Annotated in this window: 53 protein-coding genes; 35 read left to right on the forward strand and 18 right to left on the reverse strand. The window is 40.7% G+C overall.

All coding sequences use genetic code 11. From position 1 onward, the window contains the following. Positions 1-60 precede the first annotated feature (60 nt). Positions 61-429 carry a hypothetical protein gene (locus tag CWC28_RS17355; protein ID WP_138625491.1) on the forward strand — a complete coding sequence of 123 codons (369 nt, stop codon included), beginning with the start codon at positions 61-63 and terminating at the stop codon, positions 427-429. Between the two features lie 484 nt (positions 430-913). On the opposite strand, the gene CWC28_RS17360 is transcribed toward CWC28_RS17355, so the two are convergent. Further along, positions 914-1957 (reverse strand): IS110 family RNA-guided transposase, encoded by a 1044-nt coding sequence (locus CWC28_RS17360; RefSeq protein WP_138625492.1) that lies wholly within the window; start codon positions 1955-1957, stop codon positions 914-916. Positions 1958-2116: 159 nt separating this feature from the next. Between CWC28_RS17360 and CWC28_RS17365 the strand changes: the two genes are divergently transcribed. After that, a complete protein-coding gene (locus CWC28_RS17365) occupies positions 2117-2647 on the forward strand; it encodes a hypothetical protein (RefSeq protein WP_138615738.1) in 531 nt (176 codons plus the stop codon). 837 nt (positions 2648-3484) lie between these two features. On the opposite strand, the gene CWC28_RS17370 is transcribed toward CWC28_RS17365, so the two are convergent. The 4 genes from CWC28_RS17370 to CWC28_RS17385 form a co-directional block, all read right to left on the reverse strand. Beyond that, entirely contained in the window at positions 3485-4237 is a 753-nt protein-coding gene (locus CWC28_RS17370; RefSeq protein WP_138625493.1) for a hypothetical protein, read from the reverse strand. 625 nt (positions 4238-4862) lie between these two features. Continuing rightward, positions 4863-5825, reverse strand: a complete 963-nt coding sequence (locus CWC28_RS17375) for an AAA family ATPase (RefSeq protein ID WP_138625494.1) — start codon at positions 5823-5825, stop codon at positions 4863-4865. Beyond that, entirely contained in the window at positions 5819-7891 is a 2073-nt protein-coding gene (locus tag CWC28_RS17380; RefSeq protein ID WP_138625495.1) for a TnsB C-terminal domain-containing protein, read from the reverse strand. The genes CWC28_RS17375 and CWC28_RS17380 overlap by 7 nt, the downstream gene beginning before the upstream one ends. Next, positions 7879-8502 carry a TnsA endonuclease N-terminal domain-containing protein gene (locus CWC28_RS17385; protein ID WP_138625496.1) on the reverse strand — a complete coding sequence of 208 codons (624 nt, stop codon included), beginning with the start codon at positions 8500-8502 and terminating at the stop codon, positions 7879-7881. The genes CWC28_RS17380 and CWC28_RS17385 overlap by 13 nt, the downstream gene beginning before the upstream one ends. A 117-nt stretch (positions 8503-8619) precedes the next feature. On the opposite strand from CWC28_RS17385, the gene CWC28_RS17390 reads away from it, so the two are divergent. From CWC28_RS17390 to CWC28_RS17405, 4 genes are all read left to right on the forward strand, one after another. Continuing rightward, positions 8620-8826, forward strand: coding sequence for a hypothetical protein (locus tag CWC28_RS17390; RefSeq protein ID WP_138625497.1), 207 nt, complete (start codon positions 8620-8622; stop codon positions 8824-8826). Between the two features lie 946 nt (positions 8827-9772). Further along, positions 9773-10009 carry a hypothetical protein gene (locus CWC28_RS17395; RefSeq protein ID WP_138625498.1) on the forward strand — a complete coding sequence of 79 codons (237 nt, stop codon included), beginning with the start codon at positions 9773-9775 and terminating at the stop codon, positions 10007-10009. Between the two features lie 496 nt (positions 10010-10505). Next, positions 10506-11300: a DUF6615 family protein gene (locus tag CWC28_RS22280; protein WP_212746799.1), complete on the forward strand. Its 795-nt coding sequence runs from the start codon at positions 10506-10508 to the stop codon at positions 11298-11300. Between the two features lie 189 nt (positions 11301-11489). After that, positions 11490-12113 carry a sce7726 family protein gene (locus CWC28_RS17405; RefSeq protein ID WP_138625499.1) on the forward strand — a complete coding sequence of 208 codons (624 nt, stop codon included), beginning with the start codon at positions 11490-11492 and terminating at the stop codon, positions 12111-12113. Here the strand turns inward: CWC28_RS17405 and CWC28_RS17410 are convergent. From CWC28_RS17410 to CWC28_RS17420, 3 genes are read right to left on the reverse strand one after another with little or no spacing between them, the layout of a single operon-like run. Beyond that, positions 12093-13166, reverse strand: coding sequence for a beta family protein (locus CWC28_RS17410; protein ID WP_138625500.1), 1074 nt, complete (start codon positions 13164-13166; stop codon positions 12093-12095). The genes CWC28_RS17405 and CWC28_RS17410 overlap by 21 nt on opposite strands. Then, positions 13163-13705 (reverse strand): ImmA/IrrE family metallo-endopeptidase, encoded by a 543-nt coding sequence (locus CWC28_RS17415; RefSeq protein ID WP_138625501.1) that lies wholly within the window; start codon positions 13703-13705, stop codon positions 13163-13165. The genes CWC28_RS17410 and CWC28_RS17415 overlap by 4 nt, the downstream gene beginning before the upstream one ends. Further along, positions 13706-14368 (reverse strand): phosphohydrolase, encoded by a 663-nt coding sequence (locus tag CWC28_RS17420; RefSeq protein WP_138625502.1) that lies wholly within the window; start codon positions 14366-14368, stop codon positions 13706-13708. 627 nt (positions 14369-14995) lie between these two features. On the opposite strand from CWC28_RS17420, the gene CWC28_RS17425 reads away from it, so the two are divergent. From CWC28_RS17425 to CWC28_RS17445, 4 genes are all read left to right on the forward strand, one after another. After that, a complete protein-coding gene (locus CWC28_RS17425) occupies positions 14996-15568 on the forward strand; it encodes a hypothetical protein (RefSeq protein ID WP_138625503.1) in 573 nt (190 codons plus the stop codon). After that, entirely contained in the window at positions 15558-15956 is a 399-nt protein-coding gene (locus tag CWC28_RS17430; RefSeq protein WP_138625504.1) for a hypothetical protein, read from the forward strand. Before CWC28_RS17425 ends, CWC28_RS17430 begins: the two co-directional genes overlap by 11 nt. Before the next feature lie 91 nt (positions 15957-16047). Next, on the forward strand, positions 16048-16584 hold the full coding sequence (locus tag CWC28_RS17435) for a DUF1643 domain-containing protein (RefSeq protein ID WP_171038320.1): 537 nt from the start codon (positions 16048-16050) through the stop codon (positions 16582-16584). A 1113-nt stretch (positions 16585-17697) separates the two neighbouring features. Then, positions 17698-18600: an alpha/beta fold hydrolase gene (locus CWC28_RS17445; protein WP_062565546.1), complete on the forward strand. Its 903-nt coding sequence runs from the start codon at positions 17698-17700 to the stop codon at positions 18598-18600. Here the strand turns inward: CWC28_RS17445 and CWC28_RS17450 are convergent. From CWC28_RS17450 to CWC28_RS17460, 3 genes are all read right to left on the reverse strand, one after another. After that, positions 18533-20017 (reverse strand): tetratricopeptide repeat-containing sulfotransferase family protein, encoded by a 1485-nt coding sequence (locus CWC28_RS17450; protein ID WP_138625506.1) that lies wholly within the window; start codon positions 20015-20017, stop codon positions 18533-18535. The two genes, CWC28_RS17445 and CWC28_RS17450, sit on opposite strands and share 68 nt — an antisense overlap. Positions 20018-20162: 145 nt before the next feature. Then, positions 20163-22748, reverse strand: a complete 2586-nt coding sequence (locus CWC28_RS17455; RefSeq protein WP_063703537.1) for a TonB-dependent receptor plug domain-containing protein — start codon at positions 22746-22748, stop codon at positions 20163-20165. A gap of 297 nt (positions 22749-23045) precedes the next feature. Further along, complete coding sequence (locus CWC28_RS17460; protein ID WP_138625507.1) at positions 23046-23198, reverse strand: oxidoreductase-like domain-containing protein; 153 nt, start codon at positions 23196-23198, stop codon at positions 23046-23048. A gap of 106 nt (positions 23199-23304) precedes the next feature. Here CWC28_RS17460 and CWC28_RS17465 point away from each other — a divergent pair, with 106 nt between their 5' ends. Both CWC28_RS17465 and CWC28_RS17470 read left to right on the forward strand, forming a co-directional pair. Then, on the forward strand, positions 23305-23715 hold the full coding sequence (locus CWC28_RS17465; RefSeq protein ID WP_105173788.1) for a hypothetical protein: 411 nt from the start codon (positions 23305-23307) through the stop codon (positions 23713-23715). A gap of 88 nt (positions 23716-23803) precedes the next feature. Beyond that, entirely contained in the window at positions 23804-25165 is a 1362-nt protein-coding gene (locus tag CWC28_RS17470) for a leucyl aminopeptidase family protein (RefSeq protein WP_138625508.1), read from the forward strand. Between the two features lies 1 nt (position 25166). Here CWC28_RS17470 and gloA2 read toward each other — a convergent pair whose 3' ends face one another. Next, positions 25167-25553, reverse strand: coding sequence for an SMU1112c/YaeR family gloxylase I-like metalloprotein (gene gloA2 / locus CWC28_RS17475; protein WP_063703538.1), 387 nt, complete (start codon positions 25551-25553; stop codon positions 25167-25169). 70 nt (positions 25554-25623) lie between these two features. Continuing rightward, complete coding sequence (locus tag CWC28_RS17480) at positions 25624-26697, reverse strand: ketoacyl-ACP synthase III (RefSeq protein ID WP_063703540.1); 1074 nt, start codon at positions 26695-26697, stop codon at positions 25624-25626. A gap of 151 nt (positions 26698-26848) precedes the next feature. Between CWC28_RS17480 and CWC28_RS17485 the strand changes: the two genes are divergently transcribed. From CWC28_RS17485 to CWC28_RS17550, 14 genes are all read left to right on the forward strand, one after another. Further along, entirely contained in the window at positions 26849-28159 is a 1311-nt protein-coding gene (locus CWC28_RS17485) for a metal-dependent hydrolase family protein (protein WP_138625509.1), read from the forward strand. Between the two features lie 8 nt (positions 28160-28167). Next, positions 28168-28572, forward strand: coding sequence for a nuclear transport factor 2 family protein (locus CWC28_RS17490; RefSeq protein ID WP_063703547.1), 405 nt, complete (start codon positions 28168-28170; stop codon positions 28570-28572). Between the two features lie 17 nt (positions 28573-28589). Further along, positions 28590-29801 (forward strand): ATP-binding protein, encoded by a 1212-nt coding sequence (locus CWC28_RS17495; protein WP_105173420.1) that lies wholly within the window; start codon positions 28590-28592, stop codon positions 29799-29801. Further along, complete coding sequence (locus tag CWC28_RS17500; protein WP_138625510.1) at positions 29798-30331, forward strand: response regulator transcription factor; 534 nt, start codon at positions 29798-29800, stop codon at positions 30329-30331. Before CWC28_RS17495 ends, CWC28_RS17500 begins: the two co-directional genes overlap by 4 nt. A 152-nt stretch (positions 30332-30483) precedes the next feature. Continuing rightward, positions 30484-30888 carry a DUF1761 domain-containing protein gene (locus CWC28_RS17505; protein WP_063703553.1) on the forward strand — a complete coding sequence of 135 codons (405 nt, stop codon included), beginning with the start codon at positions 30484-30486 and terminating at the stop codon, positions 30886-30888. 39 nt (positions 30889-30927) lie between these two features. Further along, positions 30928-31179, forward strand: a complete 252-nt coding sequence (locus tag CWC28_RS17510; protein WP_105173418.1) for a hypothetical protein — start codon at positions 30928-30930, stop codon at positions 31177-31179. 111 nt (positions 31180-31290) lie between these two features. Beyond that, entirely contained in the window at positions 31291-31758 is a 468-nt protein-coding gene (locus CWC28_RS17515; RefSeq protein WP_138625511.1) for a hypothetical protein, read from the forward strand. A gap of 158 nt (positions 31759-31916) precedes the next feature. Continuing rightward, positions 31917-32186: a CBU_0592 family membrane protein gene (locus tag CWC28_RS17520; protein ID WP_138625512.1), complete on the forward strand. Its 270-nt coding sequence runs from the start codon at positions 31917-31919 to the stop codon at positions 32184-32186. A gap of 183 nt (positions 32187-32369) precedes the next feature. Next, entirely contained in the window at positions 32370-34352 is a 1983-nt protein-coding gene (locus CWC28_RS17525; RefSeq protein ID WP_249324980.1) for a TonB-dependent receptor plug domain-containing protein, read from the forward strand. 23 nt (positions 34353-34375) lie between these two features. Then, on the forward strand, positions 34376-36115 hold the full coding sequence (locus tag CWC28_RS17530; RefSeq protein WP_105173417.1) for a sensor histidine kinase: 1740 nt from the start codon (positions 34376-34378) through the stop codon (positions 36113-36115). Then, entirely contained in the window at positions 36112-37482 is a 1371-nt protein-coding gene (locus CWC28_RS17535; RefSeq protein ID WP_138625513.1) for a sigma-54-dependent transcriptional regulator, read from the forward strand. The genes CWC28_RS17530 and CWC28_RS17535 overlap by 4 nt, the downstream gene beginning before the upstream one ends. A gap of 261 nt (positions 37483-37743) precedes the next feature. Further along, a complete protein-coding gene (locus CWC28_RS17540) occupies positions 37744-38655 on the forward strand; it encodes a porin (RefSeq protein WP_249324981.1) in 912 nt (303 codons plus the stop codon). Between the two features lie 57 nt (positions 38656-38712). After that, positions 38713-40143: an SLC13 family permease gene (locus CWC28_RS17545; protein WP_249324982.1), complete on the forward strand. Its 1431-nt coding sequence runs from the start codon at positions 38713-38715 to the stop codon at positions 40141-40143. 134 nt (positions 40144-40277) lie between these two features. Further along, entirely contained in the window at positions 40278-41690 is a 1413-nt protein-coding gene (locus CWC28_RS17550; protein WP_105173413.1) for a coniferyl aldehyde dehydrogenase, read from the forward strand. A 19-nt stretch (positions 41691-41709) separates the two neighbouring features. On the opposite strand, the gene CWC28_RS17555 is transcribed toward CWC28_RS17550, so the two are convergent. Beyond that, on the reverse strand, positions 41710-42432 hold the full coding sequence (locus tag CWC28_RS17555) for a tetratricopeptide repeat protein (protein ID WP_105173412.1): 723 nt from the start codon (positions 42430-42432) through the stop codon (positions 41710-41712). A 546-nt stretch (positions 42433-42978) separates the two neighbouring features. Here CWC28_RS17555 and CWC28_RS17560 point away from each other — a divergent pair. Beyond that, the gene (locus CWC28_RS17560; RefSeq protein WP_138625516.1) at positions 42979-43827 is read left to right on the forward strand and encodes a DUF6279 family lipoprotein; all 849 of its coding nucleotides are present in this window, start codon (positions 42979-42981) and stop codon (positions 43825-43827) included. A 224-nt stretch (positions 43828-44051) separates the two neighbouring features. After that, entirely contained in the window at positions 44052-45083 is a 1032-nt protein-coding gene (locus CWC28_RS17565) for a GGDEF domain-containing protein (protein WP_105180260.1), read from the forward strand. 18 nt (positions 45084-45101) lie between these two features. On the opposite strand, the gene CWC28_RS17570 is transcribed toward CWC28_RS17565, so the two are convergent. Then, positions 45102-46046, reverse strand: coding sequence for a LysR family transcriptional regulator (locus CWC28_RS17570; RefSeq protein ID WP_105173410.1), 945 nt, complete (start codon positions 46044-46046; stop codon positions 45102-45104). A gap of 118 nt (positions 46047-46164) precedes the next feature. Between CWC28_RS17570 and CWC28_RS17575 the strand changes: the two genes are divergently transcribed. The 7 genes from CWC28_RS17575 to ppiC all read left to right on the forward strand — a co-directional run bounded on the left by CWC28_RS17575 (position 46165) and on the right by ppiC (position 54353). Then, entirely contained in the window at positions 46165-47331 is a 1167-nt protein-coding gene (locus CWC28_RS17575; protein ID WP_063703581.1) for an efflux RND transporter periplasmic adaptor subunit, read from the forward strand. A gap of 6 nt (positions 47332-47337) precedes the next feature. Further along, the gene (locus CWC28_RS17580) at positions 47338-50484 is read left to right on the forward strand and encodes an efflux RND transporter permease subunit (protein ID WP_138625517.1); all 3147 of its coding nucleotides are present in this window, start codon (positions 47338-47340) and stop codon (positions 50482-50484) included. Beyond that, positions 50477-51883, forward strand: coding sequence for a TolC family protein (locus CWC28_RS17585; protein ID WP_105180263.1), 1407 nt, complete (start codon positions 50477-50479; stop codon positions 51881-51883). Before CWC28_RS17580 ends, CWC28_RS17585 begins: the two co-directional genes overlap by 8 nt. Before the next feature lie 13 nt (positions 51884-51896). Further along, positions 51897-52919 carry a zinc-binding dehydrogenase gene (locus tag CWC28_RS17590; protein WP_105180264.1) on the forward strand — a complete coding sequence of 341 codons (1023 nt, stop codon included), beginning with the start codon at positions 51897-51899 and terminating at the stop codon, positions 52917-52919. 26 nt (positions 52920-52945) lie between these two features. Beyond that, positions 52946-53320, forward strand: a complete 375-nt coding sequence (locus tag CWC28_RS17595) for a thiol-disulfide oxidoreductase DCC family protein (protein WP_234003519.1) — start codon at positions 52946-52948, stop codon at positions 53318-53320. Positions 53321-53456: 136 nt separating this feature from the next. After that, positions 53457-54011, forward strand: a complete 555-nt coding sequence (locus CWC28_RS17600) for a lysoplasmalogenase (RefSeq protein ID WP_158679656.1) — start codon at positions 53457-53459, stop codon at positions 54009-54011. A gap of 63 nt (positions 54012-54074) precedes the next feature. Further along, positions 54075-54353, forward strand: coding sequence for a peptidylprolyl isomerase PpiC (gene ppiC, locus CWC28_RS17605; protein ID WP_054552145.1), 279 nt, complete (start codon positions 54075-54077; stop codon positions 54351-54353). Between the two features lie 156 nt (positions 54354-54509). Here ppiC and CWC28_RS17610 read toward each other — a convergent pair whose 3' ends face one another. From CWC28_RS17610 to CWC28_RS17620, 3 genes are all read right to left on the reverse strand, one after another. Next, entirely contained in the window at positions 54510-55067 is a 558-nt protein-coding gene (locus CWC28_RS17610; protein WP_105180267.1) for a GNAT family N-acetyltransferase, read from the reverse strand. Positions 55068-55184: 117 nt separating this feature from the next. Beyond that, on the reverse strand, positions 55185-55766 hold the full coding sequence (locus CWC28_RS17615; protein WP_105173405.1) for a hypothetical protein: 582 nt from the start codon (positions 55764-55766) through the stop codon (positions 55185-55187). Positions 55767-56773: 1007 nt separating this feature from the next. After that, positions 56774-57388 (reverse strand): type II secretion system protein GspG, encoded by a 615-nt coding sequence (locus CWC28_RS17620; protein ID WP_158679657.1) that lies wholly within the window; start codon positions 57386-57388, stop codon positions 56774-56776. Positions 57389-57576: the final 188 nt, after the last annotated feature.

The raw sequence follows: 57576 nt of genomic DNA on the forward strand, positions 1-57576 counted from the left end.
GTCTCTGGCTTTTAGCTAACCCACGAAAATGCGGAGGCTAGCACCTCATGGGGAGTCATTATGTCTATATGCCTTTGGAGAATGATGTTTAATTCAACGGATGATTACCTGTCAAAACTTGCTGAAAAAAATGTTCTCGCTGACGAAAAAGGTGCTGTTCTAGCTGCACTAGAAGAAGACGGAAAGTGGGAACAGTGTATAGAGTGGCGCATTTCAACTTACACTGAAACAACGATTTCATACGAAATGTTCAATGACGAAAAACGTTTTCGTGTCCATGTTAAATGCGATCATGAGTTTAGTTGTTTAAGCCCTACTGTTGAACGAGCATTAGAAATGGCAGGCTTGTACCAACAACTAATATTTAAGTTGTTTCATCAAGTTGGTTGGGCTTCTTGGGAAAGTATTGATGTTTTAAGGTCAGAGTAATCGGCATATAACACATATGAACCTTCTCGGGTCAAGTAAGCATAACGATTCTTTTTAGCTGCTTTAAGCAGCTAATTTGTCTTTGTAATCTTTTAAATCTGTTTATCTTCGGTATGTCTGTTAGCCGTTAAAAATCGTTTACGGCAAACACATATTGAGGGTCTCTTATTGCGATCTTATCGCTGCCTAAATCAGTTAATACATCAATTGCTTAGGGCCACTAGACATTTATCGGTTAACCTTAAACTGGCGCTATTCAAGGATATGGCTCATGTGTCCAGTTAGTTAAAGGCTCAGTTAAGGTGCAAACGATTTAATTCATTACAAAATTAATGCGCACCAATGAGGTGTCTAATCAAGGCCAAATAGCTTATTACATCGACAACACTTACCTGCGAACACAGCTTTTGCTGACTAAAACACAAATAATGCGTGGTTGTTCATGCTTATCTAGTTAGGAGAGCAGCTCACCTCATTGTGCGACTTAGCTTTTTAAAAACCTTTCATCATCGAATACCGTCTTATTCTTCAACATAAAATACACACAACGCCTAAGCTTGTGGGCAAGGACAGATAACGCTTTGGCTTTGCTCATACGCTTTTGCAGTTTGTTTAAGTAACGACGAGCTTTGTCATTGCCGCGTAAATAGAGTATAGCGGCTTCGCTAAAGGCCCATTTTAAATGACCATTACCAATCTTATTACCACTAGTACCATAGGTTTTACCAGCGGACTCGGCTTTACATTTCACGAGTCGGCAGTAAGAAGCGAACTTTTGTACAGATTCAAAGCGGTTAATGTCTCCAATCTCATACAAAATAGTCATCGCTAAAATAAGACCAATACCTGGGATGGTGCGAAGCTGAGTATAATAATTTGGCTGATGCTGCTTTGCTTTGCCCTCTAAGTAATATTCAAGCTTTTTAAGCTCTTCTGCGTAACTATCGAGAATGGCGAGGTCGAAGTTGATATTGCGTTGAACGGCTTGGTCTTCAAAACGCGTTTGGAATTCTTGACGAACACATTTGTTCTTCATATGTAGCTCAAGTGCTGGATAGTTGTATTGGCTATTAGTGTTAACTATATGTGCTTTTAATTGTGCCCCATGTTGAACGAGCTTAGTTCTTCGACGGAGTAAATCACGAGTAGAACGCATATGTGCGGGGTAATTGTAAGCAAGTGGAAAGTTACCACCTCGTAATAGGCTAGCAATTTTATATGAGTCAATTTTATCGTTTTTGGCTTTGCCTCCGTGAATCGCTTTCATGTAGAGGGCATGACCAAGCACAAAATCAATACCCTGTTCAGCACATAAGTCACTGACCCAATACCAGCAATGCATGCACTCAACACCAATAACGATATCTTCGAGGTAAGGGGAAATGAGTTTAAGTAATGCGGTTTTATCGGCTTTTATTTTCTGGTGAACAACTTTGCTGCCGCGATCATCAAGGATACAAACGTATAAAATGCGTGCATGTAGATCAATTCCACAATAATATTTATGATAATTAGTATAAAATTTCACTGAGCTTTCTCCTTTTGGTTTGGTCGCCTTGAAGTTTAGCTGTTCGCTAAACTTCGGGGAGAAGGTTCAATAAGTATCAAGCGCATGTTGTCGGACTGGTTTTCCGCTGCGCTCCAAACCAGCCGCAAATGCGGGCGTAATGTTTCTATGGAGGGGGAAGTGTCTACTAGGTTAATTATATTCTTATTCTTATTTTATCCAGCCGCTTTATACGCAAAAATTGGACCTGTAACTTGGGAAAGTTTAGTTGATGGTTCTGAAATAGTTGCTTTAGTAAAAATTAAGAATATTGAAGTGGTCGATGATGGTCATGGGACGACAAAGGTATTGATAGTTGATTTATTAAAAGGTTCTCAAAGTTCTAATGAAATTAATGTAAGTTGGCATTTAAGCACTGTTAGTAGTGCCTTATATGATATTCATGGTTACCACCTTTTATTTTTAAAAAAGACTGAAGATGGCAAATATAAGCAATCAGTAATAGGTAGATCGTTTTGGAAACTTTATGGTCGAAACAGAGAAAATTTGACTATCAGTCTAGAAACAGAGGATCCTCGCTTATCTACGATTATAGAATTACCGAGTGAATTTTATAAAATTGAGTCAGTACCAGTTAGGAATTGTACAATAGGCTATATAGATTCACGTATAGTTAGTTACAAGAAATTAAAAGAGTACTTTAATCAATAAACATAACAAGCCAAGTCAACAGGACAATTTTAAGCTGGCTTCCGTAGCTGCGCTCCTAATTTTAGCCAGCTTAAAAGTTGCTTCTGCTTGAGGCGTTATATACCTATGGAAGCATCGAAGAAATCATCATTTATAGCAGGCGGAATTATTGTAATTAGCGGAATGCTAATAGAATCACTGTCACTACCATTTTCTTGGGTGTTAAGCGCTCTCGTACTTTTTTCAACAATGTTTTACTTTTCATTGGAGAGGAAATTCATCGAGAATATAAACGAGGTGCCCATATAAGTAATGGCTTCTATAAAGGTCCTAAAGATGCCGAAGGTAGGCGTATATATGGTCGTTGTTTTTTGCGTATGTTAATTTGTTTTTTCGGTGCAGTTGTAACTAGCATTTTAATTGCATTAGTAAACGGTATATAACAAGGCCATTATGGCAATTGGACGCAAAACGCTTGGCTTGTGCTCCTTCGTCGCTAATTTTAGCCAAGCATTTATTCGCCCATTAGTAAGGCGTTACTGATTAAATACTCTAACGTGTTTTTGTCCAAAACTAAGTCTGCTCGCACAGTTGCTTTTCTTGCTAAATTAATAGGCCGTAGCATTGATCAGGGGCAACTTAACAAGCGTTTGTTGCTAGCACTTGCGGTGCTGGTAACTTCGTTCCGCTTCGCTTTATTACGGCCCCAATTGTTGGCGATATAAGCTTTTATGACCGAATTAGTTTTAGCCTCAACCTTCAGGTCATCTGTTAATACTGAATCGACATCAATAATCTAGACACTTCTCAATCGTTCTTGATGTCGAGTTAATAAACTCAAAAAATTCAGCGGTGTAACTAATCATGTGGCAGTTGGAGAAGCATTTGCTTAGTTAGTTGCGCTTTTTGTAGCTTCACAATTTCATTATACGAACAAAACTTTAGAGAAAAATCATGGTCCCATGGGAGCTTTTTAATTATTCCATTCTCACGAAGTGACAATAGTTTTTTTTCAGTTAAACCGGTTAGTTTACTGGCTTCTGATAGGGTTAATTTTTGGAGCGTGGACTGGGACTTTAGCGCTTTTATAAGGTCTAATAGACAATCAGGGTCCACCCTAAGAGACGTTAGGATGTCATAAGAGGGTAGATAACTCGATGCTAAGCGTTGTGTTAGTATTGCTTCCAATATTTTACCCACAGTTATATTTGACGCATGTAGGAGCGGCATAAGCTCTTTAAGCGTTGGCATCTGTTGGAGAGTGGTGTTAAATGACAGTGCGTTAAATACAGGGCTTATGTCAACTACCACGCCCTTATTGAGGTTTGCGGCTGAGGTAGTAATGATTAGTTCGAATTGCTGAAGCTGTTTAAGCTCAAACAATTCAACTCCGAATAACTGCATAGCGACATCAGCATGAGTCAATAATGGCGGAACTGAACAATTTGAGCCAGCGGCATTGTTATACTCACATTGCGCGAGTTGCTTGAATACTTCAATTGCAGGCCAATTTTTAGACTTAAGATGACGTTGCAATAAGGCTATGGGGATAGTGCGAAAGGTAATTGGCAATTGGTGAGAAAAGTTACTCATCGACACCGCTAACCACATTTTTGTGCGCCTTTCCTGAGTCAATAATACGAACCCGTCCTCGATGATTGACCGGATGTGATAGCACTTAGCAAACGTGTGCGTTTTGATGGACAGTTTATGTGGATTGCGAGCAAAGATACCTGCGAATAGACAGTCACTTAAGTCTTGTGGTGGCAGTGAATCGGGTAATACTGATTGGCATGCTTGCAGGGGGCGCTGGCACGACGCATTCGTGCATCGCGCATTAAGTAAATCTACATCCCAGTGAAGCGGGTGGGTGCAATGACTGCAGGTATCGATTAGCACATCATTGTGTTTGTCGCATCGGTAAATGAAAAGGGATTGGTGGCTTACTGGAATTACATTATCTTGCGCAATGCATGTAAGGCAAATGCGCGGCAATATGCTGTGTGGTTTTTTAAATAACACACAGCGAACACTTGCTTGACCCATTGATGCTGTGTCTGGGAGAAGCGCGTCGAGTTCGAATACGCCCGACTTTAGTCCTTTGGCGAGTCTCAGTATTACTGGAACGCTTAACATGTCTCGGATGGTGGTGAAACCATTGCGTTTGGCGAGGCGTAAGCAATAGCCGATGATGCTCTCTTGGGGTTTGCAACAAGGTGTGACGGCAAACTGCATACTAATCCTCAGCTTCAAGTTGTTTAAAGTAGTCTTGTTTCACGCATAGCATGGCCTCATCGACCTCGTCTGCGTCCATTTGTTCGGTATCGAAAGGGTTAATTGCGCGTTTAGAGGTGAGCAAAAAGCGTTCGCTGAGATAAGCTAACAACTGAGGTGTGTCCTCAATGTAGTTGGGACGCTCTTCATCAAGAAACAAATCTTCAAGGGTTGAAAATGCGCGCTCTGTGTAAGCTAAGTAAATCCGGTCAAACAGTTCTTTGTCGTCTGGTGCCACCAATTCTCTGAAGCCAATTTTTTGAACGAAGTAGTTCGTGACACGTATCCACTGGGGGGAGCGAGGCTCAATGCGTTCGAGTTTGACTGGTCGCAGCATGCGACGAGATAGTTGCTCATTATCGTCGACAGTATTTTCGCAAGCGCCAAATGCAAGCAAATGCATTGCACGCGTGCTGCCAACAAATACAAAGCTAGTCTGCAAATCTTCCGCATCTATTAATGCACACAGAAATTTCAACATCTCTAACGCGCGTTGTCCGTCGGTTTTAGGAAGCACTTGTTGAATTTCATCAATGATGAATAACTCAATACACTTTTCTCGAACGAGTGTTTTGAATTGATGCAGCAACACACCCGCACGCGGTTTGCCTTTGGGCGGCGTTTGGCCAAGAGCAAGAATGAGTATGCACAGCAGGTCGTCGGGGGTTTTCTTTGACTCATCGAGTCGACAATAAAAGACTGGCGCTTTAAGCACCTCCGCGGTTTTGATTGTTGGAAACAGTGATAGATACTGTTTTACAGTGAATGTCTTTCCTTCACCGCTGCCGCCATATAGCAGCAACGCTCGCTTACCTGAAGCGCGCTGATGTAGCTTATGCACAGCGTGAAGAAACTCCCACGCCTTGCGCAAACTATCGTGAGGAATAAGTGAGGTCGGCATATCTTGTGTTGTTTTTACTACCATTGCGAATTATCTCGTCTCTTTCTGTTTTTCTTGGTTTTTTTGCTTTGAGTCCAATCGCTTGGTGGCCCTTCATTTGCTTGCTGAGACTCACGCTGAGTAAGTGCAGTGTGGGCATCTGGGAGTGATGCACATTGACTTTCACTTAAATGTGACTGCTCAACACGCGCTTCGGCGCTGAGTGACCGCGTATTGTTTTCTTCAAAACTGGCTGCTTTTGTGCCTGAACGCTTGGACTTGTTGCTGTACTTCGGTTTGCGCAGTTTATCTACATCTCCAACCAACTTGCCACGCGGTGGCTCAGCATAATCGCTGTAAATCCCAAATGACTTTGGTTTTAATCCAGCGAGCTCTTCGTATGATATACGTTCGGCATCGAGTTCTAAGTCGCGGTTGTAAGCCAGTACTTCTTTGTGTGAATTTTCACCAGGTATAAGCGCGGTAACAGACACGGTTCTTGCGTCAAATGGGTTGTAGTGCACTGCAACCTTCGGAGCTTTGCCGCTACTTTTGTCTTTATATAAACTTATTTGCTGGAACAGCGACTTCAAATCTGGGCTGGCGAAATCGTGACCATGTAATCTTACTGAGCCGCGTTTATCGAGCCTGTTTGAGCCTTGCTTTACAAATACGTTGAAAGCCGGTGCCATGGCTTCATAATCAGGCAATGCTTGAAGAGACACATGGTGATGCGCGTGCATTGAGTCGTTCCACATCTCAGTTGGCGAGCGATTAGTTTGACCATGAGTCTTATTGCTGTACTCGACCAGGTACCGGTGTAACTGGTCTTTAAACTGACTGACAGTGAGTCGTGCTTCTTTTTGAAGATTAACACCCACATCGGCGGCGGTGCGTTTTGCATAGTAACCAGGGATGCCAACAAGTGCTTTCCCATCGCTGTCAAAAATTGTCCATCCCTTGAAAAACTGTTTACGCATCACGCTGAAGAAAGACTCGATAAAAGGTTTGGCTTGCGGTTTCAATGCGGGTGTGTAGATGAGCGAGCTTTTGAGTCGTTTTACAATTTCTCGGACAATATTATTGTTAAAGCCAGGGCCGTTATCCACCACGTAATTCACTGCATTACCTTGGCCTATCAACTGACTGTCTTTTAACAGCATATTTTGAAAGAGATTTACCACATTTTCTTTGTTTTCAGCTTCGCCAATCTCAACGACAACAGAGACTGGCAGTCGTGAATAACAGTCAATAGCGACCAGTAAACTCACTTTTTCAGTGGCTTTCCCAGTATCATCATCGATGAGGCATAGATTCAATGTGATGCGGTCCATTTCAACACGTTGCAACGCATAATTTTGTCGATATTTTCGTGTGAGAGTCAGTAAAAGCTGATTTCGTTGTGCTTCATTTGCCGACTCGTACTCATGGTCAAATGCTTTGAGTTCATCGATTCTTCGACGAAATGTCCGCTCGCTTGCAATGTGCGTTGGTCGTCGTTCAAGCGGCATGCGTTCGATATGTTCGCAATAGGCTGTATAGTGCCCGCGCTTTTGCTCTGATTTAGACCCATTGAATGTGTTTGATAAAAAGCTCAAAAGAACAGATTCTGAATAACTGTCGAGGCGCACTTTACAATCGCGCGCTTTCGAGGCCAGTGCATCATCCTCTTTGAGTGATTGGACCCATGTTTTGTACCAGCGCGAGATGGTTGAGCGTGCTGGGTGGCCCTTGCCACCGAGCTGTGGATTGGCACTTTGAGTATCTGGATGGCGTTTTTCAACTTCCTTTATCAAGATATTATAGGTCGATAGCGTCGTGTGATTCAGTCCACGCTCGGTTACGAGCTGATGCAGTGTGTGAATGTATTTAACACGTAAGTCACGTACACGAATTTGAGGCTCTGTCAGCGTTGGTCTGGGCGTGAAATCAAGCGCCGGCTGCAACTCACAGCATTGCAGTTTATTTTTGAACTCCTCCACCGATAGAGGTAGAGCCGTGGAGGGGTTATCATCTTCTTGGAGAATGACTTTATAGGAGTCTTCATATAGTAAAGAGACCGAGCGTCCGTCGTCAAAGTTCAGTTTACCTCCAATCCCTATGCCGAACATGAGTCACCTCCGCGAGCTTTTTGATTAGCTGTTAAGATAGTTTCGCTCGACAAGCAGTTGCGTAGGTCTGTGTCATACCAGGCGTCAATAATCAGCCTGTAAGCGAGCGATAGGGGCGCGTCGTCTCTCTCTGCTAGCCAAGAAACGAGCTCACCGAGCGTTAGACTGTGCGGCAAATCACACAGCAGCAAATCATCCGGTATAACATCCGCAGCAATAAAGAGCATTTGCTCATAAGCCCGTGTGCAACCAAGGTTTATGTAACGCTCTGTGACCAATTCAATTGGGCGGCCTGTGGTTTTAACAGAGTAAGCAGAGAACTTTTTAAGCTTCTGTGCATACTCACCGTCGACGCGAGAAGACTGGTGTACTTCAATGTATTTGCCTCGGCCACTGTGATACACAACCAAAAAGTCGGGCGTGTACGATTGCCCATCGCATGACATGGTTTCAGGCTGGCTCGCATAGCTTTTAACGTTCGGGTCTAATTCCAAACCTCGTGCAAAGGCTGCTTCTAAAGCGCTCTCTAGCTTAACGGCACATTGATTCTTGGGAGAGTACATACGAATTATGTGACGCCCGCGATGTTTGTTTGCTTTATAATGAGTCATAACCCCCCCCTAAAAGCGCATCAATCCATTTCATTCTTGCTGTCTCTTTTTTCAAAATAGAACAGCGGGAACATAACAGGCATTGTATTTTTACAACATTAAGCGTTTGAAAATTTAATGGAAATTTTGGCTGTCGGAGGCTCTTTTTGTGTCTGGCAGCCGGGTAAATTGACGCAAAATCAGCGCGAAGAGGAAGAAATGATGAGCGATATTGCTCATAAAATTGGGGCGATTGCATGGTCTGACCACCTTTCGATTACAGACGAAACAATCTGGATCTTACCTTACTCCTGTAGCTTCCAAATGTCACGAATAATTGGTTAAAAAATAGCAGGTCATTGATTTTGAATGCTAACTGTTGGGTTTTTTGAGTTTGTAACTAACGTTTTACAGGAATGCTATGGCCATAAATACGTTGATTTGGGGGGCGCCTACACCAAAAATGCGTTTTACAGCAATTATAAGTGCGTTTTTGTGTGCCAAAAGGAGGGGATGGCCAAATACGTTTCATATTTCTTCATCAAAGAACAGTGATGCCTCTTATTCAGACCTCGACGAGAAGAACCAGCGCAAAGCAGAATTATCGTGGTACATCAATTATGAGAGAAAATTATTCGGGGTCCTTTGAAAATCAGCTCTCGGTGGTTATGGCAAGTTCGCGAAAGAATTCTATTGTGCCTCCAAATTATCGCAGTACATTTTAAAAACGCATCAAAAAATGCGTTATCGGCAAGAAACCTTGGAGATATTTTTAGATTGTTTTTCATACATATCTTGAAAGCCATCAATACTGCCCAAATACTATACAATGAGGAATAACCTCTTTAAATAAAAGGATCAAATCATGGGTTTGAAACCAGGACCAAAACCAATAGCCAAATCAACGGGCAAGCCAGATCAACGTCGACGAGACAATAAAAAAACGCCAGGAAACACTTCAGGCCTAAAGCCAAGTAAGTCCTCGAACAAGTAAAGCTGCCTCAATGTCGAGTCAGAGTAAGCGGTACTGACTCTTGTTGCTAAAACCCATAAAACACTTTTGCCCTAACACGAGCTAAGCTTAATTGCTCAGGCTAGCAGCCTCTGTACAGATAAGCCTATATTTGCTTATTAAGACTAATTTAGGTGTAATGAATACATAATAAGCGCTGAGTAATTTAGAAAAAGCATACATAATACTAGCTAAGTTGATCAAATTCCAAAAAGCGGCTTTGACACACAAATTGCGTGTTGCATAAATACTAAAATGTTATACGTACATGGAGAAAATATGAGTTCGAAAATTGAATTATGGGATAACAATAATAATTATATTTATGGTGAGCTTAAGGGTACTAAGTTTGAGTTATGGGATCACAAAAACAACTACATATACGGTGATTTGAAATCTAATAATAAAGTCGAATTATGGGATCACAATAATAATTATATCTATGGTGAACTCAAAGGCACCAAGTTTGAGTTATGGGATCACGAAAATAATTATATATACGGTGATCTCAAGTAAAGCACTAAAATATGTGAGCTAGATAGTTATAACAATCGCATTAGGGGTGGATGCAAAAAGCTTGGCTTCGCTCATTCTTCGCTTAGTATAGCCAAACTTTATTGCGGCAATTATGTGTTTATGAGAAATTAGTGACCAACTAACAATTTGCGAGAACATTACAATCAGTTGGTCAAATCTGTTCTGTTAATTATTTTGAATTGTTTTTTCTTAGACTAATTATACTGATGGTACATGTGTGTCTCGTACAGGTCATGCCCAAAGTATTATTTCTGCTGGCTTCACTTAAAAAGCATTGGAAACAGTCATCAGCTCTCAATTACCAAGAGTTTCAACTGAATGAAACCAGAGAAAAAGCCCTAAAACTGTTGGCACAATTAAAAAACATGCTAAGGCCAAGCACAAGGGATAGCGCAAGCTGTCATAAAATTTCGAACAAATTTTCCGTCAGCTAGCACTAACCATGTTGGCGGCGTTAAGTTCACAAGGAGGTTCAGTGCTAGATCATCACCTTAATATTGTTTGTGACGATGTTTGGAATCGTCTAGACAACTCTACACAGTTTGGTATAAATCAAGGCGAAGAAACATTAACAGACAATTTGTTGATATATTTAGCCTCTCAAAAATTATCAAACATTAAAATTATCCAAACACCTAAAAATAAAGAAAAAGTTAAAGGAACAGATTGGGAGTGGTGGATAGGCAACAGAAAGCAAGGATATTTACGCTATGCTGTTCAAGCAAAAAAGCTGGATTTGAAATCAGGCAGGTATGCGTCGTTAAATCATGTGATAGGAAAAGGTAGTAATGCCAAACCGCAACATGAAATATTAGAAGCTTATGCTAAAGCAAATAAAGCGATTCCAATATACGCGTTTTATAATCACTTGAAACATTCTGAGTACCCGAAGAGCTGGAACTGTCCATTACCTCTTGATATTCCTAAATTTGGATGTACTGTCACGCCTTTAAAAAACGTTAAAACTGCACTTTCGAAACGAGGTTTTCGTACTTTTGAAAAAATTCACGCGTTTCCTGAGACTGTTCCTCTAAGGTGTTTAGCAGTTTGTCCCAATATTGCATTTTCAAATAATACCCGTAATAAAATGGGGGAAGTGCCGAAGGTGTATGAAAACCCTTGGGGTTGGGTAAGCGAAATGGGTCACTTAACAAGTTATGAAGAAATGCCTTCTCAGTTTTATAATCATGAGTTAGGCCTGTACCCTAAACGCATTTTACTAATCGAAACCAGTGAATGTGAACTTAACAAGCCAATCAAGCAGGAGTAATGAGTTACGCCTTCAAATCACAAAATGATTTACAGTCAACTTTGATATAGAAAAAGTAATAAGAGTCAAAAGACAAGACCTGATCTCTAAGTTGGGAGAATAACAATAAAAAGGGTGTTAACAATATGCTTGCTGATAGGCTAGTGATATACGATAATGCTGTTTGTATATACAGTTAAAGTGGCATAGATGACAGAGCTAGAAATTAAAAAACTAATAGTAAGGTACTTTCTAGAAAAGTATGAAAATTTTGTTGTTGGTGCTGAGTTTTCATTTCAATTTGGTGAAAGACGAGCGGATCTAGCATTGCTAGATGATGGCTACTTAACTGCCTTTGAAATAAAAGGTGCTCGTGACACTGTATCTAGGTTGAATTATCAAATTGAAAGTTATAAAAAGTTTTTTGATTTTTGCTTTGTTGTGTGTGAACCAAGCAATCTGGCTGAAGTACGAGCAACGATTTCAAGAGATGTTGGCATCTTTCTGGTCGAAAATGGCAAAATTACTCATGTTCGCCAATCAAAACAGTTCAAACGACACGATAAAAGAGTGTTAGCCAGTGCGTTAAGTGTGCAAAAGTTGACTGCTCTATCGAAAGGAAGCAATTTAAGATCGAAGCACGAATTATGCGACTACGTATCAAAAAACAATACGTTAGAGTCATTAAGACAGTTATCAAGAAACGATTTTAATGAAAGATATGGGGTGGCTTCAAAACTGTTGAGACAAGAAACTACCCTTCATTTGACGTCGGATGACATATATACAATTACAAAGAAAGCTCCGTCATTACTAAAACGAAGAATCGTCTGATTCTCTGAGTAAAATTCGACTTTTAATGTAGTAGTTCATGCGAACTGATATCCAAAATGCGGGGCTAATGCCTGATGGGTTATCATTTGCTGCTGCTTGGATCTCTTCATCAGCCCACACTCCAAGCGGCTTATATGATGTTGTATCTCTGACAGTGTGCTCTGCAGCTCTTACATACCCACCATTGTTTCGACGGTACCTTTTATAGGTGAATGATTTTCCGTCTAAAGATGCAATATCAACTCTAGGTACAAAAGTACCGCCTTTCATTTCAATTTGTTCGGTGTTAATTGAAACGTAGTCGCCATATTTGATTGGGAACTCTTCACTAATACCCTGATAGATATCTTCTTCATAAATCCTAAACTCACCTGCAATATCTTCGCCACCAGTTTGAGCAACATTCGATGGGAAACTAGAGCAGAGCATTACAACGCCTTCTATTTTATCAGCGAAGGACTCCGTACCTGAGCATGCTTCAAGGAAAGTATCAACTACATCATTAATGGCTTTCTTTCTTACGAATTCAGCATCTAGAATTACGTAGAGTTTACAATTTTCGTTCAGGTGCCTTGTTATAGGAGTTAGATAATATTCAACTTCTTCGTCACTTAAGTCATATGGCAATCTAACCGCAAGACAATTAGTTCTTGCAGAAGCAATTCTTACGAATTCTTCAACGTCTTCGAACTTCCCGTCATCATCTTCATACAAGTGAACCATAGGGATGATGTTTAAGTCACAATGTAGATCAAACAGAAAATACTGCCACTCTTTAAAGCCGTTGTGTTCTGATAACAACTGCTCAATCTGAGGGTTGATATATTTTTCGTTTGTACTCAAATCAAGTATAAATGGTCGCTTCTTCTGAATTTCAGCAATTTGCTTCATACGGCGATATATATCACCATCAGGTGCTTTTTTTGTTTTTCTCGATTTGGTTAGTTCGTAAATTGGCAAAATCTTTGAAAAATCATCATCATTGATGTGTTCAAAACAACGGAGTTCGCCATCTCTAGTTTTTATGATCGGGAAATAGACAAATTCACTCATAGATTATGTCCGTCATAACCAAGAACTTTGGCTCTAATTCGAACTGCATGAGAAGATACTTGGAAGTGCATAGCAACATCTTCAACCTTTGATGATACGTTGGCTATGAAATTATCGAAAGCATCTTTAGGCATCAATAGTGAGGCTGCAAAATCATTGGCTTCAGCTTCCATCCAGTTTGTTTCCCCATTTCTAAAGAAAGTTGTATCTTCAAAGCTATCACTGTTAGCAGCATGGCGAATGCGATGTGCAATTTCGTGGGCTATTGTAAACCTTTGCCTATGCGGATGGTGTAATGAATTAACGGTCATTACCCAACAGCCTGACTTTTTCTCTTTTTTTAGCGAGCCTGATTCTTCATCTTGCATCGGCTCGTATCTAACAGTAATCCCTAGTTGTTTGGCTAATTCAGATACATTGACAGGGTCAGTTTCTAAGCCCTTGTCTTCAGCAAGTGCTATTAGATGTTCAGGTGTAGACAAATCTTCAAATTCTGTCGTTGTTTGAGTTTTTCTACCAGATTTTCTAACGAATGCCATCTATTGTTCCTTTTTGACAAGTAGGGATTCTTTGCCTTCAGATTCGGATATATCTAACTGAGCTACACGTTCCGAAATGACCTTTATTTGTTGGCGTAGGCTTTGGTTTTCTGTTTCTAAAAGTTGCAATCGTTCTAGAGCTTCATCGACAGTTCCTAATGACCTTTCAAAATCGCCAGCAGTAGCATTTAGATCGCTTTGTACAACCCGAAGCCGTGATTCTGCTTCATTCTCAACTTTTGCATTGAGTAAGTGATTAAACGTATCACTATGCATATATTTTTTTGTGATTTCTTCAGCTTTTTCTTCTGATGTACTTTTGATGTAAATCACGGATATTGCAGCGATCAAACCGTTAATAGCTATAAGGACGGTGATTATTGTTTGATAAAAGCCAGTTTGAAATGACCAGACATCTTTAAGGCTGATTAATGTCCCACTCTTGACTAACTCACCAATAATGTGGGATGTGAATGGATCGTTGATATTATCAGCATTAGCAAGTGCAACTGAGTCGGCATAGCCAAGGTAAGATAGTAGTGATGGAGAAGGTAAACATACGAGTAACACCAGTAGCACAATGCAAAAAAGTGAGCATGTGATTAAGCTTACAAAAAAGATTGTCTTGTAAATGCTAGGGCTAGCGGGGGTATTCTCTGACATGCTTACGTTTCATCTGTTGTAATTCTTTGTAGCTTACTATACATCTGATTCATATAAAATAATTTAAGTCAATATGGTTGCATATTCCAGAGTTAAAACCAATAGGGCTAAGTCTTGTCTTTTGCTTTTTGGTGGCAGTTTTTCTATCAGGTTTAGCTATTTGTCATGCCTGAAGTTATTAGTTATTTGCTAATGTTTGATTTTGAAAAAACATAATTTTGTCTACCGACGAGTTATAAATATAACTCGCCTTAGCCCTAAATGGGTTAATGAAAATGCTCTAAGGGCGGCTTTAAGTGAACAGATATAGTGTTATTCATCTAATGCTATTGGCAATACTCGATAAATCTGATATTTCACTAACTCTCATATCATCACCAATGTAGGAAGCTGTGTAAATACACAGTACTGTTGTTTCGCTCCCATATTCAAGAAAATGAGCGTGAGCGATGAGCGTATTTTCTTTTTCTGAATACCTTTAGTGTCAATAAAAATATTATAGTTGGCAATGCATTACGTTATTTGTTAATAATAGATTTATTAATACATGCGCGTGACATTGGCAGGAAGATGCGCGATCGGCGCACTATAAAATGTTATACCCACAGTACGGAGAGATCATAGCTTATGGAAATACAATTTGACTTGAGCGAACTTGATGGGCAAGAGGTTTCACAAGAAAAGCTTGATTTGCTGCGTGCTTCAATGGGCATAGCTGATACAGATGATCTCGCTCCACGCTTAACCAATTTGGCCCACGCAGGACTAATTGAATATCTAGAAATGCTAGCTGGAAAAGGAATGCCCAACCGAGCCGACGAAGCGAAACAAGATCGTCTCCTCTATATAATAAAGAAAGTATTTTCACCTCGTCTACCTAGTGAAGATGACATTTCTATCATGTTCCAATTGACTACAACTCAATCTAAAACTCTTTTGCGAAATACCCTTTCTAGGTATCGAACTAAGCTGCATGAAGAGCTCCACCAAACATTAGAGGAAATATACCGATCGGCTGAGGCTAGTGGTGAAGGCTATGATGTGACAATATTGTCGGATGTCTTCGTCGAGCATTTAAATCTTATCGTTGCCAAAGAAGGAGCTGGTTATAATCCCATAAGAAAAAAATCGGTAGGTTCAAGAAAGTATTTCATTGCTTCTGATACTCACACAGCCTTAGGGAATTATTTTGGAAACTAGCCTGCCAAACATTATATCTGCTTTAAGTGTCCTCTTTGGTGTTGCCGTTTTTCATATGGGCGCGAATGCAAATAAAGTGAAAGAAGCGCTTTCAATAGATAAGCCACCTAAGGAACAAGTTGCTACTCTTAAAAAACTGCGATCTACAATAGCAACGACTATCTTGCTGAGCAGTATGCCTAACTTTGCGATGCTAAGCGCAATTTCGTTTGTAATGCTTCCTCAGGCGGTGAAACATATAAGTACAACGAAACTTAGTTTGATCAACTTTGATTTTATGATAACGCTTTATCAGCTAATCTGGATCATAGTAGCTTTTTACACAATAGCTTCGCTGGTAAATATAATAAAATTGGTCATTAAATGGATCAAATTTGGCAAGGTATAACAAGTCAATCAACTTCGCGCTTTCAGCGCCGGACCCAGTATAGCTGCTCTGGTTATTGAAGAGTTGGTATGTAACAAATGGAGTTGCAACATTGACAATACAAGTTAATAGAACAATAAAGGTTTCTGCTGAGTTCTCAAACGACACTAAGCAAAGTTTACGTTTTTCTCTAACAAAAGCTTGGGGAGGCGGTGAGAAGAAAGCTTTGTTTATATTACTCAACCCAAGTAAAGCAGATATCGTCCGAATGGATAATACATTCGCCAATGTGGTTAACTATTGCGTGGATGCAAACTTTGATGCCGTGACAGTCGTAAATTTATTTCCCTATAGATCTACAGAGCCCAAGGATTTAGTTGGGAACTATGATTTAGGGCTTTCAGAGAATTTAAAGGTGCTTGAGCGTGAACTTGGACTTGCCAATGAGGTGTTCATTGCTTGGGGAACTGAACATAACAAATATAGCCAAGCGAAAAAAAGGTTTGAGTCTGTCCTTAAAGAAAGTGCTGATGGGAAGCGCATTTCTTGTTGGTACGATGAAAATGGCAACTATCCCAAGCATTTGCGTATTCTAGGCAAAAACTGGGTAAATAAAGACTATGAGTTTGTCTTTGAGTCAGTTACATAACAAACTGTTTAAGAGTGATTCGCAACGCGTGGCAATTTTATTATGCGTTGACTTTAGTGTTTAAGCTGGCATGCGTCGGCTTCGGTACTGCATTGCTCCCCCCTTAACAAGGCACCTTCCTCCATAGAAGCTTTTATGCGAAATTAACCTAATACAGCCGATTACTTAAAACGTTCCTGTCCAAAGATGGGTTACAAATATAACTGCCTCAAAGCGAGTTAACGTAAATGCTCTAAATATCTATTTTCAGAGGTAGCTAAACATTGAGGTTCCTTCTTGAGCGTTTTGTTACGGATCAACCTTTATCAACACCTTTGTGCGCACAAGTCGCACCCCTAAATTCTTGGTACCATAGTCCAAAGGATATTTGCTTGATGTTCTTAACGAAAAATAATTCGTAATGATTTGTATATTTGGATGATATGTGAAGTTCGAATTCAAGAAAGCTCCGGTAGGTTTATTTTTAAATCCAGAAGCTTTCTCATTCAGTATGTTTTGAATATCTAAGCCTAAATAACATTTTTATTTTTCGGTTCAATGCTCCATTTTTTCAGAATATTGATGAAGGTCTTTAAGCCTACTAGAGAAAGTTTTTCGTCAAAAATAATCGCTCCTGGTTAGTAAAGGAAATACCAAACTTTGATAGCTTAAAGATATTAATAAACCTAAATAATGCCTAATAAAGCAAGCAATAAAGCATATAATGCCTACTTTATTGTGCATCATGATTGTTAGAACTTATAACTGAAGCCCACCGAAAATGTTTGTTGGTGAGGCATGCCCTCACGTTTCGTTTTGGTGTTACTTACATATATTTTGTGTCTTTATCTATAAAGACATCAGCCCCGAAACCATAGAAATCATCAAATAAACTTTTTCAGCACCATTTCATAGCTTTTAGTTAGAGATCATTTAGCCAAAGGCTCCTGCAAGTCGAACTTCTAACTTTAATGAATAATGGCTCTGCATTGGTGTTACTATTTAATCAAAATCTCATCGTGCCTGAGATTCTCATTTTGAGTGGCAATCGCCACAGGCAAAACTTGCTTTGCTGAATAGACTGGCGTAACTTAACACTGGTACGATGAGTCTATAAGAATAAAAAGGTCAAACGTGACGATTAAACAAGAATCGGTGTTTATTAAACTCGCCGAAAGCCAAACCTTACATTTACGCCGTATCAGTAAGACTGATGCGAAAGGCCCTGCGGTGTTTTTTATGCATGGTGCCGTTGAAAATGGCAAAATCTTTTACACCCACAGCAATAAAGGTTTAGCACCATTTTTAGCTGAGCATGGCTATGTTTGCTATGTGGCAGATTTACGTGGTCGTGGTGAGAGTAAACCTGCGATTTCAAAGCATGCAAAGTATGGTCAAACCGAGGCTATTTTAGAAGATATCCCTGCATTTTTAGATAAAATTAAGCAGCTTGAAGGCGAGCCTGCTCGTTATTGGGTGGCGCACTCATGGGGCGGGGTGTTAATGAACAGTGTGTTTGCCCGTTTTCCTGAGTTGATTGATGATGTTAAAGCCTGCGGCTATTTTGGTTCTAAACGGTCTTTGTATAACCATCATCCAAGCAAGTATATTCAAGGTAATTTAATTTGGTATGGCTTGGCACCCTTAGTTGCCCGTAAGCATGGCTTTGTTCCGGCTAAAAAGCTGAAGTGGGGCAGTGATGATGAAACCCGTAAATCGCATTATCAAAGTATGCAGTGGGCTAAGCGTAAACCTTGGGTCGATACTGACGATGGCTTTGATTACGCCAACGCATTAGCTGATAAGGCGCTGCCGCCCATTATGCATGTGGCGGGTATTAAAGATAAAGCCCTATGCCAGCCGATTGATATTGAAAAGTTTATGGAAGAGTCTGGCATCGGCAAGCAAACGATGACCATTTATGGCCGTAAGTTTGGCCATAAGGTCGATTATGATCACATTAATATGCTTACTCACCCACAGGCGCGTTTTGATCAGTTTGTTGACTTGTTGAACTGGTTTGAGACTCACGCATAAGCGTGTGCATTGCGCTCTCGTAGCGTTTGTATTTCTCTAATGCTTTATCACTTAACGGCTGTCTCACAGCCGTTTTGCTGAGCGTTGCCACCGGTTTTTTTGACTTATAAAAATCTAAAAATTGTGTGCTGTACTCAATGTCTAAGAACTTACACAGGGCTGTTAGTGTTTGTTCGCTGTCACTGATAAGTGCTTCATAGCTTAAATCAAAAACCGCCTCTGGCATCACGTTTTGCCAATGTTCCATTAACTGCTGATACAAATCAAAGTACTGTTTAAACTCTGGGAGTGAACAAAAATAAGGTTCGTTTTCAGCAAAATAGTTGCTAAAAACTGACCAAGCCATTGCATTATACTCGCGCTGCATATTAATAAACTTGGCGTTAGGAAAGAGTAAGTAAATCAATCCAAGTGACTGATAGTTAGCTGGTAGCTTATTGATCATAAAGGGGCGTACAACTGGCGCTTGTTTTATTCGTTCAATATAAATAGTGCGGGCATTGTTAATTAGCCCTTGGTTTAGCTCTGCTAAGCAATCTGGGTAGGGGAGTTGCGTTTGTTGTTCAAGGTATGTAACAACCTGATTACTGATACTGGCATCTTCGCCAAGGCTGGCAAAGTCATTGTGGCTTGCCAGCATTTGCTCTACCAGCGTTGAGCCACTTCTTGGCATGCCAATTATAAAAATGGGGGTAATTGTGCCTGTGAATGTTTTGTCTCTGGCATCAATTAGCTCAGCTGTATTTTGCTCTATGATGCGCTGATAAAAAGGCACTAAGTCACGGGTTTTAAACTGCGTGAGTTTTGTTTGTAGCTTATTAGCAAGGCTGAAGTAGTTAAAAGCTTGTTCTGTATCATTTAACTGATCATAGCTTTTACCCAGTGCATAATAACACACCATTTTTAAGCGCAGATTATTGGTTAAAGTTAAAAACTGGTGTAGCTCATTTATGTAATTTTGTTCGTTGTTAAAACGTCCAAACTGCACTAACTCAAATAAAATGTATGCTTTTACAGGGTAATTTCCCATACCAAGGGCATGTTTTAAAATATTGTAGGCTTTGTCTAGCTCACCATAGGTTAAATAATGCTGAGCAAGATAGTAATGTGGCTCAGGGTTATGGCTGGCAATTGACTTTGCATATTCGAGTACGGTTAAGGCATCTTGTGGCGAATGCACGCCATTAAAAGCATCGGCAAGGGCATGGAGTGGTTCAAGCATGTGAGGTAGTCGTTCACAGGCTCTTTGTAGAAGGTAAACCGCTGCATCATAACGCTCTAAACGCAGGGCAATGCGGCCTAATCCAAATAACGCTTCGCCATTTTCAGGATCTGAATCGAGAATGGTTTTAAAATGAAACTCGGCCTCTTTAAGCTTGTTTTCATTCAGTAGTTGGTTCGCTTTTTCTAACAGCATAGGAATGGCGGGTTATTTGTTATTTTTATTTACTATAAAACGAAAAAGGCGAAATGTCTTTCGCCTTGAATAACTATAAATATCCAGAATAAATCCGGGGTATCGACTTTCTAGGCTGATTGCTCAACCTAGAAAGCGGTTCTATTTAGAAAGTATACGTAGCTTTCACGTAATAGAAGCCACCGTTGATACCGTACGGCGACGTTTCGTAGTATTTACCACCCCAGTTGTTGTTAGGGATGCCAGTACTGTCATAGAAATCAAGTTTCTCTGCTTCTTGGTCGAATAAGTTTGTAGCACCTACAGAGAAGCTAAGCTCTTCAGTTAGGAAGTAAGTTACTTCTGCATCAATCGTTACTGCTGCATCAGCTGTTTTCGCTGTTGCATCATAATCTACGTGAACGCCTTGGTATTCGCCATAGTAGTTAACACGTGTAAATGCAGAGAAGTTTTCCCACTGTTGTGCCCAGCTAAGCGTTGCACGGTGATTTGGTAAGTCATTTTCTAAACGGCTTACTTTAAACTCACCAGTAATGTCTGTTGACTTAGTTACTTCAGTGTCGTTCCAGTTGTACGCTAAGCTGAATGTTGAACTACCGCCTAGTAGGTCAGTTGAATAGTTAGCAACTGCATCAATACCTTGCGTTGTTGTATCAAAGTCATTCGTGAAGAAGCTTACTTGCGCTAAGTTTTGTACGTTTGGTACACCCGCTGCTTCAAGTGTGTCTTTATCAGCTTGGCTTAACTCAATTTTATCTGATTGACTGATACGGTCATCTACTTGGATGTTGTAATAGTCAACAGTGAAGAATAAGTCACCAATTGTCCAAACTGCACCAAATGTATAGCTTTGTGATTCTTCGGGTTCAAGCTCTGTACCACCTAATTGCACGGCAATTGGGTTTGTTGGTGGTAAAAGTGCTGAGTCAACAAGTACACCGCTGCTTAAGTTTGTTTGTACGTTACTTACGTTTGCTTGACCAACGGTTGGTGCACGGAAACCAGTACTGATTGAACCACGCACGTTTAGGTCTTCAGTTAAGTGGTATTGAGCCGTTAACTTGTAGTTTGTTGTTGAACCAAATGAATCATAATCTTCATAACGTAGTGCTAAGCCCATTAGGAAGTCTTCTGTGAATGGAGCTTCAACATCAACGTACGCTGCGTAGTTACGACGTGTGTATTCACCCGCATCAGATGGTTTAAAACCAGGGAAACCATTCGAACCGATACCAAAACCTTGTTCAGTTAGTGGACCCGCAGTGAAAGACGCTTCGTCACCAGAAACAACTGTGAATGTTTCTTCGTGCCATTCTAGACCACCGGCAACGTTTACATCGTAAGCTAAACCAAAATCAAACCCTTTTGATAAATCAGCGTTAAAGTTTTTCTCTAACTGTGAGTATTTACCTGGGCTGAAATCACGAGGGCTATCTGGACCTAATGACGCATTGATTGTGTCATAGATGAAATAACGTGATTCGTTATAACCAACTGTACCACTTAAGTCATAGTAAGCACCTTCAAGGAAACCAGATGTGATTTCACCTTTAGTACCAATTGTTAAAGCAGTATCTGTGATGTTACCACCGAAGTTAGGTGTAAAACCGCCTGGAAGCATTTCGTTAAATGCAAAACAGTCTGGGTTGTTAGCAACTAGATCGATGTATCTTTGGTTATCTAAAACGTTATCATCAATCATGATATCGGTAGGACAGTTCCCGCTCATATCGCCAGTTAAATCACCAACAAGCAGTGTTTCGCCACCATCATTTGAGTAAACACCTGGGCGAGTGTGTGGGTTACGATAGTAGAAACCACCACGTACATCACGCTCAGAGTAGTTACCAAACATGTAGAATTGCGATGTGTTGCTTAAGTCTAAACCGATGTTACCGAAGATTGAGATATCATCATCAACTTCAGGCGCACCCCAAACTTGTGCTAAAGAAGAAACGTCTGGCACACCTGCAGCGTTAAGCGCTGCTGCATCAGGACGTTGCACTGAGCGGCTAGTTGCATCAGCTGTTTTATATTGGAAGCTTAAGTTAGCAAAACCGCTGTCAGTAAATGGTAAACCTACGTTACCTGAAATTTGCGTTGTATCGCCATCGCCTTCGTAGTATTCGCCTTGACGAATTTCGAATGAACCACCTTCAGAGGCATCTTTTAATACAAAGTTCATTACACCTGCGATTGCATCAGAACCGTATTGTGCCGCAGCACCGTCACGAAGTACTTCTACTTGCTTTAAAGCAATACTTGGAATAACTGAGATATCAGCACCTTGAGCACCATCATTGATACCACCACCTAAGAAGGCGATAACTGATGCGCGGTGACGACGTTTACCATTAACAAGCACTAATGTGCTGTCTGATGGAAGACCACGTAAGTTAGCAGGGCGAACAAGTGACGCTGCATCACTGATTGGGTTTTGGTGAACGTTAAAAGAAGGAACTGAGCCTTTTAAAAGCTCAAGCATATCAGTGTTGCCGCCTTTATCTAGCTCTTCACCACCGATGATATCAATCGGTACTGGTGAATCGCCGATTGAACGTGGTGCTGAACGAGTACCTACCACGGCAATTTTTTCTACATTTTTATTAACTTTAGTTTCTTCTGCTGCTTGCTCTGCAGCAACAACTGAACCCGACACAAACAGGCCTGCTGTTGTTGTCGCTAAAGCAAATTTAATTGCTTGTTGTAGCGCATTATTTTTGAATTTCATTCCGACTTCCCCAGTTAGAATATTTATGATTATGTCACCAAAGCTAATCAAAAAACTTGGTGTAAATCTTTTATACAGCCTGTAAATTTATTTTGCAAATTGTTAATACGATGTTGTTTTTGGCTTTTTTATTTGCAAGTTATTATTGTTTTTTTAATTATGTGCATGAAATTGCAGGGGATAAATTATTCTTGTTTTTTCTTTTGTGCGTAAGAAAGTATATAAAATATCCAAAAATATTTTAAAAAAGGAATTTTTTGATTGGTTTTTGAGCGGAATTGGATTTGGAACGGTCTATTAGGCTTGTTGCGGAATTTTGTTTAATTGCCATTGTTTTAATTTTTCTCGGTATTCATCCCACACACATGGGCAACAACTACCACCACCACAACATTCATCTGGGGCCGGCTTTTGGGGTTTTGGCTCAGCCTGTTGTATAGGTGTGTTCATTTTTAATACTGAAAAATAATTACGAATAGAGTATGAAGAATAAAACAAAAACTAATATAAGTAAATTATGCTTTGTGAACTTCGCATGCTGTGTGAAAATAGCCAAATGCGATTATACAAAGTTATTCATCGAGCCCCATTCAGAGTGGCTAAAATTACCAAAAAGCGTCAGACCCTACGTTTCAAGCGCGCTATGGTAGCACTTAAAATCGCACTTGCCCAAGAAAAGCAAGAAACAAAAGAGATGCTTCATATTTATAGGCGATACACCCAAGGCTTAGCTACTAAAGAAGAGTTACATACAGCCAATGAGCAGTTTTTAGATATTTTAAAAGGGCTCGGTTTAGGTGTCTTTGCTGTATTGCCATTTTCACCTATCACCATTCCTTTAGTTGTTAAACTAGGGCAATGGGTCGGTGTTGATGTTTTACCTAGTTCGTTCAATATGAACCGCTCAATTAAAGAGCTTGATCAACAAGTCGAAAAAGAAGAAAAAGAGAAGCAAAACAAACACTGATTTGGTTTTGCTTATCTGATTTTGCCTATACCTTTTGTACCAAGTTGTTGGTATGCTTAATTACCTTTTCTTTATATCGAGTCGTTTAATGAGTTCATTAATTCGCCATTCTTCTACGGGAATTCCCCTTTCATTTATTGCTAAAGCTGACCTAGCAACGTGGTTAACCAAGCAACCACAAGCTTTACAAAACTGGCTAACAAATTGTGATTTTAAAAACAAAGGCATCGCGCTAGTTGCAGATAGTGAATCAGGTTCGCTTGAGCATGTTTATTGTTTAGTTAATGATTTACAGGACTTTTGGTTAGCGGGTGACTTATCGACAAAACTGCCAGCGGGTTGCTACCAAATTCAAGGTGATGACAGTTTTGTCGAACAGGTTGCACTTGGTTTTGTACTAGGTGGTTATGAGTTTAGTGAATATAAAGAAAAACCATCGCCTCGTGCCACACTTGCTATTCAAGACGAATCTTTAGTTAAGCGTTTATCGCAGCATGCAAGTGCGATTAATTTAGTCCGTGATCTAGTTAATACGCCTGCTGCAGATATGATGCCGCAACATCTTTCTCAAGTGATGGCAGATTTAGCAGACACCTTTGATGGTGAGTTTAGCGAGTGGGTTGGTGATGAATTATTAGAGCAAAACTACCCAACGATCCACATGGTTGGTCGCGCATCTGAGAATAAACCGCGCTTACTTGATTTACGTTGGGGTGCAAAAGATGCTCCGCAGATCACCTTAGTAGGTAAGGGGGTGTGCTTTGATTCTGGTGGTTTAGATTTAAAACCAAGTTCAGGCATGCGTTACATGAAAAAAGACATGGGCGGTGCTGCGCATGTTATTGGCCTTGCACAGTTAATTATGGCTGCCAACTTACCAATTCGTTTACGAGTACTAGTACCTGCAGTTGAAAATGCGGTTTCTCGTAATGCATTTAGACCAGGTGATGTGATCAAAACACGCAAAGGGATCACTGTAGAAATTGATAACACGGACGCTGAAGGTCGTTTAGTACTGTGCGATGCACTTGCTGAAGCGCAAAACGACAACCCAGAGCTGATTGTTGACTTTGCAACCCTAACAGGTGCTTGTCGTATCGCTTTAGGGACTGAATTGCCTGGCTTTTTCGCAAATGACCGAGATGTTGCGAACAAATTAATGGATGCCGGCGAAAGCTGTCATGATCCAATTTGGCAATTACCGTTATTTGATCAATACAAAGCATTATTAAAAAGCGACGTAGCTGACATTGCCAACTGTGCATCAAGCCCATTCGGTGGTGCAATCACTGCTGCGCTTTATTTAAAAGAGTTTGTCGAGCCAAGCACGCCGTGGGTGCACTTTGATGTGATGGCTTGGAACTTACGTTCATTACCAGGTCGTCCTACAGGGGGTGAAGCACTGGGTATTCGCGCCGTGTTTAACTACCTACAAGATCGCTTTCAATAATCTAGAGTTGGTAAAGCTCTAACGGTAGATCATCGGGATCGGCAAAAAACGTAAATTGCTTCCCGGTGATTTCATCCACTCTTATTTCTTCAACTGAAATACCTTGTTGCTCTAAATATTCCTTAGCGTTTGCAATGTCGGCAACTTTAAATGCTAGATGTCGAAGCCCTTGTGCCTCTGGATAGCTGGGTCTTTGTGGCGCTCCGGGAAACGAAAACAATTCTAATTGGCTACCATCAGGAAGTGCTAAATCTAATTTATACGAGTCACGTTCAGCGCGGTATAGCTCGTGAATAATCGGCAGTTTTAATACTTCACTATAAAAATGCTTTGATTTGTTGTAATTACTACAGATGATTGCAGCGTGATGGATGCCTAATAATTCCATGGTCGATTCCTTTTATGCTCATAAAAAAACGCGGACTAAGCCGCGCTTTTCTATTAATGAATGCAGCTTTTTATTCTGCCGCTTTACATGCCGCAACAGCCGGTGCAACAAGTTCAAGACCTGTTTTATCACACTCAGGTAGAGCTGCATCAGACACCGCAATTGGTGTCACGCGCTCGCCCCATTTAATGTAACTTGCCGCCCACGTTAAGCCTGCACCAAATGCCGCTGACATAATGTTTGAGTTTGGCTTGATAAGCCCTTGCTCAACAGCTTCACAAATTGCAATCGCAATTGTCGCAGCAGATGTATTACCGTAATCGGCAATGTTCACCATGACTTTTTCGTCAGCTACTTTCAAGCGTTGCTGAATAGCTTGGATAATACGTAAGTTTGCTTGGTGAGGAACTAATACGTCAATATCATCAAGCTGTAATTGTGCTTGGTTTAGCACGTCATCACAGGCTTCACTCATACCTTTAACAGCACGCTTGAAGATTTCACGACCTTCGAATAACAAGTTAGACGGGCCAATTGGCTCGTATTTATTTAAATCACTACCAAAGTTTTCGATGTGTAAGATATCGCGATCTTCACTGTCACAGCCAGTTTTAGTTGCAAGTAAACCAGATGGCGTATCTGAGGCTTCTAATACAACGGCACCAGCACCATCACCAAATAATACAGCACTGTCGCGGCGCGCCCAGTTGATGTACCAAGTCATGCGCTCAGCAGCAATAACGACTGCTTTTTTGATCATACCTGCACGAATTTGCGCTGTGGCTGCTTGTAATGCATATAAAAAGCCTGAACATGCAGCGTTAGTATCCATTGCTGCTGCGCCTACCGCACCAATATTTTTTTGCACTAGAGACGCTGTATTTGCCACCATTGTTGATGGAGTACAAGTTGCAAGGATCACAAGATCAATGTCTTTGCCATCAACGCCCGCGCAGGCAAGGGCATGTTTTGCAGCAACCGTAGCTAAGTCGGCAGTAGAAACATGGCTGACACGGCGAGATTTGATGCCTGTACGTGTGGTGATCCATTCATCGTTGGTATCAACAATATTGCTAATTTCTTCGTTGCTGATGCTTGCTGGTGGTATACATTTACCCCAGCCAGTAATTTGGGCATAAGACATAATGTGTTCTCTTTATGTGGTCAGACTTGTTAAATTTTCCCGAAGTTATATCAAAATTCACTTGTTAACACTAGTTCATTGCTTTGCTATGTCGTAAATAATAGCAATTACCGCGTATTTAAGTTAAACCTAGTATAAAAAAGAGGCGATTATGAAAAAAATAAACCTAAAAATAAGCACATTATCGGTACTATCTTTATTATCAGCGTTTGCGGTTAATGCACAAACAACGCTTATATATGCTGGAAAGGTGCTGGTAGGCACGGAACAAGATGTCAAAGAACAACAAACACTGGTTATTGAAGATAGTAAAATTGCTGCAATAAAAGCAGGCTATTTAACAAAGCAGCAATTAAATCTTAGTGATGCAGATGTTATTGATTTAAAAAATCAGATGGTATTGCCGGGTCTGATTGATATGCACGTTCATGTTACATTTGAGCGAGATGCAAAACGTAACCCTCACCAATGGGCAACTGAATACGAAGCCGATTACGCTCTTCGTTCTCTAAAGTACTTACAACGTACGGTTGATGCAGGTTTTACCTCTGTGCGCGATTTAGGTAGCAGCTATCAAGTTATCTTCCCATTAAAGCGAGCGGTTGAACGTGGCGATATTGTTGGCCCGCGCATTTTTGCTGCGGGAGATATGATCACACCGACCGGAGGTCACGGTGATATGCATGGCTATCGCCGTGATATTACCAAAGCGACAGAAGGGGGTGGCTTAGGTGTGTGTGATGGCGCTGATGATTGTACTCGTGCAGTGCGTGATGTAATCAAAAGTGGTGCCGATGTGATTAAAATTACCGCCACAGGTGGTGTTTTAAGTAATACCGCTGCGGGTGTGAACCAGCAATTTACAGATGAAGAGCTCAGTGCCATTGTTAACACGGCTCATCATTTAGGCCGTAAAGTCACCGCTCATGCTCATGGCACAGAAGGCATAAAAGCAGCGCTTAGAGCGGGGGTTGATTCAATCGAACATGGCTCTTTTTTAGATAAAGACACTGTTAAGCTTTTCAAAAAGCAAAACGCGTATTTAGTTCCAACGTTACTCGCTGGCGCTACAGTAAAAGAAGAAGTACTAAATAACCCAAATATGCCAAAAGCGATTGCTGATAAAGTCGAAGTAGTCGCCCCAAAAATGGAAGCATCGTTTAAATTAGCGTTAAAAAATAACGTTAAAATAGCCTTCGGTACTGATTCTGGCGTATCTAGGCATGGCGATAATGCCAAAGAGTTTGAGTTATTAGTTAAATATGGCATGACACCAAAGCAAGCGATTAAATCAGCTACCGTCGAAGCTGCAAAACTATTAGGTCAAAGTGAAAGCCTTGGTGACTTGAGTGTTGGTAAACAAGCAGATATTATCAGCGTAAATATGAATGTGCTTGATAACATTAGTGAACTTAGTCAGGTTCAGTTTGTTATGAAGGGCGGTAAAGTGCTCAAACAGTAAGGGTTACTATGGGCGGTAAAATTAAAGAGACGTTATTTAATCATTTAATTGATGCAGAACGACAGCTTCTTGAGCCAGAGGTTCGGCAATCTGCTGAAGCGCTTGATGCATTACTAGATGATGATTTTATTGAAATAGCCGCTGATGGCACGTCATTTAATAAGTTCCAAGTTTTAACCCGCCTACCAACTGAGGTGGTACCGCAGTTTTATAATCAACATTTTAAAGGTCGTATGCTCAGTGACGATGTTGCACAGCTAAGCTATCAAGCGGCCTTTAGACGTTCTGCTCGCTCAGAGTTTAACTACTCAGTGCGTATGTCACTGTGGCGTTTTAATGGTAAACAATGGCAAATGGTGTTTCATCAAGGAACGCCTTGTGCTGTTTTTACTATTTCTATGGACGATGATTAAGCTTTAAAGAGTCCGTTATGCAAACCGATCCGGCGATAAGTCGCCTGCTAATTTTAAGAAGCGCCGCAATCGCTGTGCAGTTTGTTGCTGTGATAGCGGTGTATTTTTTATTTGAATACCAAATTCCTTTACTGCCTTTACTTGCTGTTATTTGTGTTGAAGCAATCTTTCAGCTGTTAAGTATATTTGCTTATAGAAAAGTAACGAAAGCCAAGCCTGCTGCTGTGTTGATGCAGTTGACAGCCGACTTATTGTTTTTAACTATTTTGCTCTCCTTAAGTGGCGGGGCAACCAATGCGTTTGTTTCGTTATTGCTGTTACCAATAATGATAGCGGCGGTGTCTGTTAATGCAAAAGGGCTTGCCTACACGGCAGTGCTGGCAATCGCCGCTTATAGTTTTTTACTGATAAAAATGCCTGAACACACCATGCACCAAATGCAGATGACACATCATTTTATTGGTATGTGGATTAACTTTGTTATCAGCGCCATTGTTATTGCCTTTGTAATTGGCACATTAAACAGTGCGTTAAGAGCCAGAGAAACCACCATTGCACGCACTCGCGAGCAACAATTAAGGCATGAGCAGTTATTAACGCTTGATGGCGCAGCAGCACAAGTAACGCACCAGCTAGCAACGCCGATAGCAAACTTACAGCTGTTATTTGAAGAGCTTAAAGAGCAGCAAGCTAATGATCCTATTGTGCAAGAAATGGCTAAACCATTAGCCCAGTGTAAAGAGCAGCTTGAGCACTTTAGATCACTTTCAAATGCGTTAAGAACCGGTGAAACGAAACAGGTGATTAGCGCTAAAACACTACAAAACACCATTCAAGATGCGATGACTCTGCATTTTCCAGAGCAAAGTTTAGAGTGGCAAAATGACGCCCCTGAATGCTCGATTTTAAGTGATGCCATGCTGTTGCCAGCTATTTTGAACTTACTGCAAAACGCCGTAGCGGCAAACAACCACAATCAGCAACACAAGATTGAGGCTAAGTGGCAAATCGATAAGCAAACACTTTCATTGTCGTTGCGTGATTTCGGTCAAGGCTTTAGTGAGCAGCAAATGGCATCATTAGGTGGTCAGCTTATGCCAAGTAGCGATGGAATGGGGATGGCTGTGATGCTCTCGAATGTGACGTTAGAGCGTTTGAATGGCTCATTAACACTCAGTAATCACCCGCAGCAAGGCGCGATTGCGATGGTTAGTTTAAAAATTGTATGAAACTTTTAATTATTGAAGACGATGTAAACCTAGCTACTACACTGGCAAGGCGCTTTACAAAACAAGGCTTTACATGTGAGCTCGCTCATAACAGTGAGCAAGCTTTACAACAAATTACCACTTTTGAGGCGAGCCACTTTCTAGTGGATTTAAAACTTGGGGATGATAACGGCCTTGCGCTAATTAAACCTTTAAGAGAACAATTTCCTTCAGCGCGTATCGTATTACTCACGGGGTTTGCCAGTATTGCCAGCGCCGTAGAAGCCATACGGCTAGGTGCAGATGACTATTTACCAAAGCCTGTCGATTGTAATTCATTATTAAAAACAATTTTGGGTGATGTTGAATCAGGCGTTTCGTTGGAAAGCACAGAGCCAAGCCAAATAATGTCGCCAGAGCGCCTTGAGTGGGAGCATATTCAACATGTATTGCATAGCAACAATGGTAATATCTCTGAAACTGCGCGCCAACTTAATATGCACAGAAGAACCCTACAACGTAAATTACAGAAAAAACCCGTACAACACTAAATTGATTATTTATTAAACTGAAATAAAGCAGGGTTTAATGCAAAAGTATGGTTTGAGTGTAAATGGGTACAAATCTCAGCCTTTTTGATTTGCCGCATCGCTGATACTTAACTAAAGTCAAATTAACCCTGTTAGTTTTATGAGTCTGGTGTATGCATTTTTCTGAACTTAATTTCTTCGCGATTTTTTTTGCTGCCCTTGCATCTTTCCTATTGGGCGCTGTGTGGTATTCTCCTTGGCTTTTTAAACGTATTTGGATGGAAAGCTGTGGTTTAACTGAGCTTGACCTGCAAAGCATCAACCCGGTTATGGTGTTTGGTGGCAGCTTTGTTTTATGTTGTTTAATTGCCTTTAGTTTATCGTTATTTATTGGTGCAAATGTCAATGTGGGAGTGGCCGTAGGCACTGGCTTCATTATTGGCTTATGTTGGGTAAGCTGTGCCTTAGGGATTGGTTATATCTTTGAACAACGCCCATTAAAATTGTTTTTAGTTAATGCAAGTTATTCAATATTACAGTTTTCTATAATTGGCTTAGTTTTGGGGCTCTGGCCTTAACATGGTAAAGTAAGGTTTTAATTTAGCAATGTAGTTGTCATGGCAAAACCTAACAAAAAAGGCCCGACTAAAACGGTCGATATTTTTTGCTCTCAATGTAAAAGCCAATTATTTAAATACCGCAAAGGTGGAAAGGGCGCGTTGGTTAAATGTTTTGTCGAACGCATTAGCCAAGACTTTACCAATGAAACCGGAACATGCCCTGACTGCCAACGTCAATTCGCCCGCGAAACCATGATCCGCGGCGCACCTGCTCTAAAAATTATCGGTGGTAAGGTAACGCATAAGTAGATTAGTATTTGCCACATCTTTGATGTTTAATTTAATGTTAGTTAAAGAGTATTAATACCATTTCTGTAAATTGGCTTTACTGGGAAAAAAATCAACAAGGAAAACATTAACTTGGTTAAACATGCATTTGCTGCTTTGCTTATGGTTTTTGGCGTTTTGCCCATTTTGACTTCATGTGGAGAGGTAGCTTCTCATACAAAAATAAACAACAATGAATATGTGTTCGTAAGAGCTATAAACCCAAGCGATAACCTATACAAATATGGCGCATTTAGACTTAAGCCTATAAAAAATGAAGCTAATGTCGTTAAATTCGATTGGATTACTGTCGAGTCCCCAAACAGCAAACTGAAAATAGAAAGTGACACAACTCATTTAGGCAAATCATCCTTTTATGTGGCAGATGGTCTAAAGTTTGATGTTTTTTACCTTTCTTTGTCTATTGCTGATCAAGCCTCTTGGTGGGTAAATGAAGTGCCTGCGGAGTTTAAAACCATGTATACCACTGAATTTTGTCAATCATCTTTGACAAAGTTAGAGCAGCTTAACCATGAAGATCTGAGTATTTGCTTTGAGTAAATATTAACTGTAATTAAAATACGGACATTTATCCTCGTTTATCCCTCATGCTCTGATACTATTGACCGGTTTGCTGTTTCAATGAATGAAAACAACCCTCCCCATGGATTGGGCCAGTTGTATGGGTATAAACACATGAACAAAATGGACTCACGCACGTGATAGCACTTTTATTTGATATTATTGGCATGACAGGCACATTCTTAGTGGTTGGTGCTTTCTTTTTATTACAACTGAATAAAGCATCGCCAACCGGCCTTGTGTATAACATGATGAACTTAACAGGTGCAATTCTGTTACTGATTAGTCTTTGTTATAACTTTAACCTTGCTAGTTTTGTTATCGAAATTTTCTGGATAGCGGCGTCACTTATTGGTTTATATAAGTACATCAAGGCAAAGCGTACTGCTAATGTTGAAAAAGCTTAATTAAGCTTAGCTCAATAAAATTAAAACCCATTTTTAGCTGAAAGTGGGTTTTTTTGTATCTACTTCCGAGAACTCTTCAACTAAAACTATAAAAACATTGCAAGCTTGCCAATCTTTTGTATTAATAGTGTAAACAAGGTGTTGCTTTTGCAGCATGGGCTATTAGTACAGGTATCTCGCAGCGTGAAGCTTTTAAGATGTTCAGCACTTTTTTCAATTGCAGTTGCCTCAACCATTCCAATGGTTGCAAATGCGACTGACGAGCAAGACTTATTCTCTTTAAGTTTTGAAGACTTGCTTAATGTGCAAGTCGATATTGCTAGTAAAACCAGCGAAACCTTGTCATCTGTTCCTTCAACAATGAGTGTATTTAGCCGTAAACAAATTCAAGCGCTTGGTGTTGATAACGCCTATGAGGTAATGAATTTTGTGCCAGGTATGCAATCAACCCGTGGCGATTGGGTTGGTGCTGTGCCTAAAGATCATGCTCGAGGTGTATACCTTGATAGCGGCAATGTACTGGTGATGATCAATGGTGAGCGTGTCAATGAATCATCATTTGGTAAAGCCTCTGCTTACATGCCTTATATTCCTATTGAAATTATTGAAAAAATAGAGTTTATTCGCGGTCCAGGCTCGGCGCTGTATGGCAGTAATGCATTTTTAGGGGTGATGAATATTGTTACCTCTAAAGAGCGAAATGCTCTGCAACTTGTGGTTGGCAACAATGGTCGCTACGGGGCAACAGGGCAGTTCAATACCTCTTTTAGTGATGATACATCACTCTTTGCGAGTTTTTCTTATGATCAAAAAGACGGCGAAAGCTACCCGCAAGGAGTAGAAGATCCTCTTGAAGCGCTTTACCTAGAAGCAGGTGTTGATTACAAAAAGCTGCAATTACGTGCTCGTTACAACGAAACATCCCTTGATGAATTTTTAAACCTTGCCGGCTATTCAACGCAAAACCAACACACCAGTGATAACACTTTTGTTGGTGTTAAATATAACTGGATTAATAACGATAAGTTAAAGCTAGATTCTAGTTACTCGTACACTAAACATAATATCTCAAGTGCTGGTTTAATCGCTGCGTTTGACGATATACCTGACTTTTTACTTGGTCCAGCTTGGCAAACGACCGATAGCAAATTTGAGACTGAACTGAGTTATCAATTTGAAAATCAATGGCAGCTTGCAGCGGGTATAGAATACGCAGAGGCTAAACAGGTCGAAGCTGGGGTGCGTACTAATTACTATGATGATGAGTCGATGTTAGTCATTATTGACCCCGCTTATTATCAGCAAGGTATTGTGACGGTGATGGACTTTCCTGAATTTGCATCACTTAAATATACCTTCGAAACATATAGCGCCTACGGGCAGTTAAAAATACCTTATTCAGATGCACTTACTTTATTTGTAGGGGCACGATATGACGATGTGAAAGACATCGACAGTAAACTTTCGCCTCGCCTTGCAGGCGTTTATGTAATAAACCCAGAGCATACCGTAAAAGTGCAATATGGCGAATCGTTCAGAACACCCGTTACTAATGAGCTTTTTTCAAATGATGATGTCACCGTAGGTAACCCGTCACTTCGCTCTGAGTCGGTAAAAACCACTGAGCTTGTTTGGCATTATCAAACCTCAGAGTTACAAGCTAATGCGGTGCTTTTTTATAATGAACTCAATGATTTTATAAATATTGAGCCAACGCAATCTAATGATGCCTTGTTTACTTTTACAAACTCATTTAATACTCAAAACAGTGGTATTGAGCTTGATGCTACTTGGCAATCAAGTAAAGAGTTCTCTGTAACAGGTACCTATACGCAATACTTTGAAGACCCAATTAATGCGAGCTTTAAGCGTTTTGCAAGCTTAGTGAGTAGTTATAATTTATCTGACAGCTGGCAAGTGAGTTTAAACCTACTATGGCGTGATAAAGTAGAAGTAAGTTCAGTTACCGGTGCTCACTTTAAACAGTCTGCCTATAGCTTATTAGGTGGCAGCTTAAAATGGCAACTAAACGCTAACAGCCAACTAATGCTTAAAGCAGAAAACCTGTTAGGTAAAAAATATAATGTGTTTGATCCACGTATGGACAATGGCGCTGTCGCTGGTACAACAGAAGATTTATCGTTACACTACCAGTTCAATTTCTAGTTGCGCTGCTCTCAAAGGTTTGAATGTCGTCATTAAGTAAAAAGTTAGTTATTGCAGGTGCAATGCTTTTGTTGTTGCTTGTGTTAGTTTTTTACGTTGGACGCGCTCACGATTATCAACAAGCAGAGCAACAAAGTCGCGTACAAGCGACTCAGTTAAGTCATTATTTCTCAAGTGAATTAGCCCGATTTAAAACCATTCCTACCCTAGTGAGCGCCAATGATTTAGTTAAATCTTTTGTTGTAAAGCAAGGGATTGGCGAGCAAGCCGTTAATTATTATTTAGAAGATATTCAACGTGCCAGTGGTGCATCTGATGTCTATTTGATGGATTTAACAGGCTCAGTTGTGGCAAGTAGTAATTGGCAGGTTGATTACACCTTTTTGGGCAGCAACTTTGCTTTTAGGCCTTATTTTTATTTAGCCAAGCAAGGTGAAAAAGTGGCTTATTTTGCTTTAGGCATGCGCTCAAGTGAGCGAGGCATATACTTTTCAGAGCCTGTTATCGATAAAGGTAACGTTATTGCCGTTGTCACTTTAAAAGTGAATGCGAAAAAGTTTGAACAAGACCGTCAGCTACTTAATGCATCAGACAGCACTCATTTTTATATCGCATTAGAAGACAGTGTCATAGTGATGTCAGACGTTGAGGATTGGCGCTTAAAAGCACTTACATCACTTAATGATGAACAAATGGCCGCTTTGATTAAGTCGCGGCGCTACTTGTCTCATAAACCGAGTTTACTGGCTTATACTAATAAGCCATTAAGTGAACAGACCGCTCAGCAAAATATACAACTTGATGGCAAACAAGCGCGCTATATCAGCGCTTCAGAAAAAATAGCGATTATTAACGCTAACGCCACTGTGCTGGTGGATGTAACGAATGTGGAACTTGCACAAATTCCAAGGCTTTTGTGGTTTAGTGTGTTTTATGCCATTGCGGTGGTGTTAATTCATATGGCAATGGTGCGTTTTGCTGGCTATAAAAAGCTTCTGTTTTCAAGGCACAGCCTTGAGCAAGAAGTGATCGAGCGAACTCAAGCGCTCGAAAAAGCCCAAAAAGCGCTGATCCAAACAGCTAAACTTGCAACGATAGGTCAATTAAGTGCGGGCATTAATCATGAAATCAATCAGCCACTAAGTGCCATGAATACATATTTAGTGAGTGCAAAACGGTTACTTATTAAAGGCAATATTGAGCAAGCCAGTGAAAATTTAGTGCTAGTGCAGTCACTCATAGAGCGTGTCCATAAGATTGTCGCGCAGCTTAAGCATTTTAGTAAACCTGCGCAAACTCAATTGAGGCAGCAAAGCTTAGCGAGCATGTTAAAGAATGCTTTAATGATTGCCAGCGCTCAACTTAAGCAAGACGATATCGAGGTAAAAGCCGCTGATATTGACGCAAACATCACTGTGTGGGTCGACAGCGTTAAGTTTGAACAAGTCTTGGTAAACGTGATCACCAATGCCAGCCAAGCAATGAGTGAATCTGAAAAGCGCGAATTGAGTTTCGAGCTCGAACTATTCGACGACCGCGTAAAACTTTCTATTCTTGATACTGGCCCGGGTATCGATCAACACGCATTAGGTAACATCTTTGAGCCATTTTACAGTACTAAAACCAGCAATGGTTTAGGTTTGGGCTTATCTATTTCACGGCAAATTATCGACTCATTTAATGGTCGATTATCTGCGCACAACCGCCCTGAAGGCGGCGCACAATTTATAATAACCTTACAAACAAATAAGGAACCCTCATGAGTGAAGTTGCAGCGACCTGTAATCAGGTAATCGTTATTGATGACGAAGCGGTGATCCGCGATTCATTAAAGCAACTCCTTGAGATTGAAGGTTATCAAGTTCAGTGTTTTAGTGAGCCTACAGCGGCACTTTCAAAATTAAGTCGTCGTTTTGAAGGGATTGTATTAAGTGATATAAACATGCCTAAAATGGACGGTTTGGCTTTTTTAGAGCAAGTTAAAGCCTTTGATAGTGAGCTACCGGTTATTTTTCTTACCGGCTTTGCTGATGTATCTGTGGCCGTTAAAGCCATGCAACTTGGCGCATATGATTTATTTGAAAAACCACTGACAGAGCAATTGTTAGACTGTATCGCGCGCGCTTCAGAAAAACGTGCTTTAGTGATGGAAAACCGAGCCTTAAAAATTGCCGTAGAGAAAACCTCTGCACCTGGTGTGCGAATTTTAGGTGAAACCGAGCAAATGCAACAAATGATGCATTTACTCAATGCAGTTATCGATACTCCCGCTGATGTTTTAATAGAAGGTGAAACAGGCACAGGTAAGGAGTTAGTCGCTCGTTACTTGCACGATCAAAGTAATAGATCAGCGGCTAATTTTGTTGCCATAAACTGCGGTGCAATCCCTGAGCAACTTATCGAAAGCGAACTCTTTGGTGCAGCCAGTGGCGCATACACTGGGGCAACACAATCTCGCCAAGGTAAGTTTGAATTTGCCAAAGGCGGCACTGTCTTTTTAGATGAAATAGAGTCAACGCCCGCAAGTTTACAAGTAAAGTTATTAAGGGTACTTGAAGAGCGAAAAGTAACGCCTGTAGGTGATAACCATGCTATTGATTTAGACGTGCGTATTGTTGCTGCCACCAAAGTTGATTTAATGAGCTTAGTTGAAGCAGGGGAGTTCAGAGCTGATTTATATTACCGCTTAAACTTAGTGAAAGTGAGTATCCCGGCATTACGCGATAGAAAAGCTGATATTCCACTGCTGTTTAAACATTTTAGCTCGATAGCGGCGACACGTTTTCATAAACCACCTGCACCACTAAGTAGTGAAGCAAAGCAGCGACTCCTTGCTTATGATTGGCCGGGAAATGTGCGAGAGCTTAGAAATCAGGCTGAACGTGCGGTATTGCTAGGTTCTGATCTGGCTTTTGCTTCTTATAGTGATACAAACAATGAAAACGAACTTGCTCAAGACTTAAGCCTTGCCGAGAAGATTAGCTTTTATGAACAATCACTCATCGAAGAAGCGTTAGAGCGAAACAACGGCAGCATTAAAGACACCATGGTCACATTACAAATTGCACGTAAAACCCTCTACGACAAGATGACCAAATACGGTATTAATCGCGAAATGTTCAAAGATTAAACAAACCTCTCACATTAAACGCTTCACAATGGGTGGAACTGGTGACAGCACAGGTTTAAAAATGTGTGGAGATCCACCCATAAAAGCCAGCCAAAAAATTGTCATTTAATTTAAATTGCTGTTATTTAAGGGTTTTTATAAAATTATCTAAGTTGGCAACCAACTTGCCTTACTAGTTGGGAACAACAATTTGAACCTAATAAGGGGCGCATAATGACAACAATATTCACTCATACAAAAACACGCGTAGCAGCGGCAGTAATGTTAGCGAGCACAGCAGGCTCAGCAATGGCGGCAGATTACGCGGTATACGGTAAAGCAGAAGTTCAAATAGCAAACACAGATACAGGCGTTATGCGTTATGCAGAAGAGGGTACTCAAATCGAAGCCCCTTTCTCGCGTATTGGTATTAAAGGTAGCCATAAATTAACTGAGTCGCTTAAAGCCGTATTCAAATACGAAGTACAAGTAAAAGGCTTTGAGCATGATGATACTGATGAGCCATTTTCAGCTCGTAATACTTACTTAGGTCTTGCAGGCGATTTTGGTGAAGTCGTTGTAGGCCGTAACGACACCCGTTTTAAATATTCTGAAGGTAAAATTGACGGCTTTAACGAAACCCAAGCTGATATCGCTCAGCTGATCCCTGGTCAAGACCGTATCGGCGATACCATTACTTACAGCTCAAAAACGTATGGTGGCGCATCACTTGCGCTAACTTATGCACCAAAAGATGATAGCAGCAATGATGAATCTGGTTATGCTGCAACGGTTATTTATGGTGACCGTGCATTAAAATCTAAAGACTACTATGTCGCTATCAGCCATGTTGATGCACTAAATAAGTTAACAGCAAGCCGTGTGGTTGCCGCATGGAAACATGAAAACCTACAGTTAGCAGGTTTATTCCAACGCAGTGAATCTACCGACGGTACGAAAGAAGGCAATGGTTATGCAATTAGTGCAAGCTACGCAATCGATAAATGGGTACCGAAACTGCAATACGTTAAAGACGACTCAAAGATCCGCCATGCTGAAGAAGGTAAACAATGGACAGCAGGTGTTGACTATAACTTCGATAAACAAACTACAGCATACTTATTCTATACTGATTTAGATTTAGAACTTGAATCAGACAACAGCGTTGCACTTGGCCTTAAATACAAGTTCTAAGGAGTCGGTATGTCATTAGTAAATCAAACAAAAGATGGCTCACAGCCACGCCCATTAATGAGCACAGTAATGTTACTGCTAGGCCCATTAGTGATGTTATTAACGTGCTTAATTGATCCACCAGCGGGTATGAGCGTACCAGCACTTCGTACCGCAGGCCTTGCTTTTTGGATGGCTTCTTGGTGGGTGAGTGAAGTAGTGCCAATTCCTGCAACTTCATTATTGCCACTGGTTATATCACCTCTTGCTGGCATTGCAGCAATCAAAGGGGTCGCGTCACCTTATGCACACCCTTTGATCTTTTTATTCTTAGGCGGCTTTTTGATCTCAATCGCGATGGAGCGTTGGGGTTTACATAAGCGCATTGCACTTAATACTATGCTTCGTGCTGGTACTAAGCCAAGCCTACAAATTTTAGCCATGATGTTAGTAACGGCATTTTTATCAATGTGGATGTCAAATACAGCAACTGCTGTGATGATGTTACCAATTGCTATGTCGATTACTATGTTGGTTAAACAGTCTAACCCTGAAAATGATCAATTTGGTAAAGCGTTGTTATTATCAATCGCTTATGGTGCAAGTATCGGTGGTATTGCTACTTTAATTGGTACACCACCCAATGCATTAATGGCTGCGTATTTATCAGACAGCTACAAGATTGATATTGGTTTTGCTGAGTGGATGAAAGTCGGTGTACCACTTGCAACCGTGATGCTTATTTTATGCTGGGTGTGGCTAACTAAATTTGCCTACAAAGTAGATACACAATGTTCAAAAGCAGCGAGTAAAGATACTAAATCGTTATTCTTATCGCAGTTACAAGAGCTTGGTGCAATGCAACGTGCTGAAAAAGGCGTAGCAGCCGTGTTTGTTTTAGCGGCAGTATGCTGGATCTTCAGGCCTCTACTGGCTGATTTTTCAGGCTTGAAAATCTCTGATACCGGTATTGCTATTGCAGCTGCATTATTGCTGTTCGTGTTACCAGCAAACAAAGGTGATGGTGAGCGTATTCTTGATTGGGAAAGTGCCGCTAAAGTACCTTGGGGCGTGTTGCTATTATTCGGTGGTGGTTTAACACTGGCTGCGCAAATTAAATCTTCAGGTCTTGCTGAATACATTGCTCACATGATTGAAGGGGCGAGTGCAATTCCATTGGTATTAAGTGTACTTGCAGTGGCAACCCTTATTACTTTCTTAACTGAGATCACCAGTAACACAGCCACAGCGGCAGGTTTCTTACCACTATTAGGCCCAGTTGCTGAGTCAGTATTTGGTACACCGCTTGTATGGGTTATTCCAGCGGCTATTGCATGTAGCTGTGCGTTTATGATGCCAGTTGCGACGCCGCCGAATGCGATCGTGTTTGGCTCTGGGCAAATACAAATGCGCGATATGATCCGCTCTGGTTTTGCACTGAACATAATTGCTATTGCGATGATCACATTAGTGACCATGACTATTGCCGCAGTGGTCTTTGGCTTTTAGTTAAGCCTTTAAGTTTTCAACCTATTCCAACCAATAACAGCGCTCACTTTGAGCGCTGTTTTTACATTTATAAAGTTGCTCAGATAAATTTAGCTCGTTATAGTGGCTAAAATCGTTTATCAAGAGATGATGTTTTGACTGATATACACGCACAATTACAGAGCGAATTTATAAAACTCAATAACGCCTTTTTGGCAGACCCTTATTTAGCGATTGATAAGCGTATTAAGCTGTTAAAAACGATAAAATCCCGCCTTATAGACAATGAGCAAGCTCTAGTTGCAGCAACAAGCAAAGACTTTGGTTACCGTACTGAATTCGATACGGTACTCGGTGATTTACTGCCAACGGTAAAATCATTAACTGACATCATCAAGCGCTTACCTAAATGGTCACGAAACGAATCGCGCAGTGTAGGTATTAGTTTATGGCCTTCATCGGCACATATTCATTACCAGCCTAAAGGAGTCGTGGGTGTTATTGCGCCGTGGAATTACCCCATTCAATTAGCATTAGTACCGGCTATTAGCGCATTAGCCGCGGGTAATCGCGTGATGTTAAAACTGAGCGAATTCACCCCACATACCAATGCTGTTATTAAGCAGATAATGGAAGATGCACTTGCTGAGCACTGTATTATTGTTGAAGGCGAAGCCGACACCGCGGCGGCGTTTTGCGATTTACCTTTTGCTCATTTACTGTTTACGGGCTCTACATCAGTAGGGCGTAAAGTGATGCAAGCGGCCAGTAAGAACCTCACCCCAGTTACCCTTGAGTTAGGCGGTAAATCACCGGTGGTAATTCTTGATGATGTGAATATCAAAGAGGCTGCAAAAACTCTGTTATTTGGCAAGTTAAACAACGCAGGGCAAATATGTGTTGCGCCTGATTATGTGTTTGTGCCCAAAAAGCTTGAGCATCAGTTAGTACTACAACTCAGTGAGCTATATAAAAAGCATTTCAAACAAGGTGTTGAAGGTAAGAACCTCACCTCGATTGTCTCTGATAGGCAATATCAGCGTTTAATTGTAACCTTGCAGGATGCAAAAGACAAAGGGGCTCAAGTATTCGAGCCAATAGAAGGGCATCAAGTTGATGAACTCAAACATCGCATGGGGTTACATATTTTAACGCAAGTTAATGATGATATGCGGGTCATGCAAGATGAGATCTTTGGTCCTTTACTGCCAATTGTGAGTTATGAATCTCTGCAGCAAGTGATTGACACAATTAATGCCGACTCATCACCGCTTGCCTTGTATCTTTTCGGCCATGATAAAGACAAAATCAGCAAGTTAAGTTCAGCAATCAGAAGTGGTACATTGGCAATTAACGATGTATTGATGCAGGTAACAGCAGACCAGTTACCATTTGGCGGTATTGGTGAGTCAGGGATGGGGCACTATCATGGCATTGAAGGCTTTAAAACATTTAGCCATGCACGAAATACCCTAGTATCAGGTAAGTTTAATCCACGTACCAGCTTATTGTTAAAGCAAAATAAGTTGCTGATAAAACTATTAAAATGGATGTACTTGCGCCGTTAAGCGCAAGTACTATGCCTACTTATAAACGCCCGTCAGGTGCGTATAAACCAGCCTGTATTTTTGCATAAATTGCGTCTGCTTTTTCTTTAGCAGCTTCAATTTCTGCTGGCATCATATTGCGCTCATCAAGCTTACGACTATGGCTTGCATCCATGTTGCCGTTGTATTCCGCAATGGTATTCCAAATGTATGATTTCTCGAGGTTCTTAGGAACTCCTAAACCTTCGTAATACATCAATGCCATATTGAACTGAGCAAGAGTAAAGTTATTTGCTGCCGCCTTTTGGTACCAGCTGAGTGCTGTGCGGTAATCTTGAATTACCCCTTCGCCATTGGCGTACATAACCCCTAAATTAAACTGAGCTGCTGGGTGATTTTTTTGTGATGCCATTTCATATAATGAAATGGCTTTTTCTTTATCAAGTTTGACACCTTTACCTTCTTGATAAAGTACACCTAATGCAAACATTGAATCAGCATGTACTTTTTTTACTGCCTTTTCGTACAACTCTGCTGCTTTACGGTAGTCGCGTTGCACACCAAAGCCACCTTCGTACATTTTAGCAAGCTCATACATTGCAGGGGCATAACCTTTGTCTGCAAGGTAATTAAATTCATGAAGCGCTTCTTCAAAACGACCTTCATTTGCCGCTAATTGGGCATCTTCAAGACTGGCATTTGCTAAAGGTGACAAGATTAACGTGCTAGCGAGCAATAGTGATTTAAAATTAGGCTTGAGCATAGTCTGCCTCCAAATGTGTGTTAGGTATCAATAACAAAGCATTGAGCTATTGATAAAATGCATTGCCAAACAGCCACTGAGCAAAACATCACTTTTAGTTTAGACCCAACAGCTGCAAATGCCCAATTTATAGACAGCGGCAAGCTTTGCAATTAACAAGTAGGCTTAAGATACAGATTTTACAGAAAAATTAAAGAAATAAAAAAAGCCCGTAGCGGGCTTTTTCGTGTCATATCTACCGTCACCGATATGAGCAATGTAGCAAGTAAAGTGTAACGTTTTATGTCTATGTTTGGGTCGAGGAAACAGACGACAATCAAGAGTTACGTCTTGAACTAACTTGGCAAAACAGCATCAAAGCCTTTAACAGTATGATGTTGCTGTGAGAATAGTTTAGCGAACCAAGTTGTTGATAACGATTATTACTTAGGTTTAATCGTTCGTCAACACCTAAATGATAATTAATTTCATTTAATTGCAGTTGCTGAATTTTTGTTCTTAGTGGTAAGTTTACTTTGTTTTGAAACAGGATTTTAAAAAACTACAATGAAAAAGCTATCAAAGTATCTAATCGTATTTAGTTTATTGTTTACAGTAGCGGGGTGTTCTCCTAGCTTTACTTACAATAATTTAGGTTGGTTATCAGGATTTTGGATTGATGATTATGTCGATCTCAACAGTGACCAAGCTGACAAATTTGAGCATATTGTTAAAAGCAGCCGCGATTGGCATCGAGAAACACAACTTCCTATATACAAACGTGATCTTGAAAGCTTAAAGACTATGTTAGATAAGCAAGTTGACCATAACGAACTTAAAGCACACTTTGTACAAGCAAAGCAGCATTGGCAAACGCTGGTTGATAAAATCGAGCCTGAACTTATCGATTTAGCAAACGCTCTTTCTTATGAACAACGTGTTGAGTTTGTTGCAGCACTGCAAGAAAACATTAACGATGAATACCAAGAGCACGAAGAGAAAACGCCAGAGCAACATAGAAAAGAACGCTTAGAAGAAAACCTTGAAAACTACAAAGAGTGGTTCGGTACTAAGCTTTCTTCACAGCAAAAAACACTGATAGAGAACTCATCAAATACGCGAGTCAGTACATTCTTGCTATGGATGCAGTACAAGCAAAAGCGTTTAGATACATTAAAAGCGCTATTTATGCAAAAGCAAAAACCAGCAGATTTTGATAGTCAACTCGCTGTTATCATTAATGACCGTTTTGCATTTATGAGCGATGAGTTAGTTGCCGCCGATGATAAAAATCTCGATAACTACGTTAACTTACTATTGGAGCTAAAACCTACATTAACCGAAAAACAGCGTCGTAACGTACGCGATGAGTTTGATGAGTTAATTGAAGAGGTCAGTGACTTAATTAATGATTAGCTGCTAGGTGCTCGCTGTGTTTGGAAGCGCTTTAAAACCGCTGCTTCTTAGCATCGTTTACCTCGCAACACATTTTATTATTTGAAAATAAAAGTTAAAAAGTATTAGTTTTTCTGGCGTTTATGTAAACGATTGCATTTTTATACGAGTTTACTTAATAACTTGTTCCTAAATTTATTATTTCGCGTTAAAATTAAGCAACGACAACAATAACGAGAAACTGGATGGATATTGGGGCGCTAAGAGGCACTCAAGCTTTACGAAATAACGTTCTTAAATGGATGGGCTTTTGTTTGGGTGTATTGGCTGGAATATTCGCCGGTTTTAATCTTTTTATTAATGACTTTTTTGTCCTTGGGGCATTAGAAGTCGTTTTTGCATCGTTTTGTTTTTATATCTTTTTTTATACCCAAAAACGCAATGGCCATCTTTGGCAGTCGCTTACCTTATGTGTGTTTTTAACGCTACTAATCACATTGGGCACGTATCTCAGTAATATTAAAAGCTTGCTGTTTATTTGGACTTGCTCATTACCGGTTTTATTTTATTTATTATTAGGTAAACAATACGGCAAAGTCTTGTCTTTGGTCGTTGCTCTGCTGCAAGGCGGGATCCTATTAGCCAAATCAAGTCTTGAGCCTCTTAATAGTATTAATTTTTTACTTAATTTTTCGTTTACCTACATCAGTATCTGGGCGGTATCGCATACTTTTGAGAATAGTCGTGCAGAATATGGTAAGCGGCTCGAAAACTTAGCATTACTTGATCCTTTAACCGGGGCAGGTAACCGCTTGGCGATGACCCATTATTTTGAAGTTGAACTAAAAAACAAAAACGGCTTGTTTATTTTAATGCTCGACCTTGATTACTTTAAGAATATTAATGATCAGTATGGCCACGATGTGGGCGACCGTATTCTCATTGAAGTCACCAGTTTCTTTAGGCAACGCATTAGTAAAGGCTACGTATTTCGTATCGGCGGTGAGGAGTTTGCTATCTTCTTACCTGAGAGCGACCCGCAAAGTGCCTATGAATTTGCAGATATGCTGCGCGACCACTTAGCAACAACCATCCACAACATTGATGAGCAAGCTATTAATTTGACCATTAGTATTGGTGTTGCTTGCTACATGCCAAATCAAACCCTGAAAAACTTTATTAAGCGTGCTGACGATGCGCTATACCAAGCAAAACAGCAAGGCCGAAATAGAGTAGTAACGGCGTATGAATTAAGCCAACAAAATAAAGCGAGTTAGCTACTCAAGCTTCGCAAGTTAGCCTTTGTACATAGTGTCAAAGTCAGGGATGTTTGCTTCCCATACAGGAATATCTTTGCCTATGTATTCACGCATAGCATCAAAGAATAAACGTGTTCTGACTGGTAAGTCTCTGTGTGGGTAAACCGCATACACCGCGCTGTAATCGAGTAATTCCATATCGGTTAAAATAGGCACGAGATCGCCACGTTTAACTTCATCGTCAAGAATAAACGCCGGTGCCAAAACATATGCATTGCCTGAGATAGCCTTCATTAACAGTACTTCGGCATCATTTGCACGAAAAACACTTTTAATATTTTGCTCAATAATATCGCCATTGGCATTACGATAACGAATACCGCTAATGCGTTTACTTGGGCTTGAATAGCTCGCAGCAGGTAGCTCTTTTAAATCCTCAACCTGTTTTGGCATACCGTAAGTTTCAATAAATTCAGGTGATGCCAGCAATAACATACGGTTGCGAGCAATTTTACGGGCAATAAATGATGAGTCTTTTGGTTCGCCAACACGAAACGCTAAATCATAGCCTTCTGATACTAAATCAATCAGTCTGTCGTCTAAACGAAGCTCTACTTCAACTTGCGGGAAACGTTTTTGAAAGTCGTTAATGACTGGCTGAATATAACGCTTACCGATAATACTTGATGAGGTAATTTTTAACGTACCACGGGGTTCTTGGTGGTAATTCTCTGCAAGTCTTACGGTATCAGATAACAAATCTCTCAGTTCGGCTGCCTTTTTTACCATTTCAGCGCCAGCGGCAGTCAACGAAAAAGATCGCGTGGTACGATTGAGTAAACGCACCCCTAACTCATCTTCAAGACGGCTAATTTGTTTTGAAATGACAGAACGGTCAATATTTCTAGACTCTGCAGCTTTAGCAAATGAGCCTCGTTCAATCACTTCAAGCAACATTAATAAACGGCTGGTGGTATCCATAGCAGTTCCTTAAATTTTATTGGTGCCATTCTGGCATTAAAGAATTTAAAAATCTATCATTTTTATCCGCTAATTAGTTCCGTAACATTGTCTCCAATCTATTAACAGGAGAGTCGTGATGAACAAATCTATTCTTGCAGTGGCTGTGACCATTGCGAGCTTAACGCTTGCAGGGTGTGGCACAGAAGCCAACCAAGCAGCGCAGCAACAGCATTTACAACCTATCGATGTAGCACAAGTACTTGTAAAGCCAGTACAAAATTGGCACACCTATACAACGCGTTTAGAAGCGCCACAAGAAGTTGCGCTAATGCCACGTGTTTCGGGTGTCATCGATAAAATTAACTTTAAAGAAGGCGACAGCGTTAAAGAAGGTGATTTGCTTTTCACCCTTGATGCACGTCCTTTTGCAGCCGTAGTCGATAGCTTAAAAGCGCAAATCGAAAGTGCTAAGGCGGCACTTGAGCAAGCTAAAAGTGAAGCAAAACGTGCAGAGCGCTTAACTGAGCGTAAAGCAATTTCAACGGAGCAAGCTGAGTCTCGTAAATCAACACTAAGACAACGCGAAGCGCAATTGCTAGCGCTACAAGCTGAGCTTACTGCCGCAGAGCTTGATTTAGCATTTACCCAAGTGCGTTCACCCATTGATGGCGTTGTATCGCGTGCGAATATCACCAAAGGTAACAACGTGCTTGCTGGTCAAAGCGTGTTAACAAGCATTGTGTCAAACCAGCAAATGTATGCTTACTTTGATATTGATGAGCGTACGTGGAATCAGTCATTTGCTGATGTAACAGCGCAAAGTGAACAAGCAGTTGTGATGCAAAAAGTGGGTGAAACCAGCTTTAACTTCAATGGCAAAATCAACTTCATTGATAACCAAATCAATCAAACTACCGGTACTCTTCGAGTGCGTGCGGTGTTCGAAAACGATGAGCAACAACTGCGTGCAGGTTCATTCGCACGTATTAAGCTTGCCGCAGATAAAGTAAGCGAAAAAGTTATCGTGCCTGAGCGTGCAATTGGGACTGATTTAAAGAATCGCTTTGTACTCACTGTGGGTGAAGGCAATGTTCTTGAATATAAATTAGTGACGGTGGGTGAGCGTTACGGCAGCTTACGCGCTATTACATCGGGTCTAAATGAAAACGATGTGATTGCTGTGAATGGTCCGGCGCGTGTTGGCCCTGGTATGCCAATTTCACCAAACACAGTCACTATAAATAGCGATGGAATTGCATTCACTCTTTCAAATAATCACTCAGATTTGGTTGCAAAACAGTAGGGCAAAATGAAATTTTCACACTTTTTTATCCAGCGACCCATCTTTGCAGCGATGCTGTCGCTTATCTTTCTCATCGCAGGGGCAATCTCGTTATTTCAATTGCCAGTGAGTGAGTACCCTGAGGTCGTACCGCCGACAGTTGTTGTGACGGCAAGTTACCCGGGTGCAAACCCAACGGTAATTGCTGAAACAGTGGCGACGCCGCTTGAGCAAGAAATCAATGGTACTGAAAACATGTTGTATATGTTTTCGCAAGCAACCAGTGATGGCCGCATGACGTTGACGGTAACCTTTGCATTAGGCACTGATTTAGACCGTGCACAAGTTCAAGTGCAAAACCGTGTTAATAGTGCGCTACCACGCTTACCACAAGAAGTTCAGCGTTTAGGTGTTGTAGCTGAAAAATCATCACCAGATTTAACCATGGTGGTGCATTTGTACTCGCCTGAAAAAACGCATGATACAACTTACTTAGCGAACTATGCTGATTTGTATATCAAAGACCAAATTGCACGTCTTCCAGGTGTGGGTGATGTTCGTATGTTTGGTGGTGGTCAGTACTCAATGCGTGTTTGGCTTAACCCAGATGCACTTTCTGCACGTGACTTAACAGCCATGGATGTAGTAAATGCATTACGCGCGCAAAACCAACAGGTTGCTGCGGGTAGTTTAGGTGCGCAGCCTACGTCGAAAAGTAATCAATTTCAAATTCTAATGAATGTTAAAGGACGCTTAAGCTCAAAAGAAGAATTTGAAAATGTGATCATCAAAGTGGGTGAGCAAGGTCAGCTTACACGCCTAAGTGATGTTGCACGCCTTGAATTAGGTCAAGACACTTATGCTTTAAGAGCGATGTTAGATGGTCAACCAGCCCTTGCAATGCCGGTATTCCAACGTCCGGGGTCAAATGCGATTGAGCTGTCTGATCAAGTACGTGAAACCATGAAAGTATTATCAAAAGACTTTCCAGCAGGTGTTGAATACGACATTGTTTATGACCCAACTATTTTCGTACGCGGCTCAATCGATGCTGTTATCAAAACGCTACTAGAAGCAATCGCGCTTGTGGTAATCGTTGTCGTGGTGTTCCTACAGACATGGCGTGCATCGGTAATCCCACTGATTGCAGTACCGGTGTCTTTGATTGGTACGTTTTCGGTTATGCAATGGTTAGGTGTATCGATTAATACCTTATCGTTATTCGGCTTGGTACTTGCCATTGGTATTGTTGTTGATGATGCCATCGTTGTGGTTGAAAACGTTGAGCGTAATATCGAGCAAGGTTTATCACCACTTGAAGCAACCCGAGTTGCGATGACCGAAGTAACAGGGCCGATTATCGCCATTGCACTTGTACTGTGTGCGGTATTTATTCCTACGGCTTTTATTACGGGTTTATCTGGTCAATTTTATAAGCAATTTGCATTAACTATTACTATTTCAACGGTTATCTCTGCGTTTAACTCGCTAACATTATCACCTGCGTTATCGGCGTTACTATTAAAAGGTCATGATGCAAAACCAGACCGTTTAACTAAGTTATTAAACCGTGTATTCGGTAATTGGCTGTTTAAACCTTTTAACCGCTTGTTTGATAAAGGCGCTAATGGCTACGAAAAGCTGGTACAAAAACTAATTCGTATGAGTGTCATTGTCTTAGTTGCTTATGTTGCACTTGTCGGTGGCACAGTTCAATTGTTTGATGCTGTACCCGGTGGTTTTATTCCACAGCAAGATAAGCAATATTTAGTGGCTGTAGCACAGTTGCCTGATGCGGCAAGCTTAGACAGAACCCAAGAAGTCGTGCAAGAAATGGAAAAAATTGCATTACAAGTACCGGGTGTTGCAAACACAGTATCGTTTCCTGGTCTATCGGTGAATGGTTTCACAAATAGCCCTAACAGCGGCATTGTATTTACTCCGCTTGCCCCTTTTGAAGAGCGTCAAGATCCGAGTATGTCGGCAATGGCAATTGCGGCTCAGTTAAATCAAAAGTTTGCCAGTATTGATGAAGCGTTTGTTGCGGTATTCCCGCCACCGCCAATTCAAGGTTTAGGTACAACGGGTGGCTTTAAACTACAAATTGAAGACCGTGCTAATAAAGGCTTTGAAGCACTCTTTAATAGCTTACAAGCAACCATTGCTAAAGCGCAGCAAGACCCTGCATTAATGGGCCTCTACTCAAGCTTTAGAATTCAAGTGCCACAAATGGATATCGACATTGACCGTGAGCAAGCGCTTATACAAGGTATTCCACTTGATGAAGTATTCAATGCATTACAAGTGTACTTAGGTTCTATGTACGTGAATGACTTTAACTTGTTTGGTCGTACTTATCAGGTTAATGCACAAGCTGATGCTGACTACCGCCAAGATCCTGAGCAAATTTTGAATCTTAAAGTGCGTAACCGCATGGGTGAGATGGTGCCATTAGGCTCTGTATTAACGGTCACACCAACAACAGGCCCAGATCGTGTAATGCACTATAACGGTTATCCTACAGCTGAATTAAATGGTAGCCCAGCACCAGGGTATAGCTCTGATCAAGCGCAACATGCGATTGAAGCAATCCTTGCAGAGACATTACCAAATGGTATTGAGTTTGAGTGGACAGAAGTAACTTATCAGCAAATATTAGCGGGTAATACCATGGTGTATGTTTTCCCACTCGTTGTATTGCTTGTATTTATGGTACTTGCTGCGCAATACGAGAGCTTAAGATTACCACTGGCTATTATTTTGATTGTGCCTATGACGATTTTCTCGGCCTTGTTGGGTGTGTGGTTTGTTGGTGATGACAACAACATCTTCACGCAAATCGCATTAATCGTACTGGTTGCACTAGCAAGTAAGAACGCCATCTTAATGGTTGAGTTTGCACGAGATCAGCATAAAGGGGGGGTGTCTCACCTTGAAGCTATCATCAAAGCGTGTCGCTTACGACTTCGCCCAATTTTAATGACATCAATTGCCTTTACGGCAGGCGTTGTACCCCTTGTTTTAGCAACAGGTGCTGGTGCTGAGATGCGTCATGCCATGGGTAACGCGGTATTTTCAGGCATGATTGGTGTAACTGTGTTCGGCTTATTGTTCACCCCGGTATTTTATATGTTAGTCACTAAAAAATCGCAGAAGGAGCAACACGATGCATAAGCCTCTTCATGCACTCTTTAAACACGGCAAACTAGTTAGTGCGATGCTGTTAGCCGGAGCACTGGCAGGCTGCGCACAAAGCGTAGATATGCAAGAGCAGCAAGTGAGCTTGACACAATTTGTAAGTGATACACAAATTGGTGAGCAAAACGAAGGTGCGAGCGAAAATAACTGGTGGCGCCGTTTAGATTCAGCGCAGTTAAACAATTTAGTGACTGATGCATTAGCAATGAATCACGACCTAAAAACCAGTCAGCTTCAACTTGATGCAGCCATTGCCCGTTTAGGTGCAGCCCGTGCGGATTATTATCCGCAGGGCAGCCTAAGCGTTGGCGCAGAGCGAAGCAGCTTAGATGGCGCAATTACGCGCCAATCAAACGCAGGCGTTAATGTTAATTGGCAGCTTGATTTGTTTGGTCGTATCACTGCACTTGTCGATGCTGCTAATGCCGGTGCACTAAACCAAGCCGAGCAGTTAAGAGCATTACAGGTTGAAGTGGTTTCAGCTGTGGTGCAAGGCTATGTCAGCTATCAAGGTAATGTGCAAAAGCAAGCTATCATTGAAATGCAAATCGAGGCACTCGAGCAAAGTATCGATGTGCTCAAAGCGCGAGTAGAAGAGGGGGTTGCGAATGAACTTGATCTTAACCGTACCCTTGCGCAGTTAAAGCAGCAACAAGCGCTTATTCCTGAGCTTAGTTACTTGCAATATCGTGACCTCGCAACCCTTGCGGTGCTAACAGGGCGACTTGCAAGCGATATAACACTGGTTGAAGAGCCTGAGTTATTAAGCCATGAATTTAGTGTGTCGTTTACTAAAGCCAGTGAAGCAATGGCACTCAGACCAGATATCACCAGTGCTTTATATCAGTTTAGTCAGGCTTATTCGCTAAGTGTTGCCGCCTCAAAAGCATTACTGCCAGATATTAGTCTGGCCGGGTTTGCAGGTGTGGTGAGCTTAACCAGCAATGGCTTAGAAGATACCGTGCAACAATGGCAAGTAACGCCAAAAGTTGAATGGTCATTACTCAGCTATCCTGCATTATTAGCGCAGCGTGATGCGCAGCAATTTTTAAGTGAAGCCGCTTACAGTGACTATCAAAGTAAAGTATTAAAAGCCATTAGCGATAGTGAACTTACTTTACAAAGGCTAGTCAAACAGCAGCAACAGTTAAGTTATGCTGATCAACGTTTTAATTATGCGAATAAAGCATTTGGTCAAGCTCAAGCAATGTACCAAGAAGGACAAATTCCTTACTTAGAGTTGTTAGATGCGAGACAGGATGTTTTAATAGCGCAAGAGAACGCTGTTGATTCAACAATTGCTTCATTACAGGCCAAAGTAAGTGCTTATCAAGCATTTAATGGTCGTTGGAGCTTTGAACTAAACAACCTTTAACCCAGAGTATTAAATGTCACATATTCAACAAACTACAGATCTTCCGTCAACAATGCGCGCGCTTGCACTGATTGAGCCGAATGACGCCATAGCGTTATCTGAACTTTCTGTGCCAGTACCGAGCCCTGAAGGCAATGAGCTTTTGGTTAAAGTTGAATATGTGGGCTTAAATCATGGTGATGCCAACTTTGCAAAACAAGGTTTTTGTAAATGGCATTACCCGCATGTATTAGGTCACGATGCTGTTGGCGTGGTTGTTCAGGCAAGTAAAGGTGTATTCCCAGGTGTTGGCGCACGTGTTGTATGGCACGCCAGCCTTGGCGACCAAGGTGTGTTATCTGAATACACAACGGTTCCAAACTATGCGGTATCGGTTGTGCCAGATAACGTATCACCGGCAGATGCTGCAACCTTACCTTGTTCAGGGATGACGGCATTAATTGCACTTGATAAGTTGCAGCTAAGCGAAGGGGATTCACTGTTTATTGATGCAGGTGCGGGTGGCGTTGGTCAATTCGCTATTCAATTTGCTAAGCAACGTGGTGCCACCGTGTTTACCACTGCCAGCAAACACAATCATAAGTTACTTAAGCAATTAGGTGCTGATGTGGTGTTTGACTACAAAGACCCAAAACTTGAAGATAAAATTCGCCGTGAATTAGGTCCGCAAGGCTTTGATGCGGTGCTTGATTGTATTGGTGGCGATACTACCATTCGTAACGTTGAGCTAATGCGCTTTTGTGGCCGTATTGCCTGTTTAAATGAGTTACCTAAGTTTGAACAAGAACTTATGTTTAGACGCGCACCAAATATTGGCATTGTATCCTTAGGTGGAGCTTGGCTTGCAAATAGCTTATGTGCACAACAAAAATTGAGCTTTATGGGTAACTTATTACTCGATAATGCAGCCCGTGGCGAGATCAAATTACCGCAAATCCATGCTGTTGATTTTAACGCCGAGGCTGTTTCAGCTGCTTTAAATAAACAACTTGCTGGTGGCTTTACCGGTAAACAAGTTGTGCAAGTAAGCGGCTAATCTTGCAAACTCACTGCCCAGTCATCTTGTTTGATGGTCAGTGCAATCTGTGCCATTTTTGTGTTCAGTTTATTGTTCGCTTTGATAAGCAAATAACCTTTAAGTTATGCCCCATGCAAAGCGATAAAGGTGAACGTTTACTAAAGGCGCATCAAGTTGACGATCCACTCTCTTCAATGTTAGTGATTGAAAATAACCAGTTATATAAACAAAGTGACGCTGTGTTATTTATCGCAACTCAATTAGGTTTTCCATTCTCTTTGGTTAAGCTGTTCAAGCTGCTGCCAAAAGGCTTTCGCGATCGTATGTATGATTGGGTTGGCCGTCATCGTTATCGTTTTTTTGGCAAACTGACACAGTGTAAGTTACTGACCGAAAAACAAAAGCAGCATTTTTTATAAACATTTAAAGCAAAGCTTGCTATTCTCGTTATTGGGAACAAATAACAATAATAAGAATATGAACATTCTCTTTCTAATCTTAAGCTCGATTTACATTGCTTTACTGCTCTTTATACCATCATTAACTCAGCCTATTATGGCGCTATTTAAAACATTACCAATCGGCCTGTTGATTGTGATGGTGTTAAAAGGGCGTAGTCAGTTACAAAATCGCACTTTTATTACTTTATTATTCGCTCTTAGTTTTTCAGCACTAGGTGATGTGTTGCTAGCCCTTGATACAGGGCAACTCTTTATAGGTGGTTTAGCGGCATTTTTTATAAGCCATACCTTTTATATCATCAGCATGTTGCCAATTAAAAACTGGCGACTAGACGTTGTACTTCTTTATCTCTTTTTGGCCATCATTGTTTTTTGCTTATTTTATCCAAACCTGAATGACATGCTCATTCCGGTGATTGTCTATATGTTGGTACTTAGCATAATGGCAAGCCTTACTTGGATGACAGGTAAATCTAACGGCTTTTTAGTGTTAGGTGGGGCAATGTTTGTTATATCAGACTCTATTCTTGGCCTTAACCGCTTTTATTTAGAAATTATGCATGCAGATATCGCAATCATGGGGAGTTATTATTTAGCGCAATTTTGTTTGGTGAAAGGATTTTTGCAGGCAACAGGTAAACATAAATAGCCGCAGTGGCTCAGTGTTGATTGCCGTGATAAAATACGCGCGTTTTAATTTTCGAGATTTTCCATGGCAAATACAGCGCACGCACTGCACATTCTTGTTAAGCACAAAGAACAAGCTGAAGACATCATCAAGCAACTTAAAAAAGGTGCGAAGTTTCAGACGTTAGCTAAAAAATATTCAACCTGTCCGTCGGGTAAAAAAGGCGGCGATTTGGGTGAATTCAGACGCGGTCAAATGGTGCCACAGTTTGACAAAGTAGCTTTCAGCGGCGAAATCTTAGAGCCACATTTAGTGAAAACGCGCTTTGGTTGGCATGTAATTAAAGTGCTATACAGAACGTAAAGCCAAAACCTGCCTAAATAGTGAAAGACATGTTGTTAGTCTTATACTTTTCATCTCAGTGAGTTAAAGCGCTAGGTTTAACTCACTTTGCCCAAATTAGACCGTTATAGTTTGTAATTCAAAGGGCTATTTTAAGTCTTTAGTTTAATAAACTTGTTATATTTCTTTAAATTCAGGTTTTATTAAACCAAAACACTTTAAATCATGGAATTCGTTTTTCCAGAAACCACTTGAACGCCTAATTCCTTCCTCTTTGAAACCTAGCTTTTTTAACACTGATTCAGAAGCAGTATTGCCAATCATAATGTCACCTTGGATCCGGTAGAGTTCACCTAAAGGTTGGTCATTAGAGAATGCAAATTGGATAATCGTGTTAACAGCTTCACAAGCATAGCCAAGCCCCCAATACTTTGAGGATAACTCATAGCCAATACCTGCATTTTTCATCTTCAAGTTTATTGAGTTAAATCCACACGTACCAATTAGTTTTCCCGAACTCTTAACTCGAATAGCCCAACGAACACCTACTTTGTCAGCAAAGCGTTGATTAAAAAAATCAATTAACTCCAATGATTGTTTTTCTGAGTTAAAAACATCGATATCGTAATATCTAACAACGTTTTCATCAGTGAAAATATCAAGTAAAGCCTGCCCGTCACTTTTTGATAACTTATTAAGAATTAAACGAGATGATTCTAGCTCTGGAAATTGCACTTAGTCTTCCTTGAAATAAAACGCCGTTTTAAGCGGCAAAAATAGTTGGCTATAATTTGTGACGAATGAGCACAAGCCAGTTTTTTTAAATCAGCCCTGGATTGCTTCGTTTTGCTGCTAGAACGCTTTAAACTGTATATCACTAAAAAACTCTTCTGCATTTTGAGCTAATTCAGGATATTCTTTACCCTTATAGTGACGTAGAGAGTATTCCGTATGCACACCAATAGATTTTTTAAATGGGTGTATGCAATTATATCCAAGATACTCTATCAGCATTACGGCTGTTTTATTGCCACCGACTTTAGCACTGTTATCTTGAGAAATAGTTTTGTGCTTGATGCACGTTGCACCATTAAGTTGTACCAACTCTTCTGAGTTTTCCACAAGAGCAAACCTGCCAATATCCGGGGAGTTTGCTCGATGTTTGACTACATGCGACAGAAATTCTTCATCGGAGGCAAACTCGGGAATTTGATAGAGTGACAAATTTATAATGCCACTGCTGTCATCATTCAGCTTAGTTCCGAGAGTAAGCTGATACCCCGTAGACGTAATGACAGACCAACTACCATTTTTAGGTGATAACGAAGAAACACCATAAATATTAACAGGAGTACCTGAATTAAGCTGTGGGGAAGTTGATGCGCACGACGTCACAAACAACAACGATATTAAAATAGTGGTAAATTTATACATTTAACTCTCCTTGTAGCACAACCTGTTTATAGCGAGCGAGTCAGGCGTTTTTCTAGCATAGCGTCGGCGGAAAAACCCAGCGAAGCGGTGGTTTTGATGTCGGGTGCCTTTACTTGTTAAATCTGCACTGGAACGAAGCATTGAAATACTCAGCTTTATAAGAGCAATTTGACTCTAATACTTTTATGAACGCCTGCATTTTGCTGAAAGAGTTTAATGCTAATTCACATTCGGGTGCAGTGTGAACTTGCATAGAATATAGCTCCAATGAACTATACCTACTTGACGCTGCAGTAAATGCATACTCATTTGTTGCCAAATCAGTTACGAGTAACTGATTTGATTCTACGACTTTACCAGACAAGCCAATTGTCTCTAACTCACCAATAGCGCAATCCCAGCCACCTTCATATTTTGGTGTTATTGGAACTATTAGACCATAAGATGTATCACAGCCGGCTACAAATAATATGCTTAACAGTATGATGTATTTAATTGTGCACTAACTCCCTTGTTAATCGGCAAAATTTAGTGGCTATAATCTTGAGCGATGCGACTTCAGCCAACTGAGTTTTGTCAGCTCTTTTAATTAGTTTTGTTATATTTCAACTACACCATAATAGAGCATGATTATTGCCATAGAAGTTACTACTAACTGTGAATATAAATATACCAACCACTTACGTATAGCTGAGACTTGACCCTTTCGGTAAATTTTATAACTTTTAATTGAGTCATTAATAACTGCAACAATGCAGGCTAAAAAGCTAACTGTAGCTAACCCTGACCAAATGTTTGGAATGGCGAAACAAAGCATAATGAGCCAGAAGATATAGGCAAGGTAGATCACTTAACTAAATTCATTTCACAAACTTAAAATGCAATATAACGCTCCAAGCAGCGGTGAGTAGCAGTGGCGGGCTTTTTGCCCGCGGAGCGGGTGAGAAAAAAGCGCGACAATGTTACGAATCCGACTGACTTGGCTTGTTAGGCAATAATTCACTTAGTTAAAGAGTACTTGGAACAATTGCAGCCAATAATACCGCTACAATAAGGTAACAAAATACTCCCAAATGGTAGCCAAACAGTGACTTTTTAATTGAATTTACTTTTTTGTAAGCTAAATAAACACCAAAAATGTAAGGTGGAATACCCACTCCAAAGCCAATTATTAGCAGCAAAAAAACAATTTTGAAAGGACTATTTTGTTTTTTTAACCCGCATTTAAGATCATCCCAGTTCCCACATCCCCTATTTACACCAGTACCTCCAGGGAGGCCATCTTTCCCATTTGTCCATATGTCAAAGCCTTCTGGATTGTTTATACCTGGCACAAGATATAAATAGTCTCGTCCCCAAGGATCTAGAGGTAATTTACTGATAAGTTTTTCTTTTTTACAAGGAAAATTTTTACTAACAAATACTTCCTGACTTAATAAATCTAAGCCTTGTTCATTAGTTGGAAAACTGCCAAATTCACTATGATAAAGCTCAACTGCTTGAGACAAAACTTCAATGTCTAGATAAGCTTTTTCTTCAGGCGATAGCTCCCTACTCGAACTTTTTGCAAGACCTGAAATTAAAATCATAATAATTAATGCCATAATTTTAATTTTTTGCATAAAAGTTACCATATTGCCTAACGCCTTACTAATGGGCGCATAAATGCTTGGCTAAAATTAGCGACGAAGAAGCACAAGCCAAGCGTTTTGCGTCCTTTTGAGTAACTTGTTAGCTGTACTTTTAACACATCTCAATACTTGTAAATTGGAACCAAATATTGTCTTTATCGTAATCAGCAATTCCATTT

The organism is Pseudoalteromonas sp. S4492 (genome assembly GCF_005886115.1).
In the GTDB taxonomy this organism is placed as follows: domain Bacteria; phylum Pseudomonadota; class Gammaproteobacteria; order Enterobacterales; family Alteromonadaceae; genus Pseudoalteromonas; species Pseudoalteromonas gelatinilytica.

What these genes read in the sequence shown, in the direction of transcription:
- CWC28_RS17425 (WP_138625503.1), top strand. Translation starts at nt 14,996, where the DNA reads ATGGAAATACAATTTGACTTGAGCGAACTTGATGGGCAAGAGGTTTCA.
- CWC28_RS17410 (WP_138625500.1), bottom strand. Translation starts at nt 13,166, where the DNA reads ATGAGTGAATTTGTCTATTTCCCGATCATAAAAACTAGAGATGGCGAA.
- CWC28_RS17585 (WP_105180263.1), top strand. Translation starts at nt 50,477, where the DNA reads ATGCATAAGCCTCTTCATGCACTCTTTAAACACGGCAAACTAGTTAGT.
- CWC28_RS17580 (WP_138625517.1), top strand. Translation starts at nt 47,338, where the DNA reads ATGAAATTTTCACACTTTTTTATCCAGCGACCCATCTTTGCAGCGATG.
- CWC28_RS17555 (WP_105173412.1), bottom strand. Translation starts at nt 42,432, where the DNA reads ATGCTCAAGCCTAATTTTAAATCACTATTGCTCGCTAGCACGTTAATC.
- CWC28_RS17385 (WP_138625496.1), bottom strand. Translation starts at nt 8,502, where the DNA reads ATGACTCATTATAAAGCAAACAAACATCGCGGGCGTCACATAATTCGT.
- CWC28_RS17500 (WP_138625510.1), top strand. Translation starts at nt 29,798, where the DNA reads ATGAAACTTTTAATTATTGAAGACGATGTAAACCTAGCTACTACACTG.
- CWC28_RS17570 (WP_105173410.1), bottom strand. Translation starts at nt 46,046, where the DNA reads ATGGATACCACCAGCCGTTTATTAATGTTGCTTGAAGTGATTGAACGA.
- CWC28_RS17420 (WP_138625502.1), bottom strand. Translation starts at nt 14,368, where the DNA reads ATGTCAGAGAATACCCCCGCTAGCCCTAGCATTTACAAGACAATCTTT.
- CWC28_RS17600 (WP_158679656.1), top strand. Translation starts at nt 53,457, where the DNA reads ATGGCGCTATTTAAAACATTACCAATCGGCCTGTTGATTGTGATGGTG.
- ppiC (WP_054552145.1), top strand. Translation starts at nt 54,075, where the DNA reads ATGGCAAATACAGCGCACGCACTGCACATTCTTGTTAAGCACAAAGAA.
- CWC28_RS17450 (WP_138625506.1), bottom strand. Translation starts at nt 20,017, where the DNA reads ATGCTGTTAGAAAAAGCGAACCAACTACTGAATGAAAACAAGCTTAAA.
- CWC28_RS17355 (WP_138625491.1), top strand. Translation starts at nt 61, where the DNA reads ATGTCTATATGCCTTTGGAGAATGATGTTTAATTCAACGGATGATTAC.
- CWC28_RS17405 (WP_138625499.1), top strand. Translation starts at nt 11,490, where the DNA reads ATGACAGAGCTAGAAATTAAAAAACTAATAGTAAGGTACTTTCTAGAA.
- CWC28_RS17505 (WP_063703553.1), top strand. Translation starts at nt 30,484, where the DNA reads ATGCATTTTTCTGAACTTAATTTCTTCGCGATTTTTTTTGCTGCCCTT.
- CWC28_RS17540 (WP_249324981.1), top strand. Translation starts at nt 37,744, where the DNA reads ATGTTAGCGAGCACAGCAGGCTCAGCAATGGCGGCAGATTACGCGGTA.
- CWC28_RS17575 (WP_063703581.1), top strand. Translation starts at nt 46,165, where the DNA reads ATGAACAAATCTATTCTTGCAGTGGCTGTGACCATTGCGAGCTTAACG.
- CWC28_RS17460 (WP_138625507.1), bottom strand. Translation starts at nt 23,198, where the DNA reads ATGAACACACCTATACAACAGGCTGAGCCAAAACCCCAAAAGCCGGCC.
- CWC28_RS17370 (WP_138625493.1), bottom strand. Translation starts at nt 4,237, where the DNA reads ATGTGGTTAGCGGTGTCGATGAGTAACTTTTCTCACCAATTGCCAATT.
- CWC28_RS17415 (WP_138625501.1), bottom strand. Translation starts at nt 13,705, where the DNA reads ATGGCATTCGTTAGAAAATCTGGTAGAAAAACTCAAACAACGACAGAA.
- CWC28_RS17480 (WP_063703540.1), bottom strand. Translation starts at nt 26,697, where the DNA reads ATGTCTTATGCCCAAATTACTGGCTGGGGTAAATGTATACCACCAGCA.
- CWC28_RS17465 (WP_105173788.1), top strand. Translation starts at nt 23,305, where the DNA reads ATGCGATTATACAAAGTTATTCATCGAGCCCCATTCAGAGTGGCTAAA.
- CWC28_RS17620 (WP_158679657.1), bottom strand. Translation starts at nt 57,388, where the DNA reads ATGCAAAAAATTAAAATTATGGCATTAATTATTATGATTTTAATTTCA.
- CWC28_RS17565 (WP_105180260.1), top strand. Translation starts at nt 44,052, where the DNA reads ATGGATATTGGGGCGCTAAGAGGCACTCAAGCTTTACGAAATAACGTT.
- CWC28_RS17535 (WP_138625513.1), top strand. Translation starts at nt 36,112, where the DNA reads ATGAGTGAAGTTGCAGCGACCTGTAATCAGGTAATCGTTATTGATGAC.
- CWC28_RS17560 (WP_138625516.1), top strand. Translation starts at nt 42,979, where the DNA reads ATGAAAAAGCTATCAAAGTATCTAATCGTATTTAGTTTATTGTTTACA.
- CWC28_RS17375 (WP_138625494.1), bottom strand. Translation starts at nt 5,825, where the DNA reads ATGGTAGTAAAAACAACACAAGATATGCCGACCTCACTTATTCCTCAC.
- CWC28_RS17495 (WP_105173420.1), top strand. Translation starts at nt 28,590, where the DNA reads ATGCAAACCGATCCGGCGATAAGTCGCCTGCTAATTTTAAGAAGCGCC.
- CWC28_RS17395 (WP_138625498.1), top strand. Translation starts at nt 9,773, where the DNA reads ATGAGTTCGAAAATTGAATTATGGGATAACAATAATAATTATATTTAT.
- gloA2 (WP_063703538.1), bottom strand. Translation starts at nt 25,553, where the DNA reads ATGGAATTATTAGGCATCCATCACGCTGCAATCATCTGTAGTAATTAC.
- CWC28_RS17530 (WP_105173417.1), top strand. Translation starts at nt 34,376, where the DNA reads ATGTCGTCATTAAGTAAAAAGTTAGTTATTGCAGGTGCAATGCTTTTG.
- CWC28_RS17490 (WP_063703547.1), top strand. Translation starts at nt 28,168, where the DNA reads ATGGGCGGTAAAATTAAAGAGACGTTATTTAATCATTTAATTGATGCA.
- CWC28_RS17590 (WP_105180264.1), top strand. Translation starts at nt 51,897, where the DNA reads ATGTCACATATTCAACAAACTACAGATCTTCCGTCAACAATGCGCGCG.
- CWC28_RS17485 (WP_138625509.1), top strand. Translation starts at nt 26,849, where the DNA reads ATGAAAAAAATAAACCTAAAAATAAGCACATTATCGGTACTATCTTTA.
- CWC28_RS17380 (WP_138625495.1), bottom strand. Translation starts at nt 7,891, where the DNA reads ATGTTCGGCATAGGGATTGGAGGTAAACTGAACTTTGACGACGGACGC.
- CWC28_RS17510 (WP_105173418.1), top strand. Translation starts at nt 30,928, where the DNA reads ATGGCAAAACCTAACAAAAAAGGCCCGACTAAAACGGTCGATATTTTT.
- CWC28_RS17455 (WP_063703537.1), bottom strand. Translation starts at nt 22,748, where the DNA reads ATGAAATTCAAAAATAATGCGCTACAACAAGCAATTAAATTTGCTTTA.
- CWC28_RS17470 (WP_138625508.1), top strand. Translation starts at nt 23,804, where the DNA reads ATGAGTTCATTAATTCGCCATTCTTCTACGGGAATTCCCCTTTCATTT.
- CWC28_RS17390 (WP_138625497.1), top strand. Translation starts at nt 8,620, where the DNA reads ATGGAAATTTTGGCTGTCGGAGGCTCTTTTTGTGTCTGGCAGCCGGGT.
- CWC28_RS17545 (WP_249324982.1), top strand. Translation starts at nt 38,713, where the DNA reads ATGAGCACAGTAATGTTACTGCTAGGCCCATTAGTGATGTTATTAACG.
- CWC28_RS17615 (WP_105173405.1), bottom strand. Translation starts at nt 55,766, where the DNA reads ATGTATAAATTTACCACTATTTTAATATCGTTGTTGTTTGTGACGTCG.